49 protein-coding genes, 5 tRNA genes and 1 rRNA gene (1 of these 55 running past the window's edge) are annotated in these 57,671 nt (G+C 51.7%); 37 read left to right on the plus strand and 18 right to left on the minus strand.

Translation table 11 applies throughout. From position 1 onward, the window contains the following. Positions 1 to 83 precede the first annotated feature (83 nt). The 3 genes from G340_RS0114515 to G340_RS0114525 all read left to right on the plus strand — a co-directional run bounded on the left by G340_RS0114515 (position 84) and on the right by G340_RS0114525 (position 445). Positions 84 to 158 (plus strand) — tRNA-Glu (locus tag G340_RS0114515). Between the two features lie 87 nt (positions 159 to 245). Continuing rightward, a 5S ribosomal RNA gene (rrf, locus tag G340_RS0114520) occupies positions 246 to 362 on the plus strand. A 7-nt stretch (positions 363 to 369) separates the two neighbouring features. After that, positions 370 to 445: transfer RNA gene (locus G340_RS0114525), tRNA-Asn, on the plus strand. An 86-nt stretch (positions 446 to 531) separates the two neighbouring features. Here G340_RS0114525 and G340_RS0114530 read toward each other — a convergent pair. After that, the gene (locus tag G340_RS0114530) at positions 532 to 831 is read right to left on the minus strand and encodes a DUF3892 domain-containing protein (protein ID WP_020074372.1); all 300 of its coding nucleotides are present in this window, start codon (positions 829 to 831) and stop codon (positions 532 to 534) included. Between the two features lie 552 nt (positions 832 to 1,383). On the opposite strand from G340_RS0114530, the gene G340_RS0114540 reads away from it, so the two are divergent. Together G340_RS0114540 and G340_RS0114545 are read left to right on the plus strand one after the other, a co-directional pair. After that, entirely contained in the window at positions 1,384 to 3,120 is a 1,737-nt protein-coding gene (locus G340_RS0114540) for an ABC transporter ATP-binding protein (RefSeq protein ID WP_027104024.1), read from the plus strand. Beyond that, positions 3,117 to 4,865, plus strand: coding sequence for an ABC transporter ATP-binding protein (locus G340_RS0114545; protein WP_020074375.1), 1,749 nt, complete (start codon positions 3,117 to 3,119; stop codon positions 4,863 to 4,865). Before G340_RS0114540 ends, G340_RS0114545 begins: the two co-directional genes overlap by 4 nt. Positions 4,866 to 5,083: 218 nt before the next feature. Here the strand turns inward: G340_RS0114545 and G340_RS0114550 are convergent, their stop codons facing one another. Next, complete coding sequence (locus tag G340_RS0114550) at positions 5,084 to 6,049, minus strand: ROK family protein (RefSeq protein ID WP_020074376.1); 966 nt, start codon at positions 6,047 to 6,049, stop codon at positions 5,084 to 5,086. A 342-nt stretch (positions 6,050 to 6,391) separates the two neighbouring features. Between G340_RS0114550 and G340_RS0114555 the strand changes: the two genes are divergently transcribed. The 12 genes from G340_RS0114555 to G340_RS0114610 all read left to right on the plus strand — a co-directional run bounded on the left by G340_RS0114555 (position 6,392) and on the right by G340_RS0114610 (position 21,774). Next, complete coding sequence (locus G340_RS0114555) at positions 6,392 to 7,084, plus strand: sugar transferase (protein ID WP_020074377.1); 693 nt, start codon at positions 6,392 to 6,394, stop codon at positions 7,082 to 7,084. A gap of 244 nt (positions 7,085 to 7,328) precedes the next feature. Further along, a tRNA-Leu gene (locus G340_RS0114560) sits at positions 7,329 to 7,415 on the plus strand. Between the two features lie 593 nt (positions 7,416 to 8,008). Next, a complete protein-coding gene (locus G340_RS0114565) occupies positions 8,009 to 9,538 on the plus strand; it encodes a recombinase family protein (RefSeq protein ID WP_020074378.1) in 1,530 nt (509 codons plus the stop codon). Positions 9,539 to 9,693: 155 nt separating this feature from the next. Next, positions 9,694 to 10,362: a CRISPR-associated protein Cas5 gene (gene cas5 / locus G340_RS0114570; RefSeq protein WP_020074379.1), complete on the plus strand. Its 669-nt coding sequence runs from the start codon at positions 9,694 to 9,696 to the stop codon at positions 10,360 to 10,362. Next, entirely contained in the window at positions 10,359 to 12,479 is a 2,121-nt protein-coding gene (locus G340_RS0114575) for a hypothetical protein (protein ID WP_020074380.1), read from the plus strand. The genes cas5 and G340_RS0114575 overlap by 4 nt, the downstream gene beginning before the upstream one ends. Continuing rightward, positions 12,469 to 13,353 (plus strand): type I CRISPR-associated protein Cas7, encoded by an 885-nt coding sequence (locus tag G340_RS0114580; protein WP_020074381.1) that lies wholly within the window; start codon positions 12,469 to 12,471, stop codon positions 13,351 to 13,353. Before G340_RS0114575 ends, G340_RS0114580 begins: the two co-directional genes overlap by 11 nt. Before the next feature lie 29 nt (positions 13,354 to 13,382). Next, positions 13,383 to 15,542 carry a CRISPR-associated helicase/endonuclease Cas3 gene (locus G340_RS0114585; RefSeq protein WP_326522420.1) on the plus strand — a complete coding sequence of 720 codons (2,160 nt, stop codon included), beginning with the start codon at positions 13,383 to 13,385 and terminating at the stop codon, positions 15,540 to 15,542. Positions 15,543 to 16,271: 729 nt separating this feature from the next. Beyond that, positions 16,272 to 17,312, plus strand: a complete 1,041-nt coding sequence (locus tag G340_RS0114590) for a helix-turn-helix domain-containing protein (RefSeq protein WP_020074383.1) — start codon at positions 16,272 to 16,274, stop codon at positions 17,310 to 17,312. Between the two features lie 202 nt (positions 17,313 to 17,514). Further along, on the plus strand, positions 17,515 to 18,543 hold the full coding sequence (locus tag G340_RS0114595; RefSeq protein ID WP_020074384.1) for an ABC transporter substrate-binding protein: 1,029 nt from the start codon (positions 17,515 to 17,517) through the stop codon (positions 18,541 to 18,543). A gap of 2 nt (positions 18,544 to 18,545) precedes the next feature. Further along, entirely contained in the window at positions 18,546 to 19,661 is a 1,116-nt protein-coding gene (locus G340_RS0114600) for a FecCD family ABC transporter permease (protein ID WP_020074385.1), read from the plus strand. A gap of 1 nt (position 19,662) precedes the next feature. Beyond that, the gene (locus tag G340_RS0114605; RefSeq protein ID WP_020074386.1) at positions 19,663 to 20,433 is read left to right on the plus strand and encodes an ABC transporter ATP-binding protein; all 771 of its coding nucleotides are present in this window, start codon (positions 19,663 to 19,665) and stop codon (positions 20,431 to 20,433) included. Between the two features lie 12 nt (positions 20,434 to 20,445). Further along, positions 20,446 to 21,774, plus strand: coding sequence for an MATE family efflux transporter (locus tag G340_RS0114610; RefSeq protein ID WP_020074387.1), 1,329 nt, complete (start codon positions 20,446 to 20,448; stop codon positions 21,772 to 21,774). Between the two features lie 339 nt (positions 21,775 to 22,113). Here G340_RS0114610 and G340_RS0114615 read toward each other — a convergent pair whose 3' ends face one another. Genes G340_RS0114615 through G340_RS0114625 form a run of 3 tightly spaced genes read right to left on the minus strand, consistent with a single transcriptional unit; the run spans position 22,114 to position 26,896 of the window. Next, complete coding sequence (locus G340_RS0114615) at positions 22,114 to 23,187, minus strand: 6-phosphofructokinase (RefSeq protein WP_027104026.1); 1,074 nt, start codon at positions 23,185 to 23,187, stop codon at positions 22,114 to 22,116. Positions 23,188 to 23,208: 21 nt separating this feature from the next. After that, positions 23,209 to 25,326, minus strand: coding sequence for an RNA degradosome polyphosphate kinase (locus tag G340_RS0114620; protein ID WP_020074389.1), 2,118 nt, complete (start codon positions 25,324 to 25,326; stop codon positions 23,209 to 23,211). 16 nt (positions 25,327 to 25,342) lie between these two features. Then, positions 25,343 to 26,896, minus strand: a complete 1,554-nt coding sequence (locus tag G340_RS0114625; RefSeq protein ID WP_020074390.1) for a Ppx/GppA phosphatase family protein — start codon at positions 26,894 to 26,896, stop codon at positions 25,343 to 25,345. 519 nt (positions 26,897 to 27,415) lie between these two features. Between G340_RS0114625 and G340_RS0114630 the strand changes: the two genes are divergently transcribed. Genes G340_RS0114630 through G340_RS0114670 form a run of 9 tightly spaced genes read left to right on the plus strand, consistent with a single transcriptional unit; the run spans position 27,416 to position 36,018 of the window. After that, positions 27,416 to 29,101, plus strand: coding sequence for a PASTA domain-containing protein (locus G340_RS0114630; protein WP_020074391.1), 1,686 nt, complete (start codon positions 27,416 to 27,418; stop codon positions 29,099 to 29,101). Between the two features lie 4 nt (positions 29,102 to 29,105). Next, positions 29,106 to 29,879 (plus strand): FAD-dependent thymidylate synthase, encoded by a 774-nt coding sequence (thyX, locus tag G340_RS0114635; RefSeq protein ID WP_020074392.1) that lies wholly within the window; start codon positions 29,106 to 29,108, stop codon positions 29,877 to 29,879. After that, positions 29,876 to 30,556 carry a dTMP kinase gene (locus G340_RS0114640; protein WP_020074393.1) on the plus strand — a complete coding sequence of 227 codons (681 nt, stop codon included), beginning with the start codon at positions 29,876 to 29,878 and terminating at the stop codon, positions 30,554 to 30,556. The genes thyX and G340_RS0114640 overlap by 4 nt, the downstream gene beginning before the upstream one ends. Continuing rightward, a complete protein-coding gene (locus G340_RS0114645) occupies positions 30,550 to 31,461 on the plus strand; it encodes a DUF2156 domain-containing protein (protein WP_020074394.1) in 912 nt (303 codons plus the stop codon). The genes G340_RS0114640 and G340_RS0114645 overlap by 7 nt, the downstream gene beginning before the upstream one ends. After that, positions 31,458 to 32,336: a GNAT family N-acetyltransferase gene (locus G340_RS0114650; RefSeq protein WP_020074395.1), complete on the plus strand. Its 879-nt coding sequence runs from the start codon at positions 31,458 to 31,460 to the stop codon at positions 32,334 to 32,336. Before G340_RS0114645 ends, G340_RS0114650 begins: the two co-directional genes overlap by 4 nt. A gap of 23 nt (positions 32,337 to 32,359) precedes the next feature. Then, a complete protein-coding gene (locus G340_RS0114655; protein ID WP_020074396.1) occupies positions 32,360 to 32,899 on the plus strand; it encodes a DJ-1 family glyoxalase III in 540 nt (179 codons plus the stop codon). After that, a complete protein-coding gene (locus tag G340_RS0114660; RefSeq protein WP_020074397.1) occupies positions 32,890 to 33,486 on the plus strand; it encodes a 5-formyltetrahydrofolate cyclo-ligase in 597 nt (198 codons plus the stop codon). Before G340_RS0114655 ends, G340_RS0114660 begins: the two co-directional genes overlap by 10 nt. 10 nt (positions 33,487 to 33,496) lie before the next feature. After that, complete coding sequence (gene mltG, locus G340_RS0114665) at positions 33,497 to 34,813, plus strand: endolytic transglycosylase MltG (protein WP_020074398.1); 1,317 nt, start codon at positions 33,497 to 33,499, stop codon at positions 34,811 to 34,813. Then, positions 34,810 to 36,018, plus strand: coding sequence for a peptidase U32 family protein (locus G340_RS0114670; RefSeq protein ID WP_020074399.1), 1,209 nt, complete (start codon positions 34,810 to 34,812; stop codon positions 36,016 to 36,018). Before mltG ends, G340_RS0114670 begins: the two co-directional genes overlap by 4 nt. A gap of 148 nt (positions 36,019 to 36,166) precedes the next feature. Here G340_RS0114670 and G340_RS0114675 read toward each other — a convergent pair whose 3' ends face one another. Beyond that, positions 36,167 to 37,063 carry a GGDEF domain-containing protein gene (locus G340_RS0114675; protein WP_020074400.1) on the minus strand — a complete coding sequence of 299 codons (897 nt, stop codon included), beginning with the start codon at positions 37,061 to 37,063 and terminating at the stop codon, positions 36,167 to 36,169. A gap of 408 nt (positions 37,064 to 37,471) precedes the next feature. Here G340_RS0114675 and G340_RS0114680 point away from each other — a divergent pair, with 408 nt between their 5' ends. The 5 genes from G340_RS0114680 (at position 37,472) to G340_RS0114710 (ending at position 43,024) form a co-directional block, all read left to right on the plus strand. Next, positions 37,472 to 38,755 carry an aminoacetone oxidase family FAD-binding enzyme gene (locus G340_RS0114680; RefSeq protein WP_020074401.1) on the plus strand — a complete coding sequence of 428 codons (1,284 nt, stop codon included), beginning with the start codon at positions 37,472 to 37,474 and terminating at the stop codon, positions 38,753 to 38,755. Continuing rightward, positions 38,752 to 40,344, plus strand: a complete 1,593-nt coding sequence (locus tag G340_RS0114685) for an NAD(P)/FAD-dependent oxidoreductase (RefSeq protein ID WP_020074402.1) — start codon at positions 38,752 to 38,754, stop codon at positions 40,342 to 40,344. The genes G340_RS0114680 and G340_RS0114685 overlap by 4 nt, the downstream gene beginning before the upstream one ends. A 293-nt stretch (positions 40,345 to 40,637) precedes the next feature. Next, positions 40,638 to 40,711 (plus strand) — tRNA-Gln (locus G340_RS0114690). 31 nt (positions 40,712 to 40,742) lie between these two features. Beyond that, positions 40,743 to 40,819 (plus strand) — tRNA-Pro (locus G340_RS0114695). A 351-nt stretch (positions 40,820 to 41,170) separates the two neighbouring features. Continuing rightward, a complete protein-coding gene (locus tag G340_RS0114710; protein ID WP_020074404.1) occupies positions 41,171 to 43,024 on the plus strand; it encodes a heavy metal translocating P-type ATPase in 1,854 nt (617 codons plus the stop codon). A gap of 184 nt (positions 43,025 to 43,208) precedes the next feature. Here G340_RS0114710 and G340_RS18110 read toward each other — a convergent pair whose 3' ends face one another. Then, positions 43,209 to 43,445: a hypothetical protein gene (locus tag G340_RS18110; RefSeq protein WP_154653236.1), complete on the minus strand. Its 237-nt coding sequence runs from the start codon at positions 43,443 to 43,445 to the stop codon at positions 43,209 to 43,211. Positions 43,446 to 43,794: 349 nt separating this feature from the next. On the opposite strand from G340_RS18110, the gene G340_RS0114720 reads away from it, so the two are divergent. Both G340_RS0114720 and G340_RS17320 read left to right on the plus strand, forming a co-directional pair. Further along, positions 43,795 to 44,079, plus strand: coding sequence for a DUF4491 family protein (locus G340_RS0114720; RefSeq protein WP_020074406.1), 285 nt, complete (start codon positions 43,795 to 43,797; stop codon positions 44,077 to 44,079). A 254-nt stretch (positions 44,080 to 44,333) separates the two neighbouring features. Continuing rightward, the gene (locus tag G340_RS17320) at positions 44,334 to 44,603 is read left to right on the plus strand and encodes a response regulator (protein WP_051092165.1); all 270 of its coding nucleotides are present in this window, start codon (positions 44,334 to 44,336) and stop codon (positions 44,601 to 44,603) included. A gap of 232 nt (positions 44,604 to 44,835) precedes the next feature. On the opposite strand, the gene G340_RS0114730 is transcribed toward G340_RS17320, so the two are convergent. From G340_RS0114730 to G340_RS0114750, 5 genes are all read right to left on the minus strand, one after another. Next, complete coding sequence (locus G340_RS0114730) at positions 44,836 to 45,963, minus strand: HD domain-containing phosphohydrolase (RefSeq protein ID WP_020074408.1); 1,128 nt, start codon at positions 45,961 to 45,963, stop codon at positions 44,836 to 44,838. 208 nt (positions 45,964 to 46,171) lie between these two features. Continuing rightward, positions 46,172 to 46,789 carry a class I SAM-dependent methyltransferase gene (locus G340_RS0114735; RefSeq protein WP_020074409.1) on the minus strand — a complete coding sequence of 206 codons (618 nt, stop codon included), beginning with the start codon at positions 46,787 to 46,789 and terminating at the stop codon, positions 46,172 to 46,174. A 15-nt stretch (positions 46,790 to 46,804) separates the two neighbouring features. Continuing rightward, positions 46,805 to 48,016, minus strand: a complete 1,212-nt coding sequence (locus G340_RS0114740) for an alpha/beta fold hydrolase (RefSeq protein ID WP_326522421.1) — start codon at positions 48,014 to 48,016, stop codon at positions 46,805 to 46,807. A 66-nt stretch (positions 48,017 to 48,082) separates the two neighbouring features. After that, positions 48,083 to 48,667 (minus strand): TetR/AcrR family transcriptional regulator, encoded by a 585-nt coding sequence (locus tag G340_RS0114745; protein WP_020074411.1) that lies wholly within the window; start codon positions 48,665 to 48,667, stop codon positions 48,083 to 48,085. Positions 48,668 to 48,892: 225 nt separating this feature from the next. Beyond that, entirely contained in the window at positions 48,893 to 50,764 is a 1,872-nt protein-coding gene (locus G340_RS0114750; RefSeq protein WP_020074412.1) for a heavy metal translocating P-type ATPase, read from the minus strand. 133 nt (positions 50,765 to 50,897) lie between these two features. On the opposite strand from G340_RS0114750, the gene G340_RS0114755 reads away from it, so the two are divergent. Then, entirely contained in the window at positions 50,898 to 51,509 is a 612-nt protein-coding gene (locus G340_RS0114755) for a TetR/AcrR family transcriptional regulator (protein ID WP_326522422.1), read from the plus strand. A gap of 163 nt (positions 51,510 to 51,672) precedes the next feature. Here G340_RS0114755 and G340_RS0114760 read toward each other — a convergent pair whose 3' ends face one another. The 4 genes from G340_RS0114760 to G340_RS0114775 all read right to left on the minus strand — a co-directional run bounded on the left by G340_RS0114760 (position 51,673) and on the right by G340_RS0114775 (position 55,150). After that, on the minus strand, positions 51,673 to 52,257 hold the full coding sequence (locus G340_RS0114760; protein ID WP_020074414.1) for an NUDIX hydrolase: 585 nt from the start codon (positions 52,255 to 52,257) through the stop codon (positions 51,673 to 51,675). Positions 52,258 to 52,292: 35 nt separating this feature from the next. Beyond that, positions 52,293 to 52,589, minus strand: a complete 297-nt coding sequence (locus G340_RS16940; RefSeq protein WP_020074415.1) for a GIY-YIG nuclease family protein — start codon at positions 52,587 to 52,589, stop codon at positions 52,293 to 52,295. Between the two features lie 17 nt (positions 52,590 to 52,606). Beyond that, the gene (locus tag G340_RS0114770; RefSeq protein ID WP_027104028.1) at positions 52,607 to 54,385 is read right to left on the minus strand and encodes an ABC-F family ATP-binding cassette domain-containing protein; all 1,779 of its coding nucleotides are present in this window, start codon (positions 54,383 to 54,385) and stop codon (positions 52,607 to 52,609) included. Positions 54,386 to 54,718: 333 nt separating this feature from the next. Next, the gene (locus G340_RS0114775) at positions 54,719 to 55,150 is read right to left on the minus strand and encodes a hypothetical protein (protein ID WP_020074417.1); all 432 of its coding nucleotides are present in this window, start codon (positions 55,148 to 55,150) and stop codon (positions 54,719 to 54,721) included. Positions 55,151 to 55,423: 273 nt separating this feature from the next. Between G340_RS0114775 and G340_RS0114780 the strand changes: the two genes are divergently transcribed. Continuing rightward, complete coding sequence (locus G340_RS0114780; RefSeq protein ID WP_020074418.1) at positions 55,424 to 55,876, plus strand: hypothetical protein; 453 nt, start codon at positions 55,424 to 55,426, stop codon at positions 55,874 to 55,876. Continuing rightward, a complete protein-coding gene (locus G340_RS0114785; RefSeq protein ID WP_020074419.1) occupies positions 55,869 to 56,111 on the plus strand; it encodes a hypothetical protein in 243 nt (80 codons plus the stop codon). Before G340_RS0114780 ends, G340_RS0114785 begins: the two co-directional genes overlap by 8 nt. A 44-nt stretch (positions 56,112 to 56,155) precedes the next feature. Here G340_RS0114785 and G340_RS18300 read toward each other — a convergent pair whose 3' ends face one another. Beyond that, positions 56,156 to 56,305, minus strand: a complete 150-nt coding sequence (locus G340_RS18300) for a hypothetical protein (RefSeq protein WP_020074420.1) — start codon at positions 56,303 to 56,305, stop codon at positions 56,156 to 56,158. 111 nt (positions 56,306 to 56,416) lie between these two features. On the opposite strand from G340_RS18300, the gene G340_RS0114795 reads away from it, so the two are divergent. After that, entirely contained in the window at positions 56,417 to 57,241 is an 825-nt protein-coding gene (locus G340_RS0114795) for a small acid-soluble spore protein Tlp (protein ID WP_154653237.1), read from the plus strand. Positions 57,242 to 57,621: 380 nt separating this feature from the next. Here the strand turns inward: G340_RS0114795 and G340_RS0114800 are convergent, their stop codons facing one another. After that, positions 57,622 to 57,671, minus strand: partial view of an EFR1 family ferrodoxin gene (locus G340_RS0114800; RefSeq protein ID WP_020074422.1) — the 3' portion only. 781 nt of this gene lie beyond the right edge of the window; only the last 50 of its 831 coding nucleotides appear in the window; its start codon lies off the right edge, out of view — the gene reads right to left on this strand; it ends in the stop codon at positions 57,622 to 57,624.

Raw genomic sequence — 57,671 nt, forward strand, 5'->3', positions numbered from 1 at the left:
TCCCTGATGGTGCACCAAAAAGAAGTCAGGCAGGGGTCTTTGAGAGGATCTCTGACCTCTGCACCTGGCTAAGGCTGAGATGTGGCCCGTTGGTCAAGCGGTTAAGACACCGGCCTCTCACGCCGGTAACGGGGGTTCGATTCCCCCACGGGTCACCAAAACAATCTTTTGAAGTAGTCGTAAGAAACAGGAAACTGTTTTTACAATATCCGACAGGAAGGCGAAAACCTCCTCTGCGGAACATAGTTGGTGTCGATGACGGTGAGGGTCCACCTGTTCCCATTCCGAACACAGAAGTTAAGCTCATCAGTGCCGAAGATACTTGGCTGGTAACGGCCCGGGACAATAGGATGACGCCAACACTGATATTCCTCAATAGCTCAGCCGGTAGAGCATGCGGCTGTTAACCGCAGGGTCGTTGGTTCGAGTCCAACTTGGGGAGCCAAAAACCACCAGTTTTTACTGGTGGTTTTTTCTTTGCTGTTTTATTTTTGAAGCAAAATCATATTAAATAGAATTGCTCTATAATCGTTATTGCGAAATAGACGGCAAGTTACCAAGATTATTGCTTTCCTCACCATCGGGCAAAGAGCGAAGATACTCGCTGCCGTTTCTTGTGGCAACGGCAACTCCCCGAATCGCCCCAGCCTTGGCCAGTTCCACACCCTGCTCCTTCGAAATGATTTGTCCGCTGGAAAGCTGATAGCCCTCAATGCGGCCACCGTGCTTTACCAGCTGAGTAATAGACTGCGCATCGGGCTTCGGTGTGGGTGTAACAGCGTTAATATTCATTGGTAAGTTTCCCATTGATTGGTTTTCTTGATTTTCCATGCGATCACTCCTTGCCATATAGTTTGTCGGAATTCTCCTGAAATATTACGCTGAAAATCTTTCTAAAAATCGTTTGGAGCACATTTTTTTGCCATTTGTCGGCTTGCTCATTTGCCCGCCGTTTTTTGATGTCAGTATGCGCGGAAAGCAGATTTGCCGAGATCGCTCCATCCAAATTTTTAGTGAAAGAGATGTCATTCTTTGGAAATCGTGTTATAATAACCTCACGCCACATCCCGAAGTAAAGCTTCGGGTGGCTGAGAGAACATTGAATCCTCAGTCCGGAGAAAAACAAAAATGAATTTTGAGCTGCGGGCTAGGTAGAGAACGGATGATATAATAACCTCACGACGTAAGCCGTAGCGAAGCTTCGGGTGGCTGAGAGAACATTGAATCCTCAGTCCAGAGAAAAACGAAATCTTTCTTGCTCTGTGCGGGCAGAAATGAAGAATCAATGACAGAATACCTCGCGCCGATTACAAAAAGTTGATTTTCATATTGATATGGGAACAATATCATCGGAAAATTCCTGAGAGAAAGGCTTGGTCAATGTTGCGGGAACTCGGCAAATACTTAAAAGTGTATCGTAAACAGGTGGTTCTTGGCCCTATATTTAAATTGATTGAAGCGATCTTTGAGCTGATTATTCCAATCGTAACCGCGCGGATCATCGATGAGGGTGTTCGTCGGGGAGATGTCCCCTATGTTTGGCAGATGGGCGGTGTAATGCTGCTGCTCGGCGTTGTGGGCCTGTGCTCTGCGCTCGTGTGTCAGAAAATGGCCGCGGTGGCCGCACAGGGTTTTGGTACGGTGCTGCGCGGGGAATTGTTCCGCCATATCAATACGCTCTCTTATGCGGAGATCGACCGTTTCGGCACGCCGTCACTGATTACCCGCCTGACGAACGATGTCAATCAGCTTCAGCTGGCGGTTGCGATGCTGATTCGTTTGGTGGTGCGCGCGCCGTTTCTGGCAATAGGCGCTGTTATTATGGCGATGACGATCGACGTGCCGCTGGCGCTGATTTTCGTGGTTGCGACCCCGCTGATCGGCCTCGCTTTGTATTTGGTGATGAGCCGTTCCGTTCCCTTCTTCAAATCGATTCAAAAAAAGCTGGATGCCATTTCCCGTTTATCGCGCGAAAGCCTGTCCGGCGTGCGGGTCATCCGCGCTTTTTCCCGTCAGGAGCAGGAAGCCGAGCGGTTTACCAATGCGGCGGATGAACAGGCTGCGGCGGCGATTCGGGTCGGTAAGCTTTCCGCACTGCTGAATCCGATCACGTTTGCCATGATCAATTTCTCGATTCTGGCGATTGTGTGGTTTGGTGGGTTTCGCGTCGATACCGGCGTCGTCACACAGGGCCAGATCGTGGCTTTGATTAACTACATGAATCAGACGCTGCTTGCCCTTGTGGTGGTCGCGAATCTCGTGGTGATCTTTACAAAGGCATCGGCCTCCGCCGCCAGGGTCAACGAGGTACTGCATACCGAAACCACCGTTCGGGAGCCTGATTCCGCAGCGGAGCCGCAGCCGGTTTTTGGCGCGCCGAAGGTGGAGTTCCGCGGTGTCGGCCTTTCGTATCATCGGTCCGGGGAATACGCCTTGCGGGACTGCAATATCGCAATCGCCGCTGGGGAAACGATCGGGATTATTGGCGGTACAGGCTCGGGAAAATCGACGCTGGTGAATCTGATTCCCCGCTTCTATGACGTCACAGAAGGACAGGTCCTGCTGGACGGAGTGGATGTGCGGGAATATCCGTTTGCCGTGCTGCGCAGTCGGGTCGGTATTGTTCTGCAGCAGTCCGAGCTGTTTGCGGGAACCATCCGCAGCAACCTGCAGTGGGGCAATGCGGCGGCAACGGACGAGGAGCTGTGGCAGGCTCTGAAAACGGCGCAGGCGGAGGATTTTGTTCGCGCGCTGCCGAAGGGCCTCTCTTCGCCGGTCAGTCAGGGCGGTAAAAATTATTCCGGCGGTCAGCGCCAGCGCCTCGCGATTGCGCGAACTCTGGCGGCAAATCCGCAGGTGCTGATACTGGACGACAGCTCCAGCGCACTGGATTTCGCAACCGACGCCGCTCTGCGTCGCGCCCTTCGCAATGATACGGCCGGCGCGACGGTTCTGATCGTGTCCCAGCGGGTTAGCTCCATCCGCCACGCAGACCGCATTATTGTATTGGATGACGGGGCCGTTGCCGGCATCGGCACGCACGAAGAGCTGATGCGAAGCTGCCCTGTCTATCAGGAAATCTGTCTGTCGCAGATGAATCATGAGGAGGTGGCCGGATGAATCGCTCGGTACTCAGGCGAATCGCCGGCTATATGAAGCCCTATATTGCCTATCTTGCAGGCGCACTGATCTGCGCGATCGTTTATATCTCGCTTTCGCTGTATGTCCCGATTCTGATTGGTCATGCGGTCGACCAGATGGTCGCTCCGGGCCAGGTCAATTACGAGAGGATGCGCGGCATTCTGTTGCTGCTTGCGGTAACCGTGCTGGTCAGCGCGCTGTTCCAGTGGATTATGACGTACTGCACCAATCAGGCGACCTACCGCACGATGCGCGATTTGCGGGTGCAGGCCTACAGGAAGGTGAACCGCCTGCCGCTTCGTTATATCGACAGTCACGCGCACGGCGATCTTGTCAGCCGCGTCGTCAACGATGTGGATCAGGTTTCCGACGGCCTGCTGCAAGGGATTACCCAGCTGTTTACCGGTGTGGTCACCATTGTGGGCACGCTGCTGTTTATGCTGACGATCAGCCCGATCATCACGCTTGTGGTGGTGTGCGTCACACCGCTGTCCCTGTTTGTTGCCGCCTTCATTGCCCGGATTTCGCGCAAGCGCTTTTTCGATCAGCAGGCGTGCCAGGGGGAACTCAGCGGCTTAATCGAAGAGATGATCAGCGGGATCAGAACCGTTCGTGCGTTCCATTATGAAAACCGCGCGGAAAGTACGTTCGATGAAATCAATTCCCGCCTGTACGAGGCGGGGGAGAAGGCGCAGTTCAATTCCTCGCTGTCGAATCCCTCCACCCGCTTTGTCAACAGCATCGTGTATACCTCCGTCGCGGTAATCGGCGCCATCTGCGCCATTACCGGTATCCCCGCGCGATTGAGCGTGGGGCAGATCATGAGCTTTTTGGCCTATGCCAACCAGTATACCAAGCCGTTTAATGAGGTTACCGCCGTGCTGACGCAGATTCAGACCGCGTTTGCTTCGGCCCGGCGTCTGTTTGAGGTGCTCGATGAGGAAGAGGAGCCCACGGAGCCGACCGGCGCACAGGTGATTCATAACGGCGGCCGCCATTCGGTGGAGTTCCGCAATGTGAATTTCTCTTACCGGCCCGGAACAAAGCTGCTGCAAAATATCAATCTGGCCGCTCACGCGGGGCAGAGGATCGCCATTGTAGGCCCCACCGGCTGCGGTAAAACGACGATTATCAACCTGCTCATGCGCTTTTATGATGTTGACAGCGGCAGCATCCGCGTGGATGGCACGGATGTGCGGCAGATCACGCGCGGCAGCCTGCGGTCTCTGTTCGGAATGGTGCTGCAGGATACCTGGCTTTTCTCCGGCACAGTCCGCGAGAATATCGCCTATGGCAAGCCGGGCGCCAGTGCGGAAGAGGTGACCGCTGCAGCGAAGGCGGCGTTGGCGCACTCCTTTATCACCCGTCTGCCGAACGGCTACGACACCATGATTTCGGAGGACGGGGGAAATCTTTCGCAGGGACAGCGCCAGCTGCTTTGTATTGCCCGGGTAATGCTGGTTGACCCGCCCATGCTGATTCTGGATGAGGCGACCAGCAGCATCGACACCAGAACCGAGCTTTTGGTGCAGAAGGCGTTTCAGCGGATGATGGAGGGTCGCACCAGCTTTGTGGTGGCTCACCGCCTTTCCACCATTCAGGGGGCGGATCTGATTCTCGTGATGCGCGCCGGCGAAATTGTGGAGCAGGGCACACACCAGCAGCTGCTGGGGAAAAAAGGATTTTACGCCGAGATATACAACAGTCAGTTCGCCGCCAGCTGAGTGTGGGGTGTCAGCAACATTTTATTGCGCAAGAGATATTTTTTATCAAAAAAGAACGGTTGCAAAACAGCCTTATCCAAAAGATATACACAAAAAATGCGTCTTGGTCTGACCTGTAAAAGTCGCTCCAAGGCGCATTTCCTTATTTTGGGGCTCTTTCTTTGTGCGATTTGTTATCGCAAATTCATTTTGCAACAGCCCTTTTGGCTGCTTTCTGCTCAGACAGAAAAGCCGCAAAGCTCTGCGCCCGACAGGGCCGCGCCGATGATGCCCGCGTCGTTGCCCAGCTGGGCGGTCACCAGCTTCGTTTTCAGCGGAGAATTGGTCACAAACTGTTCCCGGTCCACAATTGCCCTCACCGGTGCGAGAAGGGTTTCCCCCTCGCGGCTGATACCGCCTCCGATGCAGATTACGTCTGGCTGCAGGCTGTTGATGATGTTGATCACGCCGCAGGCGATATCTTCCGTATAAACCTCCACGATTTTCCGCCCCAGGGTGTCGCCCCGGCGCATGGCGTCAAATGCGCTTCTGCCCGAAATTTGATTTAAATCGCCGTTCAGCATCTCCCACAAAAGGCTTTCATGGGCGGCGTCCTGCTCCATCAGCTCCCGGGTCGTCAGAATCAGGCCGGTGGCGGAAGCATAGCGTTCCCAGCAGCCGTGTCTGCCGCAGTTGCAGGCCCTTCCGTGCCGTTCGATGACGATGTGGCCCATTTCTCCCGCTGCGCCGTTTTGCCCCGCGTAGATTTTACCATTTAATATCAGTCCGCTGCCAACCCCTGTTCCAAGGGTGATGGCCACGGCATTCCAAGCGCCCTGCAGCGCACCCGCCTTGAATTCTCCCCAGGCTGCGGCGTTGGCGTCGTTATCTACGCCCACCGGCAGATGAAGGCGGCTCTCCAGCTCCTCGCGCATTGGAAAATGACGCAGCGGAAGGTTTGGCGTCAACTCAACCATGCCCGTGATGCGGTTTACAGAGCCGGGGCAGCCGATCCCCACGGAATCCACTGACTGGCCAGCCGCCGAGACGGCCTCCCGGGCGGCCTCGGAAATCCGGTCGCACAGCTCCTGCGGTGTGCAGAAAGCACCGGTCGGCATAGACTGTTTTGAAAGAAGCTTGCCGCTTTTGTCGATAACACCCGCGGCAATATTGGTGCCGCCCAGATCGATGCCAAGATAATACATCGAATTCCCCCGTTTCTCATAAGATTACGCCGCGAAGGCGCTTCCGCTTTTCTATGTGAATTGACAGCTGACAACAACTTCTGTTAAAGAAAAACGGATCATGCCGTGAGACTATTCTAGCATGAATGTGTTTGAATGTACTCTCAGACGTCCGAGGTTCTGCTTTGGATCGTGTCGTGAGGCTATTATAACATTCAGAGACGGTTTCGTAAATTGTTTCGTTGACACCACCGACAAAAAGAAAAAGAATTTGACAAATCTTCTTTCTTTGGGTACAGTTTAAAAGAAGAATTTTCTGCCATAATGATAGGTAGAAGCTTCCATGCAAAGAATTGAAGGAAAATGGTGAAAAACGTGCAGTATCAGGAGTTGCCCCAGTGGATGCAGAAAGAAGAAATCAAGCCTTATATAGAGATGCTCAATCGGCAGAGAGGGCGGTTGTTTTGCAAGCGGGTGTTCGATATCATTGTATCGGCACTGATTCTGCTGCTGCTTTCGCCGGCTTTTCTGCTGCTGGCCGCCGCGATCAAGATCGATTCCAAAGGGCCGGTGTTTTACCGGCAGGTGAGAGTTGGGCAGTACGGGCAGGATTTTCGGATTTTCAAGTTTCGTTCCATGGTGCAGGACGCCGACAAAAAGGGACTTGCCCTGACAACAGAGGGGGATTCCCGCATCACCCGGGTGGGGAAGCTGATTCGCAAATGCCGTCTGGATGAATTTTCGCAGGTTTTGAATGTGCTTGAGGGCACAATGAGCCTTGTCGGTCCCCGGCCGGAGGTGCGAAAATATGTCGATGCCTATGAGCCGGAATATCTGGCTACGCTGTTGGTGCCTCCGGGTATAACGGCGACGGCGAGCATCCGGTTTAAGGATGAAGACGAGCTGCTCAATTCCGGCGGGGACCCGGAAGAAATCTATATTCATCAGATTCTGCCCGAGAAGATGCGTTATAATCTGGAGTACCTGGACCACATTTCTGTCTGGCAGGATATCAAAATTATGGTGCAGACTGTTTTGGCGGTGTTCCGGCGGTGATTCCCCGCAAGGGAACACCGCCTTTCACCGCAGAACACCCACCGGCTGTGCGGTAGACTTTTATTGCAATTGCAATGAAATTTGCATACCTGGTGCGTTGTAACAGCCGCAACGCCGTACACCACAATTCCGCTTTGGGCGGCTGAGACAGTGTAAAAGCACCGGCTCGATCATTTTGTTTTTCCGGTAGATTTTTTTGTTGTTTTGCTCTTGAATTTGTGTTATAATAAACTTCGTTCTATCCGCTGGTGTGGCGAAATCGGCAGACGCAAGGGACTTAAAATCCCTCGGTGGCAACACCGTACCGGTTCAAGTCCGGTCACCAGCACCAACAATAATCCCGCGTAAATCAAGGGTTTACGCGGGTTTTCTTATGCCTTTTTCTGGTGCCCGGTTTGGTTGATAGCGATTGAAATGGTGCCAGTGGTGCTCTGATTTGTGGTGCCCGGAACTCCTAAAAACGTATAAAAAGCAGCGTGGAGCTATAAAAAGATACATCTGTCATATCTCCATTTCGCTGCTTTTCTTTTTCTCTTTAGGAACTGCTTCTTTACTTCTTTTTTCTTTTCCTGTGTTGGGCTTTCGTGGCTGTAATGCCTTATGCTAGGTTTCAAGTACCGTTTTCTTTCGCTCAATCCGAACGTCAACATACTGCGCAGTAACAGCTTCAAGGTTGGTAGAAATACCAAGAGACATACCGATACCTTTCAGCGTATGCCCAATATCTCGCCTACCATGTAGAAATCACCTGTCAGTTGGTGCATATTGGTTGCTGCCGTATGCCTAAGACCGTGTAAGCGGAATTTCGACATAAATCTCCCTTATATATTACAAATCCGCATCATAATTTGTCGAACAAAAGAATATTTTCAAAGCTATGGCTTAAAACGCCATGGCCTTTTATAATTTAAGGAGGGGTGTTCAATGTTGGCACGTAAAAGTCGAAAAAATTTCATCGAAAACAAAACCGAAGAAAATAATTTGTTGAGAGCAGCCGGCTATATTAGGCTCTCTGTGAACAAAGCAGACCAGCCATCGGACTCAATAGAAAACCAGAAAAAGATCATTGGAGGGTATTCAGAAACAAATTTTGATCTTCAGCTTGAGAAATTCTATATTGATGACAAAGCAAGTGGGAGAGATTTTAACAGGCCGGCATTTAACGAAATGATTGAGGATATTCGAGCAGGGAAAATTAACTGTGTCATTGTAAAAGATTTATCTCGCTTGGGACGCAGTCTGATCGATGTAGGATACTATGTCCAAATGTTTTTTCCTGGCCAGAAAATACGTTTTATCTCCATAGCAAATGGAATTGATACGCTGGATGGTATGAGAAATATAATCTTCGGGAAACTACCTGGTGACCATATTTCTTTAACATCACTGATGGATGAGCAATATGCAATTGACATCAGTAAAAAAACGCAATCAGTTCTTAAGAATTATATCGAAGAAGGAAAGCACGTGGCGCCACGCGCTCCGTATGGGTACCGAAAATCAGACTGTGATTACCATACCCTTGTTCCAGATGCGGAATCGGCTATTGTTGTAAAAAAGATTTTTTCAATGGCTTTTGTCAGAATTAGCATTAATGAAATTGTTCGGCAATTGAACGCAAAAGGAATCCCTACTCCCATCAGCTATGCTGTATCACAAGGACTTAAAGGGAATTATAATCGAGGAAATGGTTTATGGAATAGCCGTACCGTCAAGGATATTTTGCTCAACAGGACATATGTTGGAGATTTAGAGCAAGGCAAAGATAAGCATGTTGTCCAGGACACGCATGAACCACTTGTGTGTAGAGATGTATTCGATGTTGTACAGCAATTAATTTCGGAAGGTGCCTCTATCAGTCCTAACAAGACCAATGCTCCTTGTGAAGATAACATTCTAAGAGGAAAGGTGATTTGTGGTTGTTGCGGCCGCAAGATGCAGCGCCGGAAAGGTAGTGGCAATGCAAATTGGCACTTTTTCACCTGTATAAGTAACAATAGATTAGGCGCTGGCCATTGTACGGGCATGTATATTCGAGAGTCTGATATTATGGATGCCATCTTTCGTGAGGTTAAAAGTTATATTCATGACAATGAAGCAGCTTTCATTACATATGTTGATCGGAAATCTGTATTGGAAGTCAACGAAAAGCAGTTGGCGCGGCAAATTAATGAGCAACGTGAAGTGAGCCGAAGTAGGTATGAGAATTTCATCCGGGGTATTGTCGATAAAGAGGATTATACGTTTGAACGTAATAAACGTGAGACGCTTCACACCGAGCTTCAGAATATCAACAATCAAATTAAATGGCAGAATGAGAAGTATGAACAGTATTTGCTGTTTTGTAATGCGCTCAATGACAAGGAAAAGATTGGCCAATTGGTTGCGGATTGCATCTTAAATGTATCAGTACTTGCCAATGGGCAGATTAATGTCAAATGGCGAGATAGCTAAAATATAAAGGCTTAGCAAAATAGCGCATATTTTATTGTTTTTATTTGAAATCCTATATATAATGTAAATATACACAGAACTTTCCATTAATGTAGGAGAGTATATGAGGCATATTACCATGTGCTAAATTTGCTGCAAGGAGGAAAGGAAATATTATGGTTAGGTTGTCGTATCCAATTGAAATGGAGATAGCTGGCGACACTGCGATATGGACGCGACCGGATACTGGCGATTGCCCGGTCAGTTATCCTGCACCTACATATTCTGCTGTGAAAGCCATTTTTGAGTCTGTTTTATGGGGGCCAGACATTGAGATCATTCCTCAAAAGGTTGAACTGTGTGCCCCTGTGCAGTATCATTCTTACTGCACAAATTATGGTGGCCCACTCAGAAGCAGTGCATCAATTAAAGCTGGAAACAATTATCAGCTATACTCAACGGTATTGATTGATGTTTGCTATAAGCTGTATGCAGAGGTTATACCAAATCATAGAAAGGACAATCTTCCTAAATCGGCTTTGCAGTGGGATAAAAAGACCAGCTCTCCAGGGCATGCTTACCAATCAATTTTTCAGCGTCGATTAAAGCGAGGGCAGAGCTATTCCATTCCGGTATTAGGTTGGCGTGAGTTTACGCCCTCGTATTTTGGGCAAATGCGTAATACAACAACAGTATTGGACAATTTGCCGGATATTGTGATTCCTTCTATGCTCAGACAGGTATTTTCAAATGGCTATCAAACACAGGTTTCTTATGTTTATGACAACGACTTAATCATTCAGGGTGGTGTATTGAAATATCCGAAGCGGGGGTGCCAATTATGATCAATGAACTTCACAATTTGGCAAGAACTTTGGATATGAAAGGTGTCCAAATACCAGAATGGCATAGAAAATATAAAGAACTGCCAAAGGTGACACCCAAATCGCCTTGCTTTCGAATATGGCTTGATGGTCAGGCCGCTGTATGTGGAATAGAGAGTCTTACTTCGGAACATGTAAGCAAGCTTCGCAAATATGGAGATAATCAAAGCAGTTTCCCTGCATTCAATATTAATTCGTTATATCGTATTGTCGATCAAAAAATGATTGAAAAATTAGAGCAGTTTGAATCCAGACAACTTAAGCTCGACATAGAAGAAATAAAATCATGGTGCAGCGTTAACAACTGGATTAAAGGGGTTCCCGGAAAAGTGCAGCGAAGCCTGACAGAACGTTCAAAAAATCTTTCAGAAGTGATTCATTTGGAAGGTCAATCAAACAACAATATTATTGCTAAACTTTTTGAATTGTGTCAGAAAAACGGTAAAAATGCAGCGAATAGGTTTCGATCTTCTCTTGAAAATTGTGCTTTTGAAAAGCTCAAAAAAGGAGAGGAAATCGACGCCATTCTTGTGTTGCTGTTTCATAAAGGTTCTGCGGAGAAGGCGCATAATAAAGATACAGGCAACAATATATCTGTTATCCTAGATGTTTGGGATTGGCAGCCCTATGGTTATCCCATAGCCAGTGAAAATACAACGTTTCAGTTGAACGAAATGTTGCTGACAGACAGTGACCTAAATACGCCCGAAATGCAAAGTAAACAAACAGATGCGTTTGGCACATCATTTACAAACCCTAATGAACCAATGCCAAATGTAAAATTGAGCGGATTTGATGTTACACTGCGCTCTATGTTTGATGGTCAACCAAGTCAACATCGTTATCGGCGAATAAACGATAGCTCCTATCCGATAGCTGCCGCAAATCGTTCTTCGATAAAAAGAGCCCTGGAATGGATTTCTGCTTCATCACACCGTCAGGTAACATGGGAGAAAATAGATAAAAACGAAATGGTGTTTGTCTACCCATCCATATTACCTGAGATTCCACCAAAATTTGTTTCAATATTTGGACAGCCTCCAAGTGAAGCCTCAAAACAAACCGAATCGAGATTTGAGAGTGTCGCTAAAGAGTTTTCAAAGACGTTGCGTGGGTTGCCCACCGACCAAAAACCTGAGATGATGCAAATATTTACGATACGAAAGATTGATAAAGCTCGTTCCAAGGTTATTTTTACGCATAATTCTACACCGAAACAGCTTGTTCAAGCGGCTGAGGATTGGTCAATTGGTTGCCATAATATTCCCCGACTTGATATTGGCGAACCGATTATTCCATTTCCTCTTGAAATCGCAAATATCATTAATGCCGTATGGAAACAAAACGGTGAACGGGCAGATGGAAAAACATCGGTTACACGCATGAAATACTATCAGGGTATGGAGCTTCTTCTGGATATTCTTCCTACCAATGCAATACATAATTTTTTGCATATTCAGATTGAGAATACGTCTGGCCTGGTTAATTACATTGGAAATAAACTTCACCGTGGTGGAAGCTGTGATAGCAATCCAGAATCCAAACGCTTGGATGCTCAAAAAACTGCGGTGCTTCGGATTTGTTCCGTTTTGGGCTTATTGCTTTTCAAGTGTAACGTAAGAAAGGAGAAATATATGGAAGGACTTGCTTATTTACTGGGTCAGTTGTTACACGTGTCAGATGAACTTCATCTTCTATATTGTAAGGTCAAACGCAATGGGGATATCCCACCTCAGTTGGTTGGCAGCGCGTTGTTTATATCGGCTGGAGAAATGCCCTATCAGGCGTTATCTCAATTGGCTACCAGAATGAATCCGTACATTTCATGGGCCAAGCAATATCGGTATGGAAACAATGATAAACAAGGGGAAGAAAGCTTGCGGGCAGGGTGGCTGTTAAGACTTTTTGAACAGATATCCAATCAAATTATGCCCCAAATGGACAGGTCAATTCGCTTTGGGGATTTTGAAAAGGCGCAGCTTTTCATTGGATATATGGCCTCGCTCCCCGAAATGGAAAGATCAGATAAAACAATAGAAAATACTGAAATAGCAGGAGGTATGGAAAATGGGCAATGAAATTAAGAGGGCAACAGGGCTTTTAGTAATTGAGGTTGTGAATTCAAATCCGAACGGTGATCCGGACAGAGAATCTGATCCACGCCAGCGCCCCAACGGAAAAGGAGAAATCTCCCCGGTCTCTTTCAAACGAAAACTGCGTGATCTTTTGGAGGATCATGACAGCACCTTTTTTAAAAGCCTTCCAGAAGTCTTTGTTAGTCATGCCGACAACTACAATATTTTGGAATCCAGAGGGCGCGACAGAAAGTCCATTACGAAAGAAATGGCTAAGGATATTAAGTCTTTTAGTCAGAAAGAATTTTTGGATAGTGTATTCGTGCAAAAGTATTGGGATGCACGTGTTTTTGGTAATACCTTTCTTGAAGAAGGAGCTAATAAGGGCTTTATCAAAACGGGTATTGTACAATTTGGAATTGGTGTATCCATCTCTCCGGTTGAAATCGTACGCCATACCAATACGAATAAGGCAGGTGTCCAAGAAGGCAAGAATGCAGGTATGGCACCTCTTGCATTCCGTATTGTAGAACATGGCGTTTATTGTATGCCGTTTTTTATTAATCCTAATTTTGCAAAAAAGACGGGGTGTACTGCTGACGATATTGAACTGTTGAAGCTTTTGATTCCAAAAGCATATGATCTGAATCGTTCTGCTATTCGCTCAGATGTCCGAATCAGGCATGCATGGTATATTGAACACCAGCATACTTTGGGAAGCTGCCCCGATTATATGCTGCTTGAAGCTCTAACGCCTACGCGAATCGGTAATCCGGAGGATGCTTCTATAAGTTGGGCAGACTATTGCGATAAAATAGCCCTGCCGGATGAATTAGCCGCCAAGGTTGGCTCGGTTGTTGATTTGGTTTCACTATGAATTATTACGCGCACAGTCCAAAAGACGGAATGGATGCTCAAACTTACGTCGCGCATGTACGCGGCGTAAGTTTATTGGCAGACCGATTTGTACAAGAAGCTGGTGCATTTTCAAAAGAAGACGGATTGCTTCTACGACAGCTGGCAATTAGATCAGCAGCGTATCATGATATCGGTAAGTTGGACGAAGAAAATCAAAAAGTGCTTTCCGGAGAACTTTCCGCAAAATCCTTGCCGATCAATCATGTGGATGCCGGCGTAGCTCATTGGTTGGATAAGCAACACTTTTCTGCTTTTGCCGCAGCAGTTACACAGGCACATCATATAGGGTTTCCTGATTTTTCTGATGAGCAAAACAAAGGAGACTTCATTTTTCGGGACGAAGTAATAGCTGCCGATGTAGATAAAAAACTGCCATTATTTGAATCGATTCACAAAGATTTTGTTGGTCAAGGCTCGGATAATTTTATAGAAGAAACCATTTCCGGTGATCGCTCTGTGTTTTTGCGGATGCTTTTGTCCTGTATTGCAGACGCAGACCATACCGATACGGCAAGGCACTATGGGAAATATCCTCAAACTGAGCGAGTTGTTTTACTGAGAGCCAACGAAAGACTGGATAGGTTAAATGAATGTGTACTTAATCTACAAAAAAGCGGGGTTGCTACGGAAAGAAACGCTTTACGCAGCCAAATGTACCAGGCTTGTCGGGATTCTGCGATAAATACTGGGATTTGCTCTTGTGACAGTCCGGTGGGTTCAGGAAAGACGACTGCGATTATGGCACATTTGCTCGCACAAGCACAAAAGCGTGGTTTGCGACGTATATTTGTAGTACTACCGTTTACAAATATTATTCAGCAATCAGTAAAAACTTATCGGGAGATGTTGACACTGCCTGGAGAGAATCCAGAAGCTGTTGTAGCGGAATTACATCATCGCGCGGATTTTGAAAATGAAGATGTACGGCATCTGACTGCGCTTTGGTGTGCGCCCATTATCGTAACAACTGCCGTTGCATTCTTTGAAACATTGGCATCTAATTCTACTGCTGCATTGCGCCGATTACATGAATTACCCGGCAGTGCAATTTTTGTTGATGAATCTCATGCGGCGCTTCCTACTACTCTTTTGCCTATCGCTTGGAAGTGGATGAGAATTTTGTCGAACGAATGGAATTGTTACTGGGTTCTGGCATCAGGCTCGATGTGCCGTTTTTGGACAATCAAAGATATTGCGGAGCAATCGGATGCTTTGTGTGTGCCGGAAATAGTAAGTCCTGATATTCGGAACAAGTTGGAGGCATATGAGGTAAGCCGAATTACTTATCGATATAAACCTACACCTATGTCGACGGATGAACTTGCAAGTTGGATTGTTTCTTTTCCTGGGCCGCGGCTTGTGATAATGAATACTGTCCAGAGTGCCTCCGTTTTAGCAGACTATATTTGTAACATATATGGAAGAACGAAAATTGAGCACCTATCAACCTCACTTACGCCCAACGATCGCGAGGCCACATTGAAATGCGTACAGGACAGGCTGCGTAATAAATCGGATACGGATTGGACGTTGGTGGCTACCTCGTGCGTTGAGGCAGGTATTAATTTCTCCTTCAAAATTGGGTTCCATGAGTTGAGCTCGTTGTCATCGCTGCTTCAAGCGGCAGGAAGAGTTAACCGTGAAGGTAACGATAATAAAGCGGAGATGTGGACTTTTAGAATTGTGGAAGACGGCATGATGAAGATCAATCCTGGGCTAAAGCAGGCTGGTGAAGTCCTCAAAGATTATTTTGAGAGAAATGTGCATATTTCCCCTCAACTGACAACTAAGTCTATTTCTGACGAAATTGCCCTGTATGGGCTACGAGGGAAACCCTATGAACTTATTAAAAATGAAGCATTACAAAATTTCCAGAGTGTAGAGCGCGACTTTAAAGTGATTGATTCTGATACAAAACTAGCAGTGGTTGATGCTGAGATCGTATCACAACTCCGTTATGGTAAGATTAGCTGGAAAGAATTACAAAAAAATTCCGTACAAATTGCAAAGTATAAACTCCACGAAATGAAGGCACCACTAATTGTAGATAATATTTATTATTGGGATTCCGGTTACGACAGCTTTCTTGGTTACATGTCTGGAATTATTCAGCTGAAGAAGTATGCGGGACAGGCATTGATTATTTGAGCGAAGTATGTTGCTTTTCTTGTAATGATTGTCGCATATGATACTGTGACAGAAAATATTTTTCGGTGTGTGCTTGACATACGGGTGCCGTAAATCATGGAAACGAATGTGCGGCATTTCAAGGTGTCGGATAAGCTGACCGAAGTTAGCTGACCTTCTATCACGTCGGTACGGAGAACCGTCCGGCTTTGCGATAAACAATATGTTGTCATAGTATTCCCCGCCGCCCGCAGTAATCAAATCCTTTTGCCTTTCAAGCAAATCGAACTGCCGCAGGAAATACGGCAGCGTTTCTTCTGTAATAGGCAAAATACGGTCGTTGGATTTGGTCGGTGCCATTTCTGTTATGATTTTCGCACCGGGCGGTACTTTGAAAGGCATTTGCTCGACAACGCCAAACTTCATTTTTTCAAGGTCAATGTTTGTTGTTCGCAGCCCGATAATCTCACTCGTACGCAGTCCGTACATACGGGATGTGATGAAAAAACATATACCCTGTCGCCAAGGGAGCAGTGCGCTCTCTTGATGGCATGAGGTATGTGTCATCATGGCCTCTGCAGTGAACTTTTCACTCTAAGAATTTCTCTAAACACAGAGAAAAGAGATTATTACAAAACAACATATGGTTTTTAGTATTGTCTGGTAGATAAATAGCACGAATTGTGATATAGTATCAATAGTTAGATTTCGCTAACTAAAGCTTGAATTTGGCAAGAAAGGAGCTTGTTCATGGGAAAAGAATTTCACATCAATTCAAGAAACGGGTATAGTGCCATGCTGGAACAATATAAAACCATGCATGAACAAATTGGGAATGCTCGTTTTTTGCCCAACCATGCTATGAATAAAGGTATTGTTTATGACATAAAGCCTGAGTATGGTAAGGGAACAATACAAATATATAATTTGCTTGGCAATGTCATGCTGCTTGTGTATGACTTTGTGTTTTCTGAGGATATCATAACGATATTTGATTTAACAGAGGATTATTTTGAAATAGAATATTGCATCGATGGATGTATGTATATTGAAGAACAAAATGTAGGTGATACCTGCTTTGGTCCCAATCATTTGTCTGTTTCCCTGTCACAGGATATGAAAGGAACAATAAAGCGATGCGCTGAACAGAAATACCAAGGAGTTTCAATCACGGCGAATAAACACGACTTATCATCTTATTTCGGAAGTGCTGGAATAAGAGTATGGCATGATACGATAGAAAATTTAGGAGAACAGCTTCGTTCGGAATATTACCTTGGCTTCTATACGCCCCCAGAGATAGCCAATATTTTTCTACAAATATTTAACTGCCGACTTCCTGTGAAATCACGCACCTTGTTTTATGAAAGTAAGGTTATGGAAGTATTATCGTTAATTGTTTCAAATGAAGTGATTAAGCATGAGGGATGTGATGTAGTAGCACTAAGCCCATACGAATTACAAAAAATTAAAGAAATTCCACAAATGTTGTTGGAGCAGCCGTTTGAATTGCCAAACCTTCTTTCATTAGCAGAAAAGCTAGTCATCAATCCCAAAAAACTGACGAAGGGCTTCAAACTAGTATATGGAGATACCATTTTCAGCTATCGCAGAAAACTTGCATTAAACCGTGCTGCATCAATGCTGTTAAATACAGATCATACAATCAACGAAATCGCTTATGACAGCGGCTATTCCAATCCCAGCAATTTCTGTGCAGCATTTAAGAAACAATATGGTGTTACTCCACTCAAATACAGAGAATCCTCTCTGCTAAGAAATGCCGAATAAAACTAAAATATATCATCTTAACCACAGGTTTAGGCCTGTGGTTTTTTGATTTAACATGAGCTTTCCTCAACATAATTGGGCAGTGCAAGCAGTATAGTCTCAAAGACAATATGCGGTACAATATGTTATGCGTTCATAGTTCAGCGCATTTAATGAACAAGGTTAGCTAACTCTAACTTAGTTCAACATAGGAGGATTATACATGTTTAAAAAAATATCTGTTTTATTGGCAATCGTCCTTTGCTTTTCCGCATTGACTGCCTGCTCACAAAAGAACCCAACTCAAAATATAGTATCTAATTCGTCTTCTGATAGTGGAGAAAGCACCTCCCAGCAGAACAAGCATTATCCGTTGACCTTATCAATTTATGATGACAAAGGGAATGAAATGGAGCAGACCATTGAAAAAAAAACACAGCGCATTGTTGTCATTGGACAAGGTTTTGCAGAGTGGATGATTGGACTAGGAGAAGAAAAGCGAATTGTGGGATTGGCTTATCTGGACAAATCATTCTCCGAATATGAAGATCAAATCAAAAGTCTGCCAATCATTACGGATATGTGGCCATCAAAAGAATCTATATTAGAACTCCAACCGGATTTGATTATTTCAATGTCTTCTGCATTTCAGAAGGATCGTCTCGGGGATATTTCTTTTTGGAATGAACGAGGAATTCCGGTACTAGCAGGTATTAATTATACCATTGGCCGTACAATGGACGGCTTTTTTGATGATATCAACAATTTAGGAAAGGTACTCAATATTGAAGAAAAGACCAATGCTTTTGTGAATGAACAAAAAGAGAAAATCAGTGAAATTCAGACTAAGGCAGCGCAGGCGAACGACAAACCTAAGATTTTACTGCTTGGAACCAGTGGAGATACAACGTATTACTATGGCCCATCTCTTTGCCTCATAGACGAAATGATTGAAGGTGCAGGTGGTGAGTACATTAAGGTATCAGAAGAAACATATGTGGATATGTCTGAGGAATCTATTTTATCGGTTAATCCTGACAAGATTATTATTACCGGATTCCAAAAATCCGATAGTGAAGCATTGATTAACAAATATCTCCTGAATCCAAAGCTAAAAAATGCAACTGCAATTAAGACTAGAAACGTAAAGGTCGTTGAATATACTACTGCTGTTCGGGGAAGTCTTGGCCTCTCAGAGCTGTATATGGATGTGGCTGAATTTATTCACCCTGAATTATTTAAGGGAGAATAAGCATGAGTCCATCACATAACAGTAAGCAAAAACAGATTCCCCAAAAAGGTCAGGGGATTGCACCAAAACGCTCTGTATTCTCAATCATCTTTATTCTTTTGATTTCTGCTGTAGTTATATCCGTAATACTTTCAGTTTCTATCGGACAAGTATCCATTCCATTTCATCAGTCTTTTCAAATACTGGTCAATCATATAACAGATGGAAAGTTTGGAAGTATAGGTCAAATTTCAGACGGTATGTATACAGATATTATTTGGCAGATTCGTTTTCCTAGGGTCTTGCTGGCAATGGTTATGGGGGCAGGGCTTGCGCTTTGCGGAACAGTTATGCAGGCTTCCGTACAAAATCCTTTGGCAGACCCTTATATTTTGGGGATTTCGTCCGGTGCCGCTTTGGGAGCAACCTTTTCGATTATGCTTGGTTTTAGTGTGGGAGGGCTGCTTGGGGAGCTCGGTGTTGCATCGTGGGCTTTTATCGGTGCGCTTGGAGCAGCCGCATTGGTTTTGGGTCTTGCCAGTATCGGTGGGAAAACATCTTCGGTCAAACTGGTTTTAGCTGGAACGGTAATTAATGCCCTCTGCAATGCATTTTCAAATTTTATCATCTATTTTGCGAAAAATTCAGATGGAATACGCTCCGTGTCCTTCTGGACTATGGGCAGCTTAGCATCGGCTGAATGGAGTACATTGCCGCTTATATCAGCGGTTGTCATTGCAGCGATTATATTTTTCCTGTTTCAGTCCAGAGTGATGAACACAATGCTGATGGGAGAAGAAACTGCAATTACTTTGGGAGTGAATCTGAATTTTTACAGGCGCTTGTATATGATCTTATCCTCCGTGGTAACAGGTGTTCTAGTGTCTACCTGTGGAATTATCGGGTTTGTAGGTCTTATTGTTCCACACATTGTGCGAAGTGCTGTAGGTTCCGACCATAAGCGTCTCATACCAACATCAATCCTGTTCGGCTCCTTATTTATGATATGGACAGATATTTTTGCACGCACAATTGTCCCTAACGGGGAACTTCCAGTTGGAATCGTAACCTCCCTGCTCGGTGCACCGGTATTCATGTACATGTTGATTAAGAAAAGCTACGGGTTTGGAGGGAGATAATTTGAATTTAAATGCGGAACACATATCGGTATCCTTAACAGGTGCTGACATTGTAAAAGATATCAGTATTAGAGTCGAAAATAAACAGTTTGTAGGAATTATAGGGCCGAATGGATGCGGAAAGTCCACTTTGCTGAAAAGTATATACAAAGTCATCAAACCTCAAAAAGGAACTGTATTTTTAGGGGATAAAGATGTCTTAAAATCATCTGCCCGCATTGTTTCAAAAGAGATGGGAGTTGTAGGACAATTCAACGATTTAAGCTTTGATTTTACAGTCCGGGAGATGGTAATGATGGGGCGTACTCCCCACAAGCAGCTTATGGAAGCTGATAATACGCAGGACTACAAAATTGTTGCGGATGCTTTAGAACGGGTGGATTTAACAGAGTATGCGAATAGAAGCTATTTGACTTTATCCGGCGGGGAAAAACAAAGGGTAATACTGGCACGTGCAATTGCACAAGAGCCTAAATTCTTGGTTTTGGACGAGCCGACAAATCATTTAGATATTAAGTACCAAATTCAGATTTTAACAGTTGTAAAGTCGCTAAACATTGGAGTTCTTGCCGCTCTGCATGATCTTCCTATGGCTGCTGTTTACTGCGATATGCTCTATGTAATAAAAGACGGAAAAATAATTGCCTCCGGAAGTCCGAAAGAAGTTTTGACAAAAAAATTGATAAGACAAGTTTATGAAATAGATTGCGAAATATACACCAATCCAATTACTGGAAATTTAGCAATTGCATACCTGCCCTTATACTCATAGGAGGGATTACTAATGGAATTAGACATGACGAAGGGAGAACCTTCTCGCATTATACTAAAATTTTTTATTCCTTTATTTATCGGAGATGTGTTTCAGCAATTCTATAGCATCATTGATGCAATTGTCATAGGGAAATTTGTGGGTACAGCTGCGTTTGCAGCAGTTGGATCTTCAAGTGCTGTAACTGTTTTTATAACTTCTATCTTGTTAGGTCTTGCTATGGGCGCTTCGGCAATTTTTTCTCAGCTCTATGGTGCAAAGCAATACGATGAACTGAAAAAAACAATTTCTACCGCGCTTATATTTTTATTTTGTGTAAGCGTGCTAATCACGGTTGTAACATCAGTATTTTTGCCGCAGATTATTTCCCTTTATCAAATGCCAAAAGAAACTGCTGTTTATGCTTCTGATTATTTAAAGTATGTTTTTGGGGGCTTTGTTTTTGTCGGTATGTATAATGCCTTTGCTTTTTTGTTACGGGCATTTGGAGACTCTAAAACGCCGTTATATTTTTTAGTTGCCTCATGCATATCAAATCTTCTCTTAGACCTGCTCTTTGTAGCTGTGTTTCGTATGGGAACTGCTGGCGCAGCAATTGCCACGCTTCTTACACAGGGGTTTGCCGCCGTAGGCTGTGGCATTTATACTATAAAGCGAATGGGATTCTTGCAATTTAAAAGGAAAGAATTTGTATTCAACACCTCTGCATTTCAAAATATTGCCGTTTATTCCGTGTTGACAGCACTGCAACAGTCTATTTCAAGCTTTGGAATGATGCTTATTCAGGGGTTGGTGAATACATTTGGCACAACTGTTATGGCTGCATTTGCAGCAGATTCTAAAATAGATTCTGTTGCAAATACCCCTTTGCAAGATTTGGGCAATGCTTTTTCAACCTATACTGCTCAAAATAAAGGAGCAGGAGAAACTAAAAGAATTCGAGAAGGGTTCCGTGTAACTTCTAGGATAATTATAGTGCTGTCAGCAATAATCAGCATAGTTGCATTTGTTTTCGCACCAAACCTAATAACACTTTTCGTAAGTAAAGATGCTACTGAGGTAATCGCTGTTGGCATTGGTTATCTTAGAATTGTTTCCGTATTTTATGTATTGCTTGGTTTTATCGTTATGTTTTATGGATTTTTCAGAGGACTCGGAGAGATTAAAATATCAATTTTAATGACCATAGTGTCACAAGGCTTAAGATTACTGTTAGCTTATTCATTCGCACCAATAAAAGGGTTTTCGGGTGTTTGTTGGGCTATTGTGATTGGATGGTTTTTGTCAGATTTATTGGGATTTTACATGTACAAGAAGGTCATGGCGAAAAAATCTTGTTGACGTAAGTAGCTTCTAAATATAAAAAACGTTGAGTTTGGCGTGAGAATTTTCATGCTCAAACGACTCGGCCCTCCAAGCTTATAGGTTTGGAGGGCCTTTGTTATGTGTCAATTAGGCATTCAGCTGTTATTGGTGGGGCCGTCATCTTACCATGGCGGCTGGCTGTAGCAGAAGTTTTCATATTACATTATTTCAAAAAATCATATAAATCTGTGGGTGAAGTGCGCCCCAATCGTTATTCAGTATATTATACCGTTTAACTTTTTGGGGTCAATCAAATCCAGTCCCTTTTCCTTTTTATATTGGTATGCTTCCTTTTGTATCCGATGTCGTCGAGACTCAGTCGCCGAAGCTGATGCCGATGTCCCGCGCGGACTGGATCATCTCGCAATCCAGCGGAACGGCCTTGAGCTTGCCCGCCACCTCGCCCAGCGGAACGGGGACGATCTTCTGATTCTGCAGGGCCATCATACAGCCGAAGCGGCGATCCTGAATCATCTGGGCCGCGGCGGTGCCAAGGCGAGTTGCCAGCACGCGGTCGTAAGGGCAGGGGCTGCCGCCGCGCTGAAAATGGCCGGGAATCGTCACGCGCACCTCGTTGCCGGTGTTCTCGCTGATCTCTTTGGCCAAACGATAGGAAAGGGAGGGCTCCGTCATTTTGGCCCGCTGCGCTTTCAGCTCTTTTTTGGAAAGGGCCGATTCCCTGTCCGAAATGGCGCCCTCCGCCACGGCCAGAATCGAAAACTGCTTGCCGGAGCGCTTTCTCTGCTGCAGCGCGTGGCAGATGGAATCAATGTTGTAGGGGATTTCGGGCAGTAAAATCGCGTCCGCGCCGCCCGCGATGCCGGCGTGCAGCGTCAGCCAGCCAACCTTGTGGCCCATCAGCTCCACAATGAATACCCGCCCGTGCGACGTGGCGGTGGTGTGGATGGAATCGATGACCATCGAGGCAATTTCCACCGCGCTGGAAAAGCCGAAGGTCATTTCGGTATTCCACAGGTCGTTGTCGATGGTTTTGGGCAGCGTGATCACATTCAGCCCCTCTTCGCTGAGCAGGTTCGCGGTTTTGTGGGTGCCGTTGCCGCCCAGAATCACCATGCAGTCGAGCCGAAGCTTTTTATAATTTTTCTTCATCTGCTCTACCTTTTCGCTCTGGCTACCCTCGGGGCCGCGAATTTCTTTAAACGGCTGGCGCGAGGTGCCGAGGATCGTGCCGCCCAGCGTTAAGATGCCGGAAAAGTCGCGGGGAGTCATCTCCCAGTAATTGCCGTCCATCAGGCCGCGGTATCCGTCGCGGATTCCCAATATGGCAACGTCGTCCTCGAATTTTTCGTAAAGTGCTTTCCCTACGGCGCGAATTGCGGCGTTCAGCCCCTGGCAGTCGCCTCCGCTGGTCAAAATTCCAACTCTCATGGTTTTGTGGGCCCCTTTCCGTTATTTGAGCCGCTTCGCCTTATCCGCATCGCGGATCGGCTCCATCAGCTTGCTTTCCTCCGATTTTTTCAGTTCCGTCAGGCTCTTTTTCGCCATGGTGGAGAACAAAGACTGGCAGTTGACGGCGGCCCTGCCGCGCCGGCTGACGTGCAGGTAGGTCGTATCCGGCTGCATCATCCGCGTATTGACGTTGTCGCTGCGCAGAATCTCCAGAATTTCAAACGCGCGGCGCTTCAGCTCTTCCCCCTCAATGGGGAACACAAGCTCTACCCGGCGGTCCAGGTTACGGGGCATCCAGTCGGCGCTGCCCATATAAATTTTGGGGTCGCCCCCGTTTTGAAAGGCGTAAATGCGGCTGTGCTCCAAAAGCTGGCCCACAATACTCTGCACGGTGATGGTTTCGCTCAGCCCCGGCAGCCGGGGAATCAGGCTGCACATGCCGCGCACGATCAGGTGGATCGGCACGCCGGCCTGCGACGCTTCGTACAGCAGCTCGATCAGCTGCGGGTCGATCAGAGCATTCACCTTTACGGTGATGCCGCTGGGAAGGCCCTTTTTCGCGTTTTCGGTTTCGCGGCGGATCATGCGCTCGAAAAAGCTCCGCATCCCCTGCGGCGCCACCACAAATTTGCGGTATTCCGGCGGGCGGGAATAACCGGTGAGCACGTTGAAGAGCGACGAAGCGTCGATGCCGTAGGGCTCGCGGCAGGTGAACACGCCGATGTCGGTATAGATTTTGGCGGTGGAGTCATTGTAGTTGCCGGTACCCATGTGGACATACCGGCGGATGCCGTCTTCCTCGCGCCGCACCACCAGCAGAATTTTGCAGTGGGTCTTGAGGCCCGCAAGGCCGTAGATGACGTGGCAGCCGGCCTGCTCCAGCTTTTTGGCCCAGTTGATGTTGTTCTCTTCGTCAAAGCGGGCTTTCAGCTCCACCAGCACGGTCACCTGCTTGCCGTTCTCCGCCGCGCGGATCAGCGCCGCGATAATGGGGGAGTGGCCGCTGACGCGGTACAGTGTCTGCTTAATGGCCAGCACATCTGCGTCGTCGGCGGCACTGCTGACAAAATCCACCACACACTGAAAGCTCTCGTACGGGTGGTGCACCATGCGGTCTTTTTCCCGAATGGCCTCGAAAATATCGTCATAGCCCCAGAAGGCCGAGGGGGGATAAACGGGCTTGATCGGGTCGAAGCACAAAGTGTCGTACCCCGGCAGAGACGCGAATTTGGTCAGGTACGTCAGGTCGATCGGCCCGGGCACCTCGAACAGGTCGTTCGGCTTCAGGTCGAGCATCTCCACCAGAAACTCCTTGATTTCAGCGTCGCAGTTCTGCAACAGCTCCAGCCGCACGGGCCGCCCGCGCTTGCGCTTTTTAATGGATTTCTGCACCTCGGTCAGAAGGTCCTCGGCGTCCTCGTCGATTTCCAGGTCGGAGTTTCTCGTCAGGCGGAACGGCGAGCAGGCCTCGATGTGGTGCATGCCGAACAGATTGTTGATTTTATAGGAGATAATATTCTCGAGCAGCACATAAATTTTCCGCTCCGGGTCGGGTACCTGCAAAAAGCGGGAGAGAATCGACGGCACCTGTACCACCGCGAACAGGGATTCCTCCTCGCCCTTCAGGCGAACCGCCAGATTCAGGCTCTTGTTTGTGAGCATGGGGAACGGGCGGCTGCGGTCTACCGCGAGCGGCGTCAGCACCGGGTACAGAATCTTGTCAAAATAATCCGAAATAAAATTCTGCTGCTCCTCGCTCAGCTCGCCCGGCGCGCAGAAAAAGACGTTCTCCTTGCGCAGGGCCGGCAGAATCGAGCGGTGCAAAGAGGTATACTGCTGCTCGGTAAACGAGCGGATTTTGCGCGTCAGGCGAACCATCAGCTCATCCGGCGTCAGGCCGGAAAGGTCTGGTGTTTTATAGCCCGAGTGCACCTGGGCCTTTACCCCCGCTACGCGCACCATAAAAAACTCATCCAGATTGGAGGAGGTAATCCCCAGAAACCGCAGACGCTCCATAACGGGATTTTCCTTTTCAAAGGCCTCCTCCAAAACGCGCCAGTTAAAGTCCATCCAGCTCAGCTCCCGGTTGATGAAGGGGAACTGCTTGTTCTCATCCATGGTCTTTCCCTCTCTCTCAAAGCATCAGCGTTTTGATTTTCAGTACGGGGTGAATCCCAAACACCTCCTGAAAAAACGGCGCGCACAAGTCGAACGCCCATTTTTCCAGCGTCAGGTTCCCGTCGCTGCTGCTCGTGATCACGAGCCGGTCTTTTTCCAGCTTGATCGCAATGTCCTCCAGCTTCTGCGTCTGCGATTTATCCAGCGCGTTTGAAAGGCGGAAAATCGCCACAAGCTTTGAAATCATCAGGCGGGTCTGTTTATCAAGGCGGTTGAATTCCGGGTCGTCGCCGCTGGGCACGCAGTATTCGTCGTAGCTGGACAAAAACGCGATCATTAGCACCTCGCGGTCGGTCAGGCCGTAAATGTCGATGTTCTTGACCAGATCGAACGTGCTGTTCAGGTGCTCTTTGGAATTGATGTAATACCCCGCGTCGTGCAGGATGCAGGCCAGCTCCAGAATCAGTCTGCTCTTGTAATCCATGCCGTGGATTTTCTTTGTCTTGTCAAAAATCCGGCACGAAAAACGGCGCACCGCATCCGAATGCGAGCGGTTGCAGCGGTAGCGGTCGGCGATCCACTGCGCGCACGAAATCGCGCTGTTTACGACGTGGGTTTCGTAATCTTTTTTGCTTTTCGGTACCAGCATCTGGCGCAGAAGAGCGTCCCACAGCTCTACCTTTGGGCAGATCACCCGGTCGGCGTGCGTCAGCTGCAAAAGCTGCATGTAAATTACCAGCACCGGGTACAGCACCTGTGCGCTGGCGTCGGTGATGTCGTACTTGGCGGCGAGAGAGTCCGGCGTCATGACGCGAACCTCCTGCAGCAGGCGGCCGATCAGCTCCGACTGAATGATGTAATGTCCCTGATCGGGCGTAACGCTGCAAATGCGCGCAATCAGCTCGATCTCGCTGCCTGCCAGCACCAGGTTGCGGATGCTCTTCAGGCGTCCGGGAATGGGGATGTGCTTCACGATCAGGTTCAGGTATTCCTCTACCACCGTATCGAAATCGCCGCTGTTTTCCTGAATGCTGCCGAGCATGTTGTACAGCTTCATCGGCCCGATGGAGATGTTCTGCGAGAAGATCATATTCGTTCCGTCGAAAATGGAAAGCCCGATGCTGCCGGTGCCGATGAACGAGATCAGGGTGTTGCCGGCCGGAAAGTTCGGCATGGCCTGTATCGAGTTCAAAACCTCGGAGTAGATCAGCGTTTTTTCCTGGTCGTCCTCCAAAACCTGTACGGTGATCCCGTTCTGGATTTTCAGCTGGTCGGTGATGTAATCCCGGTTCTTCGCCTCGCGCAGGGCTGTGGTGGCCACCACGCGCTGCTGCTCGGCGCCGTATTCCTTCATCACGTCGCTGTATCCGTGCAGGGTGGAGGAAATATTCCAAAGGCTTTCAAAGCTGATTTTCCCGCCGTGAAACACCTCAGAGCCAATTTTGACAGGGTATTCCAGCCGATCCAGCGTGACGATTTTGTCCTTTTGCAGCTGAGCAATTTTCATTTTCAGCATGCTCGAGCTGATGTCAATGACAGCGGCCACTTTGCCTCCCTTTTTACGGTTCATCCCACAGTCCCTCCTCTGCAATATGAAATAGTATACTCAAATAATAGGATGGATTTCTTCTCCGCTGAAGACGGGAAAGAAATCCGCACTTTTTATGATTGTATGATTATAGCATGATAACAACGGTAAGGGTGTTTTCTTTCCTCAAAAGCGGTACCTTGAGCGGTGTTATCATGCTTCAATGTTCTCTCAGGCGCCCGAAGCTTTGCTTCGGCTTGCGCCGTGAGGTTATTATAGCAAACAGGGCATAGAATATCAATTCGCTTCCCTTTAAAATTCTGCGAAAAATGTCGCAAAACCGGAGCCCCAAAATGAGAGTCAGATGCGAGGTATTGCGTTTTGCCGGTAGATTGTGGTATACTTCTTAAATATAAAAGAATCGGGTGGTGTGCGTTCCGCCCGAAAAACAGCCGGGCTGATCCGGAATGCCCGGCGTTATCCGCCGGAGAGGGCTGTGGCGCCAACCGGCGGGATAACGCCTGCTTTGTGTGTCCATAATAGCATTATGGAGGAACCAGTATGACTGACTTTGAGCTATGCATGAACTGTATGTCGGAGCGGCCCGTGGGCGAGCCATGCCCTCATTGCGGGTGTCCGACGGATGAGCCGCAGCGGCCGGACGCGCTGCCGTTCAAAACCATGCTGCAAAATCGATATATGATCGGCTTGGCCCGGAAGAGCAACGGAGAGGGAATCTCTTATATCGGCTACGACAGTGTGCTGAATATCAAAACGTTGATTCGTGAGTTTTTTCCCCAGACGATGAGCGAGCGTCTGCCGGACGGCCAGACGGTGCGTGTGGTAGACGGCAGCGAGGTCACGTTTCAGGAATATAAAACCTCCTTTTTAAATGATGCACGTGAGCTGGCACATATGCGGCAGCTTTCTGCGGTCGAACAGATTTACGATATTTTTGAAGAAAACGGAACGGCCTATACGGTAGCGGAGTGGGAAGAATGTATCACACTGCGCTATTTTGTAGAGCGCCGCGGCGGCAGCCTAGACTGGAATGCCGCCCGCCCGCTGTTCATGCCGGTGCTGTCCGCGCTTTCCACACTGCATTCCAAGGGCGTAAATCACCTTGGCATTTCGCCTGACACGCTGGTGATTCTACAGGACGGCCGCATGAAGCTGACCGATTTTGAGCTGGACGCCGTGCGCCGTATGGATACCGACCTGCCGCCGGACTTGGTGGCGGGCTGCGCCGCGCTCGAGCAATATGTGATGAATTATGTGCCGGATGAGTCGACGGACGTGTACGGCTTTGCCGCATGTCTGTTTTTTGCGCTGACCGGCGCTCTGCCGCAGGATGCTTTGCGCCGCAAGGGGGATTCGCGGCTGATGATCCCAACCAGTACGCTCAAAAGTCTGCCGCCGTATGTGATCACCGGTCTGGCCAACGCTCTGCAGGTGATGCCGTCCAAACGAACCCCTCATTTTGAGCGCCTGCGGGCTGAGCTTTCGGCAGCGCCCACTGTTACGGCAAAAATAGAGGAACCCCTGCCGCCGGAGTCTGCTCCGGAACCGGAGCCCGCCCGACGCGGCATCCCGGGCATTGCCTGGGCAATCGGTTCCGGTGTGGTTTCTTTGGCTGTTTTTGTTTGTATCGGGATCTTCTGGCTGTTCCCGCCAAGCTTTGGCGGCACGGCCGGCACTGCGGATTCCACCGCCATGAAGGCAACTGTGGAATCTGCCGATTCCGGGATGCTGATGAACGGCCTTGACGCGGCGGAGCTTTCCGGCACGGAGCGCGTTCAGGTTCCCGATCTGGTGGGGCAGAAGCTTGACGACGTTCTGGCAGCGGAAAGCGCCGGAACCGAGGACTACGACATTCTGGTCTCTGATAAGGAGTTCAGCGATACGGTGGCCGAGGGCAAGATCATCCGGCAGTCCCCCACGGCGGGCGAGCTGGCACAGAAGGGCGTAAAAATCGTCGTTGTCGTCAGTCAGGGCGCTCAAATGCGCTCCCTGCCCGAGATTCGGGGCATGAGTCTGGAGGATGCCTCTCTGGCGGTCACGTCCGCGGGGCTGACCCCTGCAAAGCGGGATGTGTTTGACGACACCGTACCGGCCGGGCAGGCCGTCGGTTACCAGGACCACAAGGCGGGCGATTCGTTGGAGTACGGCGCCCATGTGGTGATTTTATTGAGCAAGGGGCCGGATCCGTCCGTTCTGGGCGGCCCGGCCGGAAGCGGAGGAACATAATACAATGGCAAAGGTAGCGTTGATCGCTTATACGCCGCAGCCGGAGCAGACGGTGGCAGCCGCCGCAAAGCTCTGCTATTCCGCTGCGGATGTGGAACATATTATGGACGGTCTCACAGAGGAAAAAACCGCCCGTTTTGTCGAGATGCTCTCTGAGATCGGGCATGAAAGCCCGATTGAGCACGCATCGTTTACATTTGCGATCGAAGGGGTGTCGCGCGCGTTTCTGGCGCAGATGACCCGTCATCGCATTGCTTCTTACAGCGTGCAGAGCCAAAGATATGTAGCGGAGCATCAGTTCGGCTACGTGATCCCGCCCGAGATTGAGGCGATCCCCGAGGCACAGCAGGAATTCATCGAATCGATGGAGGAAGCCCAGCGCCGGTATGAAACTCTGACCCGCCTGCTACAGGAAAAACATCAGGCCCAAATGATCGCGGAGGGCAAAAAGCCGGAAGAGGCTGCCCGCGCGGCGCAGAAAAAGGCGATTGAGGACGCGCGCTTTGTACTGCCGAACGCCTGTGAAACCAAAATGATCTGTACCATGAACGCCCGGTCGCTGTACAATTTCTTTTCGCACCGCTGCTGCAACCGCGCTCAATGGGAAATTCAGGAGGTGGCGATCCAGATGCTGCGTCTGGTGCGCGGCGTCGCGCCGAACCTGTTCTCTCACTGCGGCCCGCCGTGCGTGCGCGGCGGCTGTCCCGAAGGGAAGATGAGCTGCGGTAAGATGACAGAGGTACGCGCGTATTACAAAAATCTGGAGGAACAGCCGTGAGCGGCCGGCTGGTCGTGATCGAGGGCCTTGACGGCAGCGGGAAGGCCACACAGACGGCGCTTTTGTGCGAGGCGCTCACAAAGAGCGGCGTGCGGCTGCGGCGGGTTTCTTTTCCGGATTATCAGGAGAAATCCTCCGCGCTGGTGAAAATGTATCTCGGCGGCGAGCTCGGCGCGCACCCGCAGGAGGTCAACGCCTTTGCGGCCAGTTCCTTTTACGCGGTGGACCGCTTTGCGAGCTATGTGCGCCACTGGCGCCAGGACTACGAAAACGGCAGCCTGATCGTTGCCGACCGGTATACCACCTCTAACATGGTATACCAAATGACGAAGCTGCCCCATTCGGAGTGGGATTCCTATCTGGATTGGGTCTGCGATTTTGAGTATAATAAACTGGAGCTTCCCGCGCCGAACGCCGTAATTTATCTGGACATGCCGCTGGAAATCTCTCAGCGCCTGCTCCGGGAACGGTACGGGGGCGACGAAGCGAAGAAGGATCTGCACGAGCAGGACACCGCCTTTCTGGCCGCCTGCCGGCAAAGCGCATTATACTGCGCCGAAAAGCTGGGATGGCTTGTCCTTTCATGCGCCGGGAACGGACGGATCAAATCGGCACAGCAAATCCATGCGGAAATCATGGAAAGTGAAATCATAAAGGAATGTAGCGATTTATGTTAAAATTTGAATATGCAACAATCGAGGATCGAAAATGGCTTCAGCCGATTTTGGCGGCCAGCGGCAAAATGGGGAGCGAGAATGCGTTCGGCACCCTGTTCATCTGGAATGAGTCATATCATTCCCGCATCTGCCGTCAGGATGGGTATGTGCTTTTGTCCTCGGGCGAGCATTTTCACACCTATAATTTCCCTTATGTGGCAGACCCCGCAAACGCCGGGAGCCTCAGGGACGCCCTGCAGCTGCTGATTGACGACGCGGCGGAAAAGGGCTTTCGTTTTCAGATGTGGGGCATGACCGAAAAAGAGGTTGCCCGCATGGAAGAAGCGATGCCGGGCTGTTTTGAGTTCAGTATCGACAGGGACGGCGCGGACTATATTTACAACAGCAGCGATCTGATTGAGCTCGCGGGCAGAAAATACCATGGCAAGCGCAACCATGTTTCCAAATTCAACCGGCAGTACCAGTGGGAATACGAGGATGTTACGGTCGATACGCTCGACGCGTGCCGCGAAGTCAGCTGCGAGTGGTGCCGCCAGAACGGGTGCGACCCGGAAAACGGACTGGATAAAGAGGTGCGCGCGCTTCGGAAGGCGTTCGCCCATTTTGATGAGCTGAAGCTTTCCGGCGGTTTGATTCGCATTGAGGGCAAGCCGGTGGCCTACACGATCGGCGAGGAGATCAATCCGCAGGTGTTCCTGCTCCATTTTGAAAAGGCACTGTCCGGCTACGACGGTCTGTACGCGGCGATCAACAACGAGTTTGCCCGCCGCAATCTCTCGGGCTACCAATATATCAACCGGGAAGAGGATCTGGGGCTGGAGGGGCTGCGCAAGGCAAAGCTGTCTTACCACCCCGCAATCATATTGCAGAAGTACCGCGCGGTACTCAAAGGAACGGAGTCATGAGCGGCAGAATCATCAGGCTGGCCCGCTGGGGTATGCAGCCGGAGCTCGAAAAGATATGGCAGGTCTGCTTTGGGGACCCCAGGCGGCCCGTCGCCTATTTTTTCAATAACGCCTTTCAGCCGCGTGCCTGCCTGGTCTACGAAATAGACGGCAGGGCGGCTGCGATGGTGCATATGCTGCCGGTGCGCATGGCGCAGCCGGGCGGCGAGGTGCGCGGCCACTATATCTATGCCGCCTCCACTCTGCCGGAATACCGCAAGCAGGGCTGCATGGGGGCGCTGCTGCGGGCCGCGGCGCATTTGGGCCTAAAGCGCGGCGAGCACTTTTCGTGCCTGCTGCCGTCGAGCGCTGCGCTGTACGATTACTACGCGAATTATGGCTACGAAGAGGCCTTTTTCACCCGCTTTGTTACGGTTTCTGCACAGGAGCTTTCGCAGCTTTCTGCGGGGGCGCGGCGCGGTCGGGTGGTTTTGGGCTACTCGCAGATGAGGCAAATCCGGGAAGAACAGCTTTCTTCCCTTTGGGGCTCCGTGCTGTGGGATGAGCGTGCGCTCTGCTTTGCACAGGGCTTCAACCGCCGGTACGGCGGCAGGCTGGTTGCCGTGCGGTCGGGCGGGGGTTCGGCCTGGGCGCTCTGCCGCCTGTTGGAGGACGGCTCCTGCGAGGTGACTGAGCTGATGGCGGAGAAGGCGGCTCTGCCGGCGCTTCTCGGGCAGCTGCTCGCCGAAATGCCGGCGCAGAGCTATCGCCTGCGTCTGCCGGAAAACGGGGCACTGTTCCCGAACAGGGGCGAGGTGCGGCGATTTGGTATGCTCCGGCCGCTCAGGCCGGTGGAATACAGCGGCAAGGCCTATCTGGGGCTGACGCTGGATTAACTGAAAAAGGGGATGTGACTGGAATGACGTATGTGTTTTTGGCGAATGGATTTGAAGAGATTGAGGCTTTAACGGCGGTTGATCTGCTCCGGCGCGCCAATGTGCCGGTTCGGACAGTGGGGGTCGGCGACAGGCAAATCACGGGCTCCCATCAAATCCCTGTCACAGCCGATCTGGAGGAAAGCGAAATCTCTCTGGAGGGTCTCCAGATGGTGGTTCTGCCGGGCGGACTGCCGGGAACGCCGAATCTGGAGCAGTCACTGGCGGTAAGGGATGCGGTGACGCATTGCTATGAGAAGGGCGCCTATGTGGCGGCCATTTGCGCGGCCCCGTCGATTCTGGGGCACATGGGGCTGTTAAAAGGCCGTCGCGCCACGGTCAGCGACGGATTTGTTTCAGAAATTACCGGCGCAGAATATACCGGTGAGCTTGTCACGGTAGACGGCAAAATTATTACGGGCCGCGGCCCGATGGCTGCAATGGCGTTCGCGCTGCAGCTCACGGATCTTTTGGCGGATAAACAAGCCGCGGAAAAGCTGAGGAATTTGATGCAATGCCAGTAAAGAACATCAAAGAGGTAAAGACAGGTCTGCGGGGCAAATATCGCAGGCTCAGAGAAGATCTGCCGGAGGAGGAAAAGCTGAGGCTGGATTCCGAAATTCAGTCCCGGCTGCTCTCTTTGCGGGAATATCATCAGGCCGATACGGTATTCACCTATCTCAGCAAAGAGCTGGAGGTGGATACCCTTGCCGTTGTGCAGGCGGCCTGGGCAAATCAAAAGCGGGTGGCTGTTCCCCGGTGCATTCCGGGAACCCGCGACATGGAGTTCTATTACATTCGCTCCTGGCAGGACGTGGAGCGCGCGTCGTTCGGCGTGATGGAGCCGATTCCCCGGCGCTGTGAAAAGGTGGAGGACGAGTCCCGCGGCTTTTGCCTGGTGCCCGGCTTCAGCTTTGACGTGCAGGGCTTTCGGCTCGGGTATGGTGGCGGCTATTACGACCGCTTTTTATCCCGCTTTGGCGGGTTTACGGTGGGCGTGTGCTATTCCTTCTGTGTTCAGTGGAATCTGCCGCACGGCTATTACGACAGGTCGGTTGATCTGTTGGTGACGGAAAAGTATGTCCGCAGGACATCGAAGAAAGCGAGATAGGGGGTCTGTCATGCGCGACGACGACAATCAGCGGCGAACCCGCGGTCAGGAGGATCAGCGGCAGAACCGGGCCCGGCAATTCAGGGTCGAATTCAATGACGAAGATGATATGGATGATTCCGTTTCGCAGGGGCCCCGGTCTGCCGCCGGGGAGCCGGATGTGCTGCACAGCTACAGCAGCCCCCAAACGCGCAAGGCGATGGTGGAATCGGAGCGCCGCGCCCAAAAGGCCCAGGAAAAAGCCCTGCGGGAGAGAAGCCGCGAAAAGGGCCGTAAGAACCGGCGCTTTTTCCGCATGATCTGGATGTCGATGATTCTTATCCTCGGAATTGGAACGGGCCAGTATCTGGTGAGCGGAATGGCGGATATGCTCGCGTACCAGAAACCGGAATCCGTGGTGACCGTCGAGATTCCGAAAGGGGCGAGCGTCGGCGAAATCGCCAAGGTGCTGTACCGCGGCGGCGTGATCGACCAGCCGGGCTTTTTTCAGCTGTATTCCACCATCACGCGTGCGAACGCATCCTATCTGCACGGCACGTACGAGCTGAAAACGGATATGGACTACGAGGCGATTATCAATTATCTGCAAACAAACAATAACCGCACCGATATTGTGAAGGTGCTGTTCCCGGAGGGCCTGAACGTGCAGGAGGTCGCCGCCCTGATGGAGAAAAACGGCGTCTGTTCCGCGCAGGATATTTTAAAATATGCCAATTCTCAGGATTTTAACAACTATGACCTGATCAAGACCATCGCCAACGACAGCGAGCGCTATTACCTGCTGGAGGGCTATTTGTTCCCCGATACCTACGAGTTCTATAAGGATGAGGACCCGAAGCAGGCCTTGGGCAAGATGATCAACAACGCGGGCAAAAAGCTGACCGCCGATGTGCGCAGAAAGGCGCAGGAGCAGGGAATGACGCTCGATCAGGTGCTGAACCTTGCCTCTATTATTCAGGAGGAATCCGCAGACGAAGAGGATATGTATCAGGTTTCCTCCGTCCTGCACAACCGCCTGAAAAACGGCGTGGCGACCGGCACGCAGCAGCTCGGGTGCGATTCCACCATCTACTACCCCTACCGCACGAGGGCGCAGGTGCCCGCTGCGCAGCGGGAGACATACAGCAGCCGGTACAACACCTACAACATTACCGGGCTGCCCCCGGGGCCGATTGCAAATCCCGGCAGTGCGGCGATCGACGCGGCGCTGAATCCGGCCAAAACGGATTATTATTACTTCTGCCACTCTGCGGACGGCAAGGCCTATTATGCCAAGACGGCAGAGCAGCATCAGAAAAACTTGAAAAAGGCGGGTCTGGCGCAGTGAAAATGGAACTATTGGCTCCGGCGGGGGATTTTGAACGGCTGGAGGCTGCTCTGGCCTTTGGGGCGGACGCCGTGTATCTGGCAGCGAAGGAGTTCGGAATGAGAGCCGGCCCGGCCAATTTCTCGCCGGAGGAGCTGGCGGCGGCCGTTCAGGCTGCCCACCGGAAGGGTGCCCGGGTTCACTTGACCTGCAACACGCTGCCCCGTGTGGATGAGCTCGACCGCCTTCCCGATTTGCTGTGCCATGCCCGGCAGGTAGGGGTAGACGCATTGATCGTCGCCGATCTCGGCGTGATGAAGCTGGCGCAGAAATACGCGCCGGACGTGGAGCTTCACGTATCCACTCAGGCGGGGGTTGTCAACCACGAGACCGCGCGCGTCTTTTATGAGATGGGCGCGTCGCGCGTGGTGCTGGCCAGAGAGCTGAGTATGGACGAGATCGCGCAGATCCGCGCCAAAACGCCGCCCGAGCTGGAACTGGAAGCGTTTGTGCACGGCTCGATGTGCGTCTCCTTTTCGGGCCGGTGCCTGCTGTCGAACTATTTGACGGGCCGGGACGCCAACCGAGGCGACTGCGCGCAGCCGTGCCGCTGGTCGTACCGCCTTGTGGAAGAAAAACGCCCCGGCGAGTATTTCCCCATTGAGGAGGACGACCGGGGAACTTATATCCTCAATTCCCGCGACATGTGCATGATCCGCCATATTCCGGAGCTCCAAAAGGCGGGAATCAGCAGCCTGAAAATCGAAGGCAGGGCCAAATCGGCCTATTATGTGGCGGTTACGGTCAACGCGTATCGCAGCGCGATCGATTTCTGCGAGCGGCATCCCGGCGAGCCGCTGCCGGAGTGGATTGCCGAGGAGCTGAACAAAATCAGCCACCGCGAATACAGCACCGGCTTTTACTTCGGCACCCCGGGGCAGGTGTACCAAAACGGCGGCTATGTGCGCGATTACGAGGTTGCGGCCGTCTGCGAGGGCTGGGAGAACGGCGTGGCGACCTTGTCGCAGCGCAACCGCTTCTTCCGCGGGGATACGGTGGATGTGCTGGAACCCGGCGCGCGGCCCTATCTGCTCACACTAGACGAGCTGTACGACGCGGAAATGACGCCGATCGACGCGGCCCCTCATGCGACCATGCGGGTTCTGGCGAAAACCGGGCGCCCTGTTAAACCCGGCGCTTTGCTGCGGCGGGTGCGCGGCGAATGATTCCGCAATGCCGAAAGGGCAGAAAGCCGGAAAGCTTTCTGCCCTTTTCTGAATATTGGAACGAGAAATTTTTCCCTCTCGATCGTCGAAGGGAAAAAACGAGGTGCGAGAATCGGCCCGGGGCATTGGCAAAGCAGGAGGAAAGCCCTCAGCCCGAAATGGAGTTCTTGCCGCTGTGTTTGCTCTGATACAGCTTTTGATCCAGACGGTCGAAAAAGTCAACGGCGGAGGCGCTGTCCCGCGGTCCGGCGCTGGAGACGCCGCAGCTGATGGTTGTGGAAACGGTGCTGCCGCGCAGCTCGAATGTTTCCTGCTCCACCTGCCGCCGAATCCGCTCCGCAATTTTTTTGGCGCTTTTCCGGTCGGCGTCCGGCAGTACCACCAGAAATTCGTCACCGCCGTACCGCGCCGCCCAGTCGCCCTTGCGCTGAATATTGTTTTTCAAAATCTCCGCGACCCTTCGCAGCACACGGTCGCCCATGCTGTGGCCGTAGGTGTCGTTGATCTGTTTGAAATCATCAACGTCGACCAGAATCGCGGAAAGCACGCCGTCGTTCCCAACAGCGGCGTATAAATCAATCGGCAGCTTCTCGTTGATAAAGCGCCGGTTATACACCTGGGTGAGCTCGTCGGTAATGGCGGCCTGGTTCAGGTTTTCAATGATCTGGTTGATTTCCGCAACGTTTTTGCCCTTCAGGTCGGGTACGATGCCGGTTTCAGAAATATCCTTCAGCATTTCCACAATATGAGTGCGGCCGCTCAGAACCACCGGCGTGGCCATCGCCATAAAAATCTTTTCCTGATTGTATTCAATCTTGACGAACGTATCGTTTTCGTTGGCGGCACGCATTGAAACGCAGTTGGCACAATGGTTGTTTTTTTGCCAGAACTCATAGCAGATGGAATCCTCAATCATTTCCGAGTTGCAGCCGGAGACCGTAATCACCCGCTTTGCCAGAGGGTCGACAATACGAACCAGATTATATATTTTTTCAAGCTGCTGAAGAAATTGCATCAGCTGCTGGGGATTCTCCATTTTAGACATTCAGCTTTCACCTCTGTACGATTCCGGTACGGGATACGCTTCAATTATGACAGCACGATGGTAGCCGCAAGACTGTTTTCAGCCATGAAAGCAGTTCTCCGAACAATCGTATCATGCTCCAGCGCTTTTTCGGGCACCCAAAGCCTTGCTTCAGCGTGCACCGTGATTAGGATAACAGCATCACCGGAGCAAGGAATGCTTCATTCATAAAAGGCTGTCGATTTCTACCAACCGGTTTCAATGCTCTCTCAGGCGTTGAAAGCGCTGATTATTATTTACGTTTTTATTATAACATGTCCCTCACCTTAGCACAAGCAGTGAGAAAGCAAAAAATGCAAATTGAGAACAGCTCGTTTTATCAGAAATGGATGAATGGCGGGCCGTCGGTCTATAGTACAGGGAGGCAGTATGAACACTATACCAAAATACGAGATCGCGGTTGTCGGCGGCGGCGCGGCAGGCCTGATGGCCGCCGGCGAGGCGGCAAAAGTGCTTGGCGGCGGGAAGGTAGCGCTGCTGGAGGCGGCCCCGCGCGTGGGAAAAAAGCTGCTGGCTACCGGGAACGGCAGATGCAATATCACCAATCTTTCGGCGGCCTGGCCGCTGTATCACGGCGATGCGCCGCTGGCCAAAGCGGTGTTTGAATCCATTTCACCGGCGGAGGTATTGCGGCAATTTGAAGAGATGGGCCTTTTCTGCCGGGAAGAGGAACAGGGCCGGGTGTACCCACAAAACGGGCAGGCCTCCGCAGTGCTGGACGCGCTGCGTCTGTTCTTTCAGAAGCAGGGCGGAGAAGAGCTGTGCGGCGCCGCAGTGGTTCAGATCAAACGGCAAAAGGGCGGGTATTCGCTGGGCCTTGAGGACGGCAGAACCCTTTTGGCACGCCGGCTGATTCTGGCGCAGGGCGGCAAGGCCTCGCCGCAGATCAGCTCGGATCAGGGTGTGTCTCTGGCTCGCCGGCTCGGCCACAGCCAGACGGCGCTGTATCCCGCGCTGGTACAGGTGACGGTGCCGCAGGCGATGGTTCGGGCGCTCAAGGGCGTGCGCTGTCCGGGCACCGTCCGCTTTTTGGCAGACGGACATGCGGTGAAGGAAGAAGAGGGAGAAATCCAGTTTGTTGAGCGCGGCCTGTCCGGTGTGTGCGTATTCCAGCTGTCGCGGCTGGCGGCGGAGTACGCCGCGAACAAAACCGTTCGGGGCAAGCCCTGTAAAAACGCGCAGCTTGTGCTGGACCTTTTGCCGGGATTGTCCTTTCAGGAGGTCTGCGAGCTGCTGCGCCGTCTGGCGTCCATTTATCCGCAGCTTGCAGCAAGAGATTTGTTGTTCGGCGTGTTGCCCAAGCGCGTGGGCCAGCAGGTAATGGCGTGCGCCCTTTCCGAAAAAGCGGGCGAGCCGGCAGGCAGTCTCGTCGGCTCATGGGTGAAAACGGCGGCCGGTGTGCTCAAGGGCTGGGCCTTTCCGGTCACAGGTACACTGCTCTGGCAGCACGCGCAGGTCACCGCGGGCGGAGTGCCGCTTGCGGAGCTGTTTCTGCCGTCCATGGAGTCGCGCATCAGCTCCGGTGTTTACCTGGCCGGGGAACAACTGAATGTGGATGGCGACTGCGGCGGTTTTAATCTGCACTGGGCGTGGATCAGCGGCATGGCAGCCGGCAGAAGCGCCGCCCTGGCGGCAAAGGAGGAAAACATATGATCCGAATTTCAGAGATCGCTCTGCCCCTTTCCGCGGGGGAGGGAGAGCTTTTGCGGCAGGCGGCGGCCCGGCTTTCCCTGCCGGAGCAGCAGATCCGTTCCCTGCAAATTTTAAAAAAATCGGTGGACGCCCGAAAAAAGCAGGATATCCACTTTCAATATACCGTCGGTGTAACGTTGGAAGGCGGGGAAGAAGCCGTTTTGTCCCGGTGCGGCGGTGCGAAGGTTTCCCACCTTCAGCCGTACCGTTATGAGCTGCCTCCCTGCCGCGGGCTGGGGAAGAGACCGGTCGTTGTGGGCTTTGGGCCCGCGGGGATGTTTGCCGCCCTGATTCTGGCGCAGGCAGGGCAGCGCCCCACCGTGATCGAGCGCGGAGCGGATGCGGACAAGCGCACACAGCAGGTGGATGCCTTCTGGAAAAGCGGCGTTCTGAATTCCGACTCTAATGTGCAGTTCGGCGAGGGCGGCGCCGGAACCTTTTCGGACGGCAAGCTGAACACCGGCACTAAGGATGGCCGCGCAGGTAAGGTGTTTGAGGAGCTGGTCAGGGCCGGCGCGCCGAAAGAGATTCTGTATGAGGCGAAACCGCATGTCGGCACCGATTTGCTGCCGGGGATCGTGAAGAAAATCCGCGGGCAGATCATAGAGCTGGGCGGAGAAATCCGGTTTGAAACAAAGCTGGTGAAAATCGTATCAGTGCAGGGCAGAGTAACCGGTGTCGTCGTAGAGCACGATGGAGTGCGCCAGCAGCTGGACGCACATCATGTGATCCTGGCGGTCGGACACAGCGCGCGGGATACCTTTGAAACCCTGCTGGAGCAGGGTGTGGCGATGGAGCAGAAGCCCTTTTCCATCGGCGCGCGCATTGAGCATCCGCAGGCGGCCGTCAATCGCGCGCAGTACGGCGCGTTTGCGGAGCATCCCGCACTGGGAGCGGCGGATTACAAGCTTGCGGTGCATTTGGAAAACGGCCGGGGCGTGTACACCTTCTGCATGTGCCCGGGCGGACAGGTCGTCGCTGCCGCTTCGGAGCCCGGGCGGCTGGTGACAAATGGAATGAGCCGCTGGGCGCGCGACGGGAAGAACGCAAATTCGGCCCTGCTGGTCGGCGTGTCCTCCGCGGATTTTGAAAGCACACATCCGCTCGCTGGCATGTGGTTCCAGAGAAGATGGGAAGAAGCGGCGTTTCATCTGGGCGGCGGGGATTACCGCGCCCCTGCCCAGCGCGTCGGCGATTTTCTCAAAGGCAAAGCATCGGATTCGTTCGGTACGGCCCCGAGCTACCAGCCCGGCGTAGTTCCGGCGGATTTGGCGGGCTGCCTGCCGCCTTACGCGGCGGAATCGATGCGGCAGGGAATTTTGCTGATGGACCGCAGACTGCGCGGCTTTGCCCACCCGGATGCGGTGCTGACGGGCGTAGAGACCCGCAGCTCTTCCCCCGTGCGCCTGACGCGCGGGGCGGACGGCCAATCGGTCACTCTCGGCGGGCTGTATCCCTGCGGGGAGGGCGCGGGTTATGCAGGTGGCATCGTATCCGCGGCGGTGGACGGAATCCGGAGCGCGGAGGCGGTGCTGACTTCGCCGGAATAATAGTGGAATTTTTCCGTGTGCGTTTCGCAGGTTCGCCTGCGGAAAATTGGGGCGTGCGCCGAATGAGCGTCGGCCTTCTCGGGTATGCTAACAGCGTACCCGGCGCCCAGCGGCGGCAACTTGCCGATGGCCCGGTGCCGGTATATTAAACTGTTCAAACGACAGAATTCCTTTTTTCTGATGGATAAAATTCAAAAACATTCAATTATTTAATAGATTTTTTAAGAAACCTATTGACATTCGTTGGAATTTTGCTATAATAAATGACGTTGCTTCTGGCAATTAAATATTGATGCGGAATTGTGTAATGGTAGCACGACAGACTCTGACTCTGTTTGTCTGGGTTCAAATCCTAGTTCCGCAGCCATATAGCCTCGGGAAACCGAGGCTAGCTTTTTCGAGGTGTGGCTCAGCTTGGTAGAGCGCTACGTTCGGGACGTAGAAGTCGCAGGTTCAAATCCTGTCACCTCGACCATTGAAAAACCGCATCAGACAGCCATTTACAGGTTGTTTGGTGCGGCTTTTTTGTTTTCCGAAATCCACGAAATCATAGAAAAAAGACAGGTAAAAATATAAAGCATGTGGCTCTTATGCGGCACTTTTACTTACGATAGGTAGCGTGTTTTATTACAGCGCCATGGATACGACATAAAACCATTGCGGATTTTGCCAGGCAGTAAAGCATTTTTTCGGAATGTTATACGAAAAATTTTCAGTATACAGAACAACGATTTTTTCAAAAAGCCATTGTTTTTTGATTGACACCCTATACCTGTATAGGTATAATATGCCTATGGGGGTATAGGTATAAAGGAGTGCTGCTTGGATGACGTTGCTAAAAAATGAAGAGAAGCGAACCGTGCTGTTTCTGGTGCTGTCTGCCTGTTCGCTGGTCATTGGCTTTTTTCAGATTGGGCTGCCCATTGATCCGGTTTGGACTGCTGTTTTGCTGTGCGGAATTCCCATTGTAAAAGGCGCGATGGTCGGCCTGATTACAGAGTTTGACATAAAAGCGGATGTTCTGGTGTCGATTGCGCTAATCGCCTCTATCGCAATTGGGGAAATCTTCGCCGCTGGAGAAGTGGCCTTTATTATGGCCGTCGGAGCGTATCTGGAGGAACGCACCGTAGCAAAGGCCCGCGCGGGCATTGAAAAGCTGGTTCGCCTGACGCCTGTCACAGCCCGTGTGGTGCGGGGCGGCACGGAGGAGATCATCCCTGCGGAGCAGGTGAAAGCCGGCGATACCCTGCGCGTATTGGCAGGAGAAACCGTCGCTGTGGATGGAGTAATCCTCAAAGGAAAAACCTCCGTCGATCAATCCGTGATGACGGGGGAATCCCTCCCGGTCGATAAAGAGGAGGGCGACGAGGTGTTCAGCGGTACCGTCAATCAATTTGGAACGTTCGATATGTCGGCCCAAAAGGTCGGTGCCGACAGCTCCTTGCAGCGCATGATACGTCTGGTGGAGTCCGCCGACGCCGGAAAGGCAAAAATCGTTGGAATTGCCGATCGATGGGCAACCTGGATCGTTGTGGTCGCGCTGCTGGCCGCCGCAGCTACCTGGTTTGCCACCGGACAGATCATACGCTCCGTGACCATTTTGGTTGTGTTCTGCCCCTGCGCTCTGGTACTGGCTACCCCCACCGCTATCATGGCCGGGATCGGCAACGCCACAAGGTTCGGAATTCTGATTCGCGAGGGGGACGCGCTGGAGCGGCTGTCGAAGGTAAAGCGCATTGCTTTTGACAAGACCGGCACACTAACCTGCGGAAAGCCCGCGGTCACACAAATACATAGCTTGGATGGCACACTGGGCGAGAAGGAACTGCTTACTCTGGCGGCGTGCGCGGAGCTGCGCTCCGAGCACCCGTTGGGGAAAGCCGTCGTTGCGCACTACCGGCAGAAATACGGTGCCCCGCCGGAACAGCCGGAGAAATTTGAGCTGCTGGCAGGGCGCGGCGTTGCCGCCCGGGCAGCCGGCCGAACCCTTCTGGCAGGGAACGAGGCCCTGATGACGGAGAGAAAAATCGCAATGCCGCAGGAGCTTTTGAGGCTGTCTGAAAATGCGAAACGAAACGGCTGCACCGTGATTTATATTGCAGAGCATCCCAAAGCCATCGGGATGCTCGCGCTGTCGGACACGCTGCGCCCGGACGCCGCGCGGACGATAGACGCGATTCATCAAGCCGGAGCTCAAACCGTGCTGCTCACGGGAGACGCGGCACCGGCGGCTTCTTTCATCGCGGCGGGCGCCGGCCTTCGCGACGTGAGGGCAAATTGCCTGCCGGAAAACAAGCTCGAGGAAATCCGCGCATACCAGAAGGCGAGGGAGCCGGTGTGCATGGTGGGCGACGGCATCAATGACGCACCGGCGCTCAAGGCCGCCCTGGTCGGTATCGCTATGGGCGGCGTCGGCAGCGATATTGCCATCGATGCGGCCGATATTGTGCTGGTGGGCGACGACATCAAAGAAATTCCTCATCTTCTGCGGCTTTCCCAAAAGACAATGCGCACCATCAAAATCAATCTTGCCGCGTCCATGGCGCTGAACTTTGCGGCCATCGCGCTTGCGATTACAGGCGTTCTCACCCCGACGATTGGCGCGTTGGTACACAACGCCGGTTCCGTCGCCGTCATTATTCATTCTTCGCTGTTGCTGAAATGGAGAAAAACGAAATAAAAGAGCGGCTCCTGGCTGCGCTGTTTTCGGTGGCCGGTGCGGGGATGCCGGCCGCCGTTACTCTCCCCAAAGAAGAATTCGGATTCAGTAAAAATACGTCGGACGTGCTCCGTGCCGGCGGTTCTTCCCGCAAAATATGTGTTTTTGGGGGATCGCCCGCAGAAGTGCAACCGGGTTGCCTTTTTTATTGCCCCATCGTCTTTCCCTTTTCTGTCAGCCATTCGATCATCGCGGTTCGTCCGTTCTCGCTCAGTTCAAATTCAGACTGCTCCGCAACCTCAGACTTTTCAAAGCAGTATGGGCCATACCATACACTCGCAACCAGCTTATCGTTTTCGGGCTCGATTTTGTACCGCATATCGCCGGCGCTCCCTTTATATACCCCTCCGTTTTGATAATATAACAGACCTGGTAAATCCATGTTATCACCTCACTCGGGGACAATTATACACCGTTCCGCTCGGGCTGTAAAATTCCCCCTGTTTTTATACAGTACCTGCCGCGCCGTGTACCGGCAGTTCTGCGCAAAGACAGGCCGCCCGGCGCGGCTGTGCCATATCATTCTCCTTACGCCGCAGGCGAGAGCAAAATGTCTGGCGGCGGAGAGAACATAAAGTATTTGTTTCGCTCTCCGCCGTTTCAGGCGGATTTTACAAGCCGGTATCGGAATTTATGATATTAAAAATACAGAAGAAATCTTTTAAGCTGTCGGAACGATCTGTGCTATAATAAGCTGGAATGAAATTCCAAATGGAAAGGCTTGTGATATCATGCAGGGCATTCTCGTCGGCTTTTGTTCGTTTCTTCTGATCGGGCTGTTCCACCCCATTGTCAGAAAGGCGGAATATTATTTTACCAAACGCGTTTTCCCGGTGTTCCTTTTGGCGGGGGTACTTTGCCTGGCGGGCGCGTACTTTGCGTCGAATCAGTCTGTCTCCTCCATTTTGGGTGTAGCGGGCTTCTGCTGCTTTTGGAGCGTCAAGGAGCTTTTCGAGCAGGAAAAACGGGTGGAAAAGGGCTGGGCCGCGCGAAACCCGAAGCGCGGGAAAAAGTAACGGCGCCTTTCTCATCATCTCTTCATGATTCCGCTATATTTTTCTCATAATTTCAGGATAGGATAAAATCGGATTTTTTTGAGATGGGGCGGGCAAGGTATGTCATAGCAAAGGGGTTTGATTACTGAGGATGACCCTACTATTATTCGGGCTTGGAGCTGGAGCTTCAGCACGAGGGGGATTTGGTGGAAAAGGAATACGACGGGCTGTTCGGTCTGCGCAGGGCTTAGAGCGAGTCGTTTGATCTGATTCTGATGGACATAATGCTTCCGGCGATCAACGGGCTGAAGGTTCCGCGGCGGCTGCGCCCGGAATGCTGCACGCCGGTGATTCTGCTGACCGTGCGCGATTCGGTGATGGACAAGGCGCACGGCCTGGACGAAGGGGCGGCGGATTATGTGACGAAGCCCTTCGCAATAGAAGAGCTGCTGGCCCGCATGCGGGCGGTGCTGCGCCCGTCGGCGCTGAACGGCGAATCAGGCCTGATGACCATTCCCCACGAAAGTACGGTCTGGAGCAGCTGAGCTTCGTACACGCCCGCCCCGCCGGGAAAGGGGAGGAACATGTTTCGGACGGGACGAACGCCTTTGGAAATGTAAAAGAAAAAGACTCCGCCCACCGGCTCAAGAATGCCAATGCCGGTCAGCGGGGCCCTTTTATGCCTGCTGCGAAAACAGAGCGGCGCAAAGAAAACAACTGCCATGGGGCACGCTTTGCCCCGCGGCTCCCCGTACTCTGCGCTTTGCGGCGAAGCGCTTATTCCGGGATTTCATACCCCTTGTGGATCACCAGATGTATCATGGCGTCTACAATGTCCGGGTGGTAGAGAATCCCCCTGTTTTGAATCAGCTCGTCCAGTGCGGCGTCAATGCCCAGTGCGGGCCGGTAGGGCCTGTGTGAAATCATGGATTCAAACACGTCCGCCACGGCCAGAATCTGCGCTTCGAGAAGAATTTCGTCCCGTTTCAGCCCTTGGGGATACCCGCTGCCGTTGTAGCGCTCGTGATGCTGCAGGATGATCTGCGCTATTTCCGAGAGCAACGGCACATTTTTGAGGATGGTGTACCCGGCCTCGGAGTGCGTTTTGATCAGAGCGTACTCAATTTCAGTCAGCTTGGCGGGCTTGGCCAGCAGCTCGCTGGGAATTCCGATTTTCCCGATGTCGTGAACGACTCCCGCGCGGAATACCTTTTCACAGCATTCCCGGCTCAGGCCCAGCTCCTGCGCAATCTCCAGCCCGATCTGGGCGACCCGCCTCTGGTGGCCCGCGGTGTATAAATCCTTCTGCTCGACCATATTGGCAATCGCCATCAGCGTGCCGTCTATGGCGTCCTCCAGCTGTTTGGCCTTTGCTGCGATGATGCTTTGGTAATGGATGTTGTCCATCGCGATCGCTGCGGTGTCTGCCAGCACCTGCAGCACCTTGAGCTGCTCCGGCGTCACATGTTGCTTTTGCGCCCAGTAACAGCCGATGGCCCCAATCGGATCATTCGTTTTAATCGGAACCATGGCAAGGCTTTTTACGTAAGTCTTTCGGTAGACGTCGATCGGGATGCGGGGATCGCTGTAAATGTCGTCGATAATGGCGGGGGTTTTGTTCAGCATGACCCATCCGCTGATGCATATCTGCATGGGAAAGCGGTTGCCTTTCCACAGCGGAGAGATGGAGTCCTCCTCCGCATAGTAGCAAAAATCGTGATCGCGCAGCACAAAGGTTGCGCCGTCAGAGCCAGTTAAATCGCGTACCGAATGGCGCACGATGTCCATAACGGTCTCCTGGTCGCGCGCCGCGGACAATTCCTGAACAACATGCAGCAGCCTTTCCATGGTATGAATGTATTGAGAGGTTTTGAGGGGCTCTGTCTGGTTCCGTATCGTTTCCATAATCTCCTCCTCATATCTGGAACGAATCTCCTGTACACGCAAAAACGTCTTCTTGGTCTGTTACAGCGGTTCATGTTTTGTGGAGTTTACTATTATTATATTACCAAATATGCCCAATTTCAACAAAATACGTAAAGTTTTATGTTTTCAATGAATTTTAGAGGAACCGGATTCAGGTTAGACGATTGCCAAGACTGCTCTTCGGCCATTATTTCTTTCGGGCAATCAGGCAGCACAGGGGCCGGACGCCGCCGCCCAGCATTCTCTGTTCGAGCGCTGTAAACCTGCGGGCTTCCACATAGCTCTGGAATTCCTGTGCGTTCCATTTATGGTATACGCGAAAGCCGGCCAGCTCCATCAGCCGCGTGCCAAGCTTTTGCCGAATGCCCGTTTTCCAGAGGAAGGTGGGGGTAAGCAGAATTCCGCCGGGCCTTAATACACGGTGAATTTCTTCGAGTGCCCTGTCCGGTGACGGCATGATGTGCAGAGCGTTGGCGATCAATACTGCGTCAAAGGATTCTGCGGGGTATGGCAGGTTTGTCGCGTCCTGCACCTCAAAGGTCAAGCTTTGGGGGCCGCTCCTCTTCTGCGCCTCCAAGATCATTTTTTCAGAGAAATCCGTTGCCCTCCACTTCCGCACCCTTTCCGCCAGACGAAAAGAAAACTGACCGCTGCCGCAGGCCAGTTCCAGCACCTCCATCTCCGGGGTCAGGTAGGGCAGGCAATGGGTATAAATAGCATCATAAAGCGAAGCTGAGCCTTTCATAAAGGGCGCATACAGCTTTGCCGTGCGCTGCCAAAAGCCCCGGTTCGTTGAATCCCCCATACTTTCCTCTCCTTTTTATGTAGGAATGGTTTCCGCGTCTCTTCTGCTTAAAGCATTCAGCCAGTCCGCCACGGTATCCAGTACCAGCTTCGGATTTCCCACGTTGCAGTGGCTGCCGGCATCCTCGCTCTCCGTCATCAGGCGGAAGGTCAGGCTCTTCACATTTGGCAAAGCGTTCAGCTCCATGGAATACAGTGACTGAGGGATAAAATGATCCCGATTCGCGCCAATTACCAGCATATCCTGCCAAAGCATCGGCCCGATGTTGGTCATCTTATAATCACTGAGCTTTTTGATATAACCAAACGGGTCCGGAGCATCATAGGCATACATTCCGTGGCGGATGCCCCAATCTATGATGGGCTCCCGCGCCATCTTCCGCTTCATAACGGTATTGATCGGCCTGCGCAGATTGTGATGAAGAAGAAAACGGAGCGGACCGCGCATGGCCTTCGGCATCATACTCAAAGCCACATACAGAAAATCAGGGAAGACCGACCAGCCCACTACCCGGCGGATGCGGGGTTCAAAGGCTGCGGCCCGGGGAGCGAGCATTCCGCCCAGCGAAGCGCCCACGATCGTCACTTCATTTTCCCCGATGGCGTCCAGTACAGCCTTCACGGGGCGTTCCCATTCGTGAGTGAATTTTTTTCCCTGCTCGCGAACGACGCCGCCCTGCCCCGGGCCTTCGAACAGATAGACCTCAAAGCCCTGTCTGGCCCAGTACAGCATCGGGAAGAACAATTCTTCAAAATAGCTGTCGTTCCCGCCGTGAAGCAAAATCACATCCCGGCGCTTTCCCTCGGGGCGAACGTGCAGAATCGGGAGCTTTACCCCCTCGTAGATGGCCTCCATGCGCTCCACCAGTCCGCTGCTGAAATAGTCTTGGTACTCCTTGTAAAACAGAGCTGTCGCTTTTTGGTAGTAAAGAAGCTTATCCGGGTCACCGTCCGCCATAAAAAACTCGCTCATGCGGTAATAGGCGATCGCATTTTTGGTGCGGTTTTCCGCCAGAGCGGTATCGCCCAGCCGGATCAGCTGCCGCTTCCAGTCCGCGCTGGTGCAGATGCTTTCTGAAACAGGCGCAATGTCCTCAAGCCGTCCGCCGTCCCACTGGATCACGCGGTTCAACTGGAAATTAAAATTTGGATCGCGATTGAGGGAATAGGTTCCGCGTGAAAAGGTGATCTCCGGAATTTGCATGGTGCAGCGCCTCGATTCTTTCAAAATCTGATCTGTTTGATTAGCCGAGTCTAACTCATTTTGGCGAAAAAATATTTGAAAAGCGGCGCCTTATGGAAACAGCTCATGACAGGCGCCGTACACCAGAGTCTCCAGTACCTGCGGGTAGAGCGCGCCGATTTCCTCCTTGTGAGAGATGGTGAGCATCAGGCCCCGCACCGTAGCGGCAGCCAGTTCCATGCCGCCTGCCGGATAAAGCTCCGCCGCGTCCAGCAGTTCGCGAATGTGCACCTCATCGCTGTGGTAATGCTTTTGTTGGTAATCTTTCGGTACCTTGCGCAGAAGATAAGGCACATCTCGTTCTACAAACGCCATCATACCGGATTGCTCCATGGTATGGCAGGCGGCGAGTACAGCCGCTGCAGCCCGGTCGGCGGCAGAAGATGTGCTGTTTTCACGAAGTGCAATTGCCGCGGCCCCGTATACTTCGGTGTGCATGTCTTCCATTACATCAAAAAAGAGCATCTCTTTCGAATCGTAAAATTTGTAAAAAGCACCTTTTGAAATATCTGCCGCCGCCACAAGCTGATCAACTGACGTTTTTCGCATACCAAGAAAAGCGGCGCTTTCTTTTGCCGCTTTTTTCAGCTTTTCCAGAATGATATTTTCTTCCTGCTGTGTGAATGCTGTTGCCATCCTTATCACCATATGACTAAATTTATAATTACAGTCATACAATACAGCAAATAAACACCTTTGTCAATCTCTTCCTTCGATCCCTCAAAAGTAAAAAGACTCAATCGCTAAGCATGGATTTCTCGATTTTTTTCAATATCAAATCTTTACAGTGATAAAAAGAAGGCGCGGAGCTTTTTATCAGCTCCCGCCTTCTTTTTTATTGCTACAGAATAAGTTGCTCTCTTATCTATCCTTGGTTGTGATTAAAAGAGCGGAGCTGACGACAACAAATACAGAACCGACGTTGTGCACCAGCGCTGCCGTTACGGGGCTAAGCATACCGGCTGCCGAGAGAAACACGGCGATCCCGTTCCAGGCCATGGCCACGGCAATGTTAAAGTTGACCCGCTTCATGGATTTTTTGGCCATTCGGAAAAGATACGGAATCCGCTCAATGTTGTCGCCGACGAGCACCGCGTCGGCGGCTTCCACCGCGATATCGCTGCCGATGCCGCCCATCGCGATTCCCGCGAAGGCGGTTTTCAGGGCGAGCGTGTCGTTGACCCCGTCGCCGATCATGCAGATTGTTTTCCCCTCGGACCGATATGCCTGAATGGCCCGGCTCTTTTCTTCGGGCAGCAGGTTGGGCCTCACTTCCTCAAGCCCCGCCTGGGCGGCGATATGCCGCGCCGTGGTTTCGTTGTCTCCGGTCAAAAGAATCGAATGGATGCCGGCGGCTTTCAGTTCCCCGATCAAGTCCTTTGCGGTGGGCCGCAGACTGTCCGCAAGCGCGAGGAATCCGGCGAAAGCGCCGTCAATGCTCACATATACAACGGTCGCCCCCTGCTCCAAAAAGTCGGTTGCGTCTTTGTGCGCTGCCGGGGGGAGGGGAGTGCCCTCCTTCTTTAAAAAGTCCGCTTTCCCGGCCAGAATTCTGCGGCCCTCCACAAGTGCGTGAACACCCATGCCGCCCGTGAGCGCGAACTCCCGCACCTCTTGTGCTTTGCCGCCGCGGCGAAGGTATTCCGCAAGAATCGCTTTCCCAAGCGGATGCTCGGAATGCTGCTCCGCCAACGCGGCCAGCCGGAGCAGCTCGTCGGCGGGAAGGGACGGGGCATAGCTTTTCATGCCCGTCACCGCCGGCCTGCCATGGGTCAGCGTACCGGTTTTGTCGAAGGCGACCGAATCAATCTCAGAAAACCGCTGCAGCGCTTCCCCGGAGCGCACCAGAATGCCGAATCGGGCGGCGTTCCCAATGCCCGCCATCACGGCGGTGGGCGTTGCGAGAATGAACGCGCAGGGGCAGAACACAACCAGAACCGTAACCGCGCGGATCAGCTCGCCGGTGAAAAGCCACGTCGCCCCCGCAATGCCCAGGGCGGCGGCCACCAGCCAGGTGGCCCAGCGGTCGGCCAGTTTGACGATCGGCGCTTTGTTGGCGTCGGCCTCCCCGGCCAGCCGGATCATCCGCTGGAGGGAGCTGTCGCCGCCGTCCTTGGCGGCCCGCATTTCAAAGGTGCCGAACTGATTGATCGTTCCGCTGATGACCTCATCGCCGACCGCTTTGTCGGCCGGAATGGATTCCCCGGTCATCACGGACTGGTCTACGGTGGTCTCCCCGGCGGTGATGACCCCGTCGCAGGCGATGGTCTCCCCGGCAAAAACGACGAGTGTATCCCCGGCCTTCACCTGCTCGGCGGGGATGCGCTTCATCTCTCCGTTTTGCCGGATTCGCGCCGTTTTGGGGGTCAGGTGAATCAGCTTTTCAATCCCCTTGCGCGATTTGCGGGCGGTGGCGTCCTCCAGCAGTGTTCCAATCGCCATAATAAACGCGACCTCTCCCGCGGCAAAGTACTCGCCGATGCACAGAGAAGCGATCAGTGCAATCGAAACCAGCACATCCGCTTTGATGTCGTGCTCCCGGATCACTGCGGCGGCGGAGCCGATTACAATGGGGATACCGCAGAGAACAATGGCAACCCATGCGATGTCAAACGGCAGTACGCCGCCCAATGCGTTTGTCAGGCTCAACAGGAGCGCGGCGCCGGAAATGATCACAAGGGCCAGGTTCCGCTTTTCTTCGTCTGTTAAGGTGTTCCGAATGGTTTTCCACATCATGCTTCCCTCCGAGGTGAACGGTATTGCTTTCCGGGTAAGAAAGCAGTACAATGAATACGATACCGAACAATTTGTTTGATATTAGTATAAAAGTAACGCGCGTCAGTCGGCAACAAACAAATGATGGCCGTTGTACGCTACGGAACAAATTTCAGAATATATTCATCTGGAGGAAGCCATGGACAGACGGCAGCGAAAGACAAGGGAAGCCATTTTTGCGGCGTTCAGCACATTGTTATCCTCAAAAAGCTATGCCAAAATCACGATACAGGAAATCATCGACCGCGCGAATGTAGGGCGCAGCACCTTTTATTCTCATTTTGAGACCAAGGACGATCTGCTGCGGGAGATGTGTACCGAGCTGTTTGATCATGTATTCTCAGAGCATTTGGATATGGAGAACACCCACGACTTTTCTCTGGCGAACGGTGACCCCGCTTCGCTCATCACCCACATCCTGTACCATCTGAGGGACAACAAAAGGAATGTGGTCGGGATTTTGTCCTGCGAGAGCGGCGAGCTGTTTCTGCGCTTTTTCAGGCAGTATTTGAACGAGCTGATCACAAGGCATCTTCTGGCCGGAGTAAAGCGGAGAAATCCTGTTGTCCCGGAGGATTTTCTGGTGAATCATATTGCGGGCAGCTTTGTCGGGATGGTGCAGTGGTGGATCAAAAACGATATGCGTCAGTCGCCGGAAGAGCTGGCAAAGTGCTTTTTGTCGGTGACGCTCCCGGTGCTATAACGATGGAACTGATGACCGGGATTGGTATCTGCGGATGAAGAAGAGAAGCGTTTTGCAAGGGCAGAGCGAGGCTGCCGTACCGTAAATAAAACAAAAGCAAGCCGGCTCAATTCGAGTCGGCTTGCTTTTGTGAATGACGGTATTTTAAAAACTCTGCGGGATTTCATTTTTCGAGGCGGGGCGGCAGGCCGCTTTCCTCCAGAAGAGAAACAGCGGAAAAAACCATTTCCAGCTCGTCGATTCGGATGCAGTGCGGCGCGCTCTGATGTTTGACCATGTCAAGGCACTTGTCCCAGTCCATCCACACAACGGAATCCACTTCGGATTTCTGCAGGGTGAGCTGCGATTCCTCCACGTCTCTCCAGAGGATGTATACGTTGCTGACCTGATGATCCCAAAAGCGCCGCCCGTGGAACTCCCCGCGATATTCAGAGCGGCGGCACCCGCAGTAGAGGAGCTCCTCCGCCGCGGCGGTGATACCGAGCTCTTCCTGCAATTCTCTCAGGGAGGACTCCAGAAAATCCTCCCCGGAGGGAATGTGCCCGGCGCTCGATGTGTCGTAGCACCCCGGGTGGGAATCTTTATTCAGACTTCGTTTCTGCAAGAGCACCTGTGTTTTGCCGTTTCGCTTGCGCAAAATCCACACATGAGAGGTGCGGTGGCGGATTCCGTTTCGATGCGCCGCTTCCCGATCCACGGTTTCCCCGGTGGGGACTCCGTTTTCATCTACAATATCCAGCATTTCCATTTTAGCATTCGCCGCCTTGCGTTAGTGTATCGTTCTTACCCGTTTTCACCGGCTGCTCCCGTCCGGCTGCCGGCCTGCCCGATCAGCAGCAGCTTTTGGGCCCGGCTGAGTTTTTTCAGCGCCGCCTCGCGCTGCAGCGCTTCGCTTTTTGTGGGATAGCTCTCCACAAACACCAGCTCCACCGGCCTGCGGGAGCGGGTGTATTTTGCACCCTTCCCGCGGTTGTGCAGCGCCGTGCGTCGGCATGGGTCGGTGGTATAGCCGCTGTACAGCGTACCGTCGGCACAGCGCAGCATGTAGGTGTAATATCTTGTGATCTTTTCGCTCTCCATGCGGTGTTCCTCCGCGGCTATTTTTGCGAGGCGATCCTCTCCGCTAACTCCGTCAGATAAAGCCAGCGCTCCGTCTTTGCTTCCAGATCAGATTCCAGCTCCGCTTTTTGCCCCATCAGGGCTTGCAGGCGCACATAATCGCTGGCAGATTGTGCGATTTGCGCTTCGCATTCGGCGATTTTCGCCTCCAGCGCCGCAATGTCGTCCTCTATGGTTTCAAATTCCCGCTGCTCGTTAAAAGAGAATTTCAGTTTCTGCGCCCTTTTGAGCGTCGCTTTGGGGGCGGCGGTATCCTTTTTGGGGGCGGGCTGCTGCGTTTCCTTCCGTTTTTCGTCGTAGTCGGTGTAATTCCCCGGGTACCGCAGAATGCTGCCGCCGTCGTTGACCTCGAAAATTATATCCGCAACCTTGTCCAGAAAATAGCGGTCATGTGATACCGCGAGCACAGGGCCGGCGAAGGAGTCCAGATAATCCTCCAGAATGGTCAGGGTTTCAATGTCCAGATCATTGGTGGGCTCGTCCAGCAGCAGAATGTTCGGCGCTTCCATCAAAATGCTCAAAAGATACAGCCGCCTGCGCTCGCCGCCGCTGAGTCTGCCGATCAGGGAGTATTGCAGGTCCGGCGAAAACAAAAAGCGCTCCAGCATCTGCGATGCGGAGAAAGTGCCCTCCGCGGTTTTCACCTCATTGGAAACCTCGCAGATAAAGTCGTAGACTCTCTGTTTCGGGTCGAGCTCGCGGGATTCCTGTGAAAAATATCCGATTTTCACGGTGGTGCCGACCTCCACGGTTCCCTCATCGGGCAGGAGCCGGCCCGCGATCAAATTCAGCAGCGTGGATTTGCCGGCGCCGTTTTTGCCCACGATGCCGATCCGATCCTCCCGCTCCATCAGGTAAGAAAAATCCCGGATTACCGTGCGGCCGTCGAAGGCTTTGGTGAGGTGCGACAGCTCGATGATCTTTTTTCCCAATCGGCTCGACAAGTGAGATAGCTGCACCGTGTCGTCCATTTCGGGCGCGTCCTGGTCTTTGAGCGCCTCGTATCGGTCGATTCGGCTGCGACTTTTTGTGCCGCGGGCCCTTGCGCCCCGCATAATCCACTGGTATTCCTTGCGCAGAAGCGTCTGCCGCTTTCGTTCGCTGGCCGCTTCCATTTCGGCGCGCTGGGCCTTGAGCTCCAGATACTTCGAGTAATTCGCCTCGTAGGGGTAGAGCTTGCTGCGAGAGAGCTCGACGATGTGGTTGACGACTCTCTCCAGAAAATACCGGTCATGGGTGACCATAATGAGCCCGCCGGTAAAGCGGAGAAGCCGCTGCTCCAGCCACGCGACCATTTCGCTGTCCAAGTGGTTGGTGGGCTCGTCCAGAATCAAAATGTCCGCGGGGTGAATCAGCGCGGTGGCCAAGGCCACGCGTTTTCTCTGCCCGCCCGACAGCACGCCCATTTTTGCGTCAAAATCCGTGATGCCAAGCCGTGTCAGCATGGACTTTGCCTCGTATTCCTTCAGCTCGCGGAACTGCGCGGGGAACTCCGCAAACACCTGCTCCAGCACGGTGCAGTCATCCCGAAAGGGCGGGTTCTGCGGAAGATAAGACAGCTGTATGTTGGGGTTCATAGCGATGGAGCCCTCGTCCGGCGGCTCCACACCGGCCAGAATTTTCAGCAAAGTGCTTTTCCCGGTGCCGTTGATCCCGATGATTCCCACCCGGTTGCCCTCGTTCAGGTACAGCGAGACTTCCTGCAGCAGCTGCTTCATCCCATAATTCTTTGAAATTTTCTCTGCGGACAGTAGCATGGATTGCTCCTTTTTCGTTGACTTACGATGAATGTCAGCAAGATGATCACCCGCAATGTCCTTTTTGGGGAGTACGCTTCCGAGCGGGCTCATCGTACCTCTGTGTTTTGTTTTCCTATTTGTAAAGCCGATGTTTCAATGCTCTCTCAGGCATCGAAAGCTTTGCTTTCGCTTATGCCGTGAGGTTATTATAACACAGATTCAAACGCGTATCTACCGTGCGCCGGCCGCCGGTTTCAGATGACCGGCAGATGGCCGGAGAAACGGCAATCCTGCTGAACGATAAAAAGCTGCAATAAAAAAGAGAGCGAAAGCGCTCTCCGGTTGGTGCGGTCAGTCTGTGGGGGAATAAAAAAATGTGGTGTTGTCCACAATCCGGCACCATTTCTGGTGCTCCAGTACATGGATGATATCGCTGCGCTTTGTACCCTTGCCGATCGCTTTGGTGATGTCGGTAATATGGATCAGCTGATTCGCGTTTTGCTGAAAAACGACGAGCAGCCGATCCCTCAAATCCTCCATAGAGGAAGCCGTTTTGGCTTTCACCGGCTTTACACCGGCAAGACACTCCGGGTGCTTCTTCATATAGAGAACATACACGGTTTTGATGCGGCTGAGCAATGCGGGGGAAATGTGAATCAGCTCCGGCAGCTCTTCAAACCGGCAGTTCACCAGATCGCGCATCCATTTATAGCTGTGAAGATCGCAATAGCGAAGAAAATCAGAATAACTATCGCCATAATAAATTTGCTTGATTTCGTCCATTACGTTCATCCTTCCGTTTTTATGACACGAAAAATAATTATACTCGGTATTTTTACCAGATACAAGGCTTGACTTTTGCAGGAGACAGGTTATGGTTGAACGGTTTTGGATGAGAAAGCGGTATTGCGGGCAAAACTCACAGCTTCTGCCAAGGGCTTTTGATTTCCCAATATGAGATTTTTTCCTTGCAAAAAATGCCTGATGCGAACAGCGATAAACCGCATGCTTTGACCGCATACTAATAAAAAACAGAGGATGTAGGGGGGATCTCTTTTGGACAGGGATTTATTGATTCAGCAGGTGAAAAGTGAATACGCTCGTCTGGCGCAGCTGGAAAACCGGGAACACATTACAAATCAGACTTACAGCGGCGTTTCACCGGAGGCGTATTATGAAAAAACGTTGGAAAAAGCGATTCGCGATATTTCCACCGGAAAATACGACGACTGCGCTTCCGGCCTGCAGGTAGTGGAGCGAATCGCAAACCGCAGCACAAAAGCCCGGCGGATTCAGAATACGATTGAATCCACACTGCACAATATGGAAACCGCCGAAGAAATTATGGCATTGGAGCCGAACGGCAAAAAAACGCAGGACTTGAAAGAGAAAAACGAGCGCAGGGCCGAGGCAATTCCGCAGATGATCCGCGAAATGAAAGAGGAACTGGCCCGGGAGGAGCTTGACGCCGACAGCCCCAATGTGATAGGAGGCGGCGGGAATGGATAACAATTCCGGTACGATCAAAGAAATGCACGAGGAAGAGGGACGCGAGAAGATCAAAAAGCTCCAGAAGAAGATCGATACCACAAAGTATAATATGGAGGTGTCTTCAGAGATTCTCGCCGAAACGCCCTCGGACACACAGAAAGTGAAGCTGATCGAGAAAAACAAACGGCGCCGGCACGGGATCGCGGGCCTGGAAAAGGAAATCCGCGACATGGAAGAGGCGCTGGAAAAATAAGGACAAAGAAAGCGGAGGCACCAGCGTGACTCCGCTTTTTCGCGTTATTTGTCATTGCCCGGCTTGTGCCTGCCGGCAGACTGCTTTTTGTGATTTCGCCCCTCTCCGTCATTGGCGCTTTGAGCCATCGTCTGGCCGCCCTTCGCTTTTTGCTCACGGATTTCTTTTGGGTCGATTTGACTGTCTTTCGCCATGATATCACCTCTCCCATAGAATTCGCTGTGGGCGGCGCATTATTCCGAATTGAAAACAAATACTACATCCGGGGTGATGATTTGGCAAAAGGCAGCGCATTTTTTGAAGAAATGGAGCGGCATCTGCTTTCGGATGAAACGCCGTCCCGCTTCTTATCCTCTCAGACCGATTCCCCCGCTCTCAGGGAGTATCCGTTTCATCTGCTGAAGCAGCTGCAGAGCACACCGCAGTCCCCTCTGCACCACCCGGAGGGCAGCGCGTGGAATCATACTCTGCTGGTGGTGGACGAGGCCGCAAAGGTCAAAGAAGAAAGCAGCGATCCCCGCGCTTTTATGTGGGCGGCGCTGCTGCACGACATCGGCAAGCCCTCTACCACCGCGCGCAGAAAAGGTAAAATCACATCCTATGACCACGATAAAGTGGGAGCAAAGCTCACAGAGGAGTTCCTCCGCTTTTTTACGGCGGACACGGCATTCATCGAACGGGTGACCCAGCTGGTTCGGTACCACATGCAGATTCTGTTTGTGGGAAAGAATTTGCCCTTTGCTGACGTGCAGGGAATGAAGCAAAATGCGGATATCCGGGAGATTGCTCTGCTGGGCCTTTGTGACAGACTGGGAAGAAAAGGGGCCGACCGCCGACGGGAAGAGGAAAACATCCGTACTTTTATGAAAAAAGCGAATTGTATTCAGGAGGGAAACCATATGAAACCGAATCCGGATAACCGTGCGGATAATTTGGACAAAATTCGGCACAACATGGACATGACCATCGAAAATATCCACCGCGCCGACGAGATGATAGAGAAAACATCCGACGAGAAAATGAAAAGGGATCTGAAAGCCAAAAATGAACGCCGGATCGAAGCTCTCGGCGGCATGCGGCGTGAGATCAGGGATGAGACAAATGCTGCGAAAAACGACAGGCTCCAGTAAGGCCGATATATTTGGAAAAAGCGGCAGTGCACGACGACAAAATGCCCTGAAAAAATCCTCCAAAAGGCGACGCAGGGCAGCAAAAAACACAGCCCAGAGCCAGCAATGTGCCGATTCTGATAACAGTTGCGAAATTAGATGCTCTTAGAACAAGAAAAAGGAGCTGTTACAAAATAGCCTTATCCAAAAAATATACACAATAATGCGTCTTGGTCTGACCTGTATGAGTCGTTCCAAGGCGCATTTCCTTGTGTTTGAGGTTATTGCTTTGGTCAATTTGCTATCGCAGATTCTTTTAGCACCAGCCTCATGGCGCTTTAGGGGGAAACGGCTGCTGACTTCGGTTTCCGACGCGGCCCGGCAGAGAAGCACCCGCAGATTTATAGAAAAAATTCAGGCTCCGCCCGGCGGGTAAAATCTCTTTCCAGCA

This window comes from Faecalispora sporosphaeroides DSM 1294 (genome assembly GCA_000383295.1).
Classification (GTDB): Bacteria; Bacillota; Clostridia; order Oscillospirales; family Acutalibacteraceae; genus Faecalispora; species Faecalispora sporosphaeroides.

Bases quoted from the DNA above. Each gene is read 5' to 3' on its own strand.
- G340_RS0114685 (WP_020074402.1), top strand. From the start codon at position 38,752: ATGATCCGAATTTCAGAGATCGCTCTGCCCCTTTCCGCGGGGGAGGGA.
- G340_RS0114775 (WP_020074417.1), bottom strand. From the start codon at position 55,150: ATGGACGAAATCAAGCAAATTTATTATGGCGATAGTTATTCTGATTTT.
- G340_RS0114595 (WP_020074384.1), top strand. From the start codon at position 17,515: ATGTTTAAAAAAATATCTGTTTTATTGGCAATCGTCCTTTGCTTTTCC.
- G340_RS17320 (WP_051092165.1), top strand. From the start codon at position 44,334: ATGGACATAATGCTTCCGGCGATCAACGGGCTGAAGGTTCCGCGGCGG.
- G340_RS0114585 (WP_326522420.1), top strand. From the start codon at position 13,383: ATGGATGCTCAAACTTACGTCGCGCATGTACGCGGCGTAAGTTTATTG.
- G340_RS0114675 (WP_020074400.1), bottom strand. From the start codon at position 37,063: ATGTCTAAAATGGAGAATCCCCAGCAGCTGATGCAATTTCTTCAGCAG.
- G340_RS0114620 (WP_020074389.1), bottom strand. From the start codon at position 25,326: ATGGATGAGAACAAGCAGTTCCCCTTCATCAACCGGGAGCTGAGCTGG.
- G340_RS0114580 (WP_020074381.1), top strand. From the start codon at position 12,469: ATGGGCAATGAAATTAAGAGGGCAACAGGGCTTTTAGTAATTGAGGTT.
- G340_RS0114655 (WP_020074396.1), top strand. From the start codon at position 32,360: ATGACGTATGTGTTTTTGGCGAATGGATTTGAAGAGATTGAGGCTTTA.
- G340_RS0114785 (WP_020074419.1), top strand. From the start codon at position 55,869: ATGGATAACAATTCCGGTACGATCAAAGAAATGCACGAGGAAGAGGGA.
- mltG (WP_020074398.1), top strand. From the start codon at position 33,497: ATGCGCGACGACGACAATCAGCGGCGAACCCGCGGTCAGGAGGATCAG.
- G340_RS0114530 (WP_020074372.1), bottom strand. From the start codon at position 831: ATGGAAAATCAAGAAAACCAATCAATGGGAAACTTACCAATGAATATT.
- G340_RS0114615 (WP_027104026.1), bottom strand. From the start codon at position 23,187: ATGAGAGTTGGAATTTTGACCAGCGGAGGCGACTGCCAGGGGCTGAAC.
- G340_RS0114760 (WP_020074414.1), bottom strand. From the start codon at position 52,257: ATGGAAATGCTGGATATTGTAGATGAAAACGGAGTCCCCACCGGGGAA.
- G340_RS0114750 (WP_020074412.1), bottom strand. From the start codon at position 50,764: ATGTGGAAAACCATTCGGAACACCTTAACAGACGAAGAAAAGCGGAAC.
- G340_RS0114770 (WP_027104028.1), bottom strand. From the start codon at position 54,385: ATGCTACTGTCCGCAGAGAAAATTTCAAAGAATTATGGGATGAAGCAG.
- G340_RS0114555 (WP_020074377.1), top strand. From the start codon at position 6,392: ATGGTGAAAAACGTGCAGTATCAGGAGTTGCCCCAGTGGATGCAGAAA.
- G340_RS0114610 (WP_020074387.1), top strand. From the start codon at position 20,446: ATGGAATTAGACATGACGAAGGGAGAACCTTCTCGCATTATACTAAAA.
- G340_RS0114550 (WP_020074376.1), bottom strand. From the start codon at position 6,049: ATGTATTATCTTGGCATCGATCTGGGCGGCACCAATATTGCCGCGGGT.
- G340_RS0114600 (WP_020074385.1), top strand. From the start codon at position 18,546: ATGAGTCCATCACATAACAGTAAGCAAAAACAGATTCCCCAAAAAGGT.
- G340_RS0114545 (WP_020074375.1), top strand. From the start codon at position 3,117: ATGAATCGCTCGGTACTCAGGCGAATCGCCGGCTATATGAAGCCCTAT.
- thyX (WP_020074392.1), top strand. From the start codon at position 29,106: ATGGCAAAGGTAGCGTTGATCGCTTATACGCCGCAGCCGGAGCAGACG.
- G340_RS0114730 (WP_020074408.1), bottom strand. From the start codon at position 45,963: ATGGAAACGATACGGAACCAGACAGAGCCCCTCAAAACCTCTCAATAC.
- G340_RS0114680 (WP_020074401.1), top strand. From the start codon at position 37,472: ATGAACACTATACCAAAATACGAGATCGCGGTTGTCGGCGGCGGCGCG.
- G340_RS0114625 (WP_020074390.1), bottom strand. From the start codon at position 26,896: ATGAACCGTAAAAAGGGAGGCAAAGTGGCCGCTGTCATTGACATCAGC.
- G340_RS18110 (WP_154653236.1), bottom strand. From the start codon at position 43,445: ATGGATTTACCAGGTCTGTTATATTATCAAAACGGAGGGGTATATAAA.
- G340_RS0114735 (WP_020074409.1), bottom strand. From the start codon at position 46,789: ATGGGGGATTCAACGAACCGGGGCTTTTGGCAGCGCACGGCAAAGCTG.
- G340_RS0114795 (WP_154653237.1), top strand. From the start codon at position 56,417: ATGGAGCGGCATCTGCTTTCGGATGAAACGCCGTCCCGCTTCTTATCC.
- G340_RS0114745 (WP_020074411.1), bottom strand. From the start codon at position 48,667: ATGGCAACAGCATTCACACAGCAGGAAGAAAATATCATTCTGGAAAAG.
- G340_RS0114645 (WP_020074394.1), top strand. From the start codon at position 30,550: ATGTTAAAATTTGAATATGCAACAATCGAGGATCGAAAATGGCTTCAG.
- G340_RS0114660 (WP_020074397.1), top strand. From the start codon at position 32,890: ATGCCAGTAAAGAACATCAAAGAGGTAAAGACAGGTCTGCGGGGCAAA.
- G340_RS16940 (WP_020074415.1), bottom strand. From the start codon at position 52,589: ATGGAGAGCGAAAAGATCACAAGATATTACACCTACATGCTGCGCTGT.
- G340_RS0114710 (WP_020074404.1), top strand. From the start codon at position 41,171: ATGACGTTGCTAAAAAATGAAGAGAAGCGAACCGTGCTGTTTCTGGTG.
- G340_RS0114590 (WP_020074383.1), top strand. From the start codon at position 16,272: ATGGGAAAAGAATTTCACATCAATTCAAGAAACGGGTATAGTGCCATG.
- G340_RS0114565 (WP_020074378.1), top strand. From the start codon at position 8,009: ATGTTGGCACGTAAAAGTCGAAAAAATTTCATCGAAAACAAAACCGAA.
- G340_RS0114720 (WP_020074406.1), top strand. From the start codon at position 43,795: ATGCAGGGCATTCTCGTCGGCTTTTGTTCGTTTCTTCTGATCGGGCTG.
- cas5 (WP_020074379.1), top strand. From the start codon at position 9,694: ATGGTTAGGTTGTCGTATCCAATTGAAATGGAGATAGCTGGCGACACT.
- G340_RS18300 (WP_020074420.1), bottom strand. From the start codon at position 56,305: ATGGCGAAAGACAGTCAAATCGACCCAAAAGAAATCCGTGAGCAAAAA.
- G340_RS0114630 (WP_020074391.1), top strand. From the start codon at position 27,416: ATGACTGACTTTGAGCTATGCATGAACTGTATGTCGGAGCGGCCCGTG.
- G340_RS0114575 (WP_020074380.1), top strand. From the start codon at position 10,359: ATGATCAATGAACTTCACAATTTGGCAAGAACTTTGGATATGAAAGGT.
- G340_RS0114650 (WP_020074395.1), top strand. From the start codon at position 31,458: ATGAGCGGCAGAATCATCAGGCTGGCCCGCTGGGGTATGCAGCCGGAG.